The sequence below is a fragment of the Methylobacterium sp. TK26 genome (genome assembly GCF_055361565.1).
Window position 1 is genome coordinate 4,042,284 of the sequence record NZ_CM143965.1, and the last position, 55,776, is coordinate 4,098,059.

The 55,776-nt window shown below is 69.3% G+C and carries 51 protein-coding genes and 1 tRNA gene (2 of these 52 running past the window's edge); 31 read left to right on the plus strand and 21 right to left on the minus strand.

All coding sequences use genetic code 11. The features are described from left to right. The 4 genes from ACXJ1Y_RS19710 to ACXJ1Y_RS19725 all read right to left on the minus strand — a co-directional run. Nucleotides 1–141, minus strand: partial view of a hypothetical protein gene (locus ACXJ1Y_RS19710; protein ID WP_243958874.1) — the 5' portion only. 72 nt of this gene lie to the left of the window's left edge; 141 of the gene's 213 nt are visible here — the first part of the coding sequence; it begins with the start codon at nt 139–141; its stop codon lies off the left edge, out of view. A gap of 99 nt (nt 142–240) precedes the next feature. Beyond that, entirely contained in the window at nt 241–1,356 is a 1,116-nt protein-coding gene (locus ACXJ1Y_RS19715) for an AraC-like ligand-binding domain-containing protein (protein WP_463847789.1), read from the minus strand. A 132-nt stretch (nt 1,357–1,488) separates the two neighbouring features. Beyond that, nucleotides 1,489–2,256 (minus strand): FkbM family methyltransferase, encoded by a 768-nt coding sequence (locus tag ACXJ1Y_RS19720; RefSeq protein WP_463847790.1) that lies wholly within the window; start codon nt 2,254–2,256, stop codon nt 1,489–1,491. Nucleotides 2,257–2,604: 348 nt separating this feature from the next. Then, nucleotides 2,605–2,682: transfer RNA gene (locus ACXJ1Y_RS19725), tRNA-Pro, on the minus strand. 186 nt (nt 2,683–2,868) lie between these two features. Between ACXJ1Y_RS19725 and ACXJ1Y_RS19730 the strand changes: the two genes are divergently transcribed. The 8 genes from ACXJ1Y_RS19730 (at nt 2,869) to ACXJ1Y_RS19765 (ending at nt 12,115) form a co-directional block, all read left to right on the plus strand. Next, complete coding sequence (locus ACXJ1Y_RS19730) at nt 2,869–4,152, plus strand: glycosyltransferase family 4 protein (protein ID WP_463850182.1); 1,284 nt, start codon at nt 2,869–2,871, stop codon at nt 4,150–4,152. Between the two features lie 83 nt (nt 4,153–4,235). Further along, nucleotides 4,236–4,556, plus strand: coding sequence for a rhodanese-like domain-containing protein (locus tag ACXJ1Y_RS19735; RefSeq protein WP_463847791.1), 321 nt, complete (start codon nt 4,236–4,238; stop codon nt 4,554–4,556). Between the two features lie 106 nt (nt 4,557–4,662). Further along, on the plus strand, nt 4,663–5,799 hold the full coding sequence (locus tag ACXJ1Y_RS19740) for an efflux RND transporter periplasmic adaptor subunit (RefSeq protein WP_463847792.1): 1,137 nt from the start codon (nt 4,663–4,665) through the stop codon (nt 5,797–5,799). 58 nt (nt 5,800–5,857) lie between these two features. Continuing rightward, nucleotides 5,858–9,064, plus strand: a complete 3,207-nt coding sequence (locus ACXJ1Y_RS19745; protein ID WP_463847793.1) for an efflux RND transporter permease subunit — start codon at nt 5,858–5,860, stop codon at nt 9,062–9,064. Next, nucleotides 9,064–9,570 carry a hypothetical protein gene (locus ACXJ1Y_RS19750; RefSeq protein WP_463847794.1) on the plus strand — a complete coding sequence of 169 codons (507 nt, stop codon included), beginning with the start codon at nt 9,064–9,066 and terminating at the stop codon, nt 9,568–9,570. The genes ACXJ1Y_RS19745 and ACXJ1Y_RS19750 overlap by 1 nt, the downstream gene beginning before the upstream one ends. A gap of 9 nt (nt 9,571–9,579) precedes the next feature. Beyond that, complete coding sequence (locus ACXJ1Y_RS19755; RefSeq protein WP_463847795.1) at nt 9,580–10,356, plus strand: lysophospholipid acyltransferase family protein; 777 nt, start codon at nt 9,580–9,582, stop codon at nt 10,354–10,356. Between the two features lie 113 nt (nt 10,357–10,469). Then, entirely contained in the window at nt 10,470–10,916 is a 447-nt protein-coding gene (locus ACXJ1Y_RS19760) for a hypothetical protein (RefSeq protein WP_463847796.1), read from the plus strand. Nucleotides 10,917–11,002: 86 nt separating this feature from the next. Further along, the gene (locus ACXJ1Y_RS19765; protein ID WP_463847797.1) at nt 11,003–12,115 is read left to right on the plus strand and encodes a DUF2125 domain-containing protein; all 1,113 of its coding nucleotides are present in this window, start codon (nt 11,003–11,005) and stop codon (nt 12,113–12,115) included. A 9-nt stretch (nt 12,116–12,124) separates the two neighbouring features. On the opposite strand, the gene ACXJ1Y_RS19770 is transcribed toward ACXJ1Y_RS19765, so the two are convergent. From ACXJ1Y_RS19770 to ACXJ1Y_RS19785, 4 genes are all read right to left on the minus strand, one after another. Beyond that, entirely contained in the window at nt 12,125–12,520 is a 396-nt protein-coding gene (locus ACXJ1Y_RS19770; RefSeq protein ID WP_463850183.1) for a hypothetical protein, read from the minus strand. Next, entirely contained in the window at nt 12,513–12,764 is a 252-nt protein-coding gene (locus ACXJ1Y_RS19775) for a prevent-host-death protein (RefSeq protein WP_463847798.1), read from the minus strand. The genes ACXJ1Y_RS19770 and ACXJ1Y_RS19775 overlap by 8 nt, the downstream gene beginning before the upstream one ends. 61 nt (nt 12,765–12,825) lie before the next feature. Next, nucleotides 12,826–13,773 (minus strand): prephenate/arogenate dehydrogenase family protein, encoded by a 948-nt coding sequence (locus tag ACXJ1Y_RS19780; protein WP_463847799.1) that lies wholly within the window; start codon nt 13,771–13,773, stop codon nt 12,826–12,828. Continuing rightward, nucleotides 13,766–14,890, minus strand: a complete 1,125-nt coding sequence (locus ACXJ1Y_RS19785; RefSeq protein ID WP_463847800.1) for a pyridoxal phosphate-dependent aminotransferase — start codon at nt 14,888–14,890, stop codon at nt 13,766–13,768. The genes ACXJ1Y_RS19780 and ACXJ1Y_RS19785 overlap by 8 nt, the downstream gene beginning before the upstream one ends. 260 nt (nt 14,891–15,150) lie before the next feature. On the opposite strand from ACXJ1Y_RS19785, the gene ACXJ1Y_RS19790 reads away from it, so the two are divergent. The 3 genes from ACXJ1Y_RS19790 to metW all read left to right on the plus strand — a co-directional run bounded on the left by ACXJ1Y_RS19790 (nt 15,151) and on the right by metW (nt 17,312). After that, the gene (locus ACXJ1Y_RS19790; protein WP_463847801.1) at nt 15,151–15,318 is read left to right on the plus strand and encodes a hypothetical protein; all 168 of its coding nucleotides are present in this window, start codon (nt 15,151–15,153) and stop codon (nt 15,316–15,318) included. Between the two features lie 111 nt (nt 15,319–15,429). Then, complete coding sequence (gene metX, locus ACXJ1Y_RS19795) at nt 15,430–16,635, plus strand: homoserine O-acetyltransferase MetX (protein WP_463847802.1); 1,206 nt, start codon at nt 15,430–15,432, stop codon at nt 16,633–16,635. After that, nucleotides 16,632–17,312, plus strand: coding sequence for a methionine biosynthesis protein MetW (gene metW / locus ACXJ1Y_RS19800; RefSeq protein ID WP_463847803.1), 681 nt, complete (start codon nt 16,632–16,634; stop codon nt 17,310–17,312). Before metX ends, metW begins: the two co-directional genes overlap by 4 nt. Nucleotides 17,313–17,318: 6 nt before the next feature. Here the strand turns inward: metW and ACXJ1Y_RS19805 are convergent, their stop codons facing one another. Continuing rightward, a complete protein-coding gene (locus ACXJ1Y_RS19805) occupies nt 17,319–19,556 on the minus strand; it encodes a lytic transglycosylase domain-containing protein (protein WP_463847804.1) in 2,238 nt (745 codons plus the stop codon). Nucleotides 19,557–19,743: 187 nt separating this feature from the next. Between ACXJ1Y_RS19805 and dapA the strand changes: the two genes are divergently transcribed. Genes dapA through ACXJ1Y_RS19820 form a run of 3 tightly spaced genes read left to right on the plus strand, consistent with a single transcriptional unit; the run spans nt 19,744 to nt 21,730 of the window. Continuing rightward, on the plus strand, nt 19,744–20,640 hold the full coding sequence (gene dapA, locus ACXJ1Y_RS19810; protein ID WP_243958836.1) for a 4-hydroxy-tetrahydrodipicolinate synthase: 897 nt from the start codon (nt 19,744–19,746) through the stop codon (nt 20,638–20,640). A 27-nt stretch (nt 20,641–20,667) separates the two neighbouring features. After that, on the plus strand, nt 20,668–21,141 hold the full coding sequence (gene smpB, locus ACXJ1Y_RS19815; protein ID WP_463847805.1) for an SsrA-binding protein SmpB: 474 nt from the start codon (nt 20,668–20,670) through the stop codon (nt 21,139–21,141). Between the two features lie 16 nt (nt 21,142–21,157). Then, nucleotides 21,158–21,730 (plus strand): peroxiredoxin, encoded by a 573-nt coding sequence (locus ACXJ1Y_RS19820; RefSeq protein WP_463847806.1) that lies wholly within the window; start codon nt 21,158–21,160, stop codon nt 21,728–21,730. A 7-nt stretch (nt 21,731–21,737) separates the two neighbouring features. Here the strand turns inward: ACXJ1Y_RS19820 and ACXJ1Y_RS19825 are convergent, their stop codons facing one another. The 3 genes from ACXJ1Y_RS19825 to rpoZ all read right to left on the minus strand — a co-directional run bounded on the left by ACXJ1Y_RS19825 (nt 21,738) and on the right by rpoZ (nt 25,390). Further along, nucleotides 21,738–22,370, minus strand: coding sequence for a LabA-like NYN domain-containing protein (locus ACXJ1Y_RS19825; RefSeq protein WP_463847807.1), 633 nt, complete (start codon nt 22,368–22,370; stop codon nt 21,738–21,740). Nucleotides 22,371–22,596: 226 nt separating this feature from the next. Continuing rightward, nucleotides 22,597–24,819, minus strand: a complete 2,223-nt coding sequence (locus tag ACXJ1Y_RS19830; protein ID WP_342162882.1) for a RelA/SpoT family protein — start codon at nt 24,817–24,819, stop codon at nt 22,597–22,599. A 160-nt stretch (nt 24,820–24,979) separates the two neighbouring features. Next, nucleotides 24,980–25,390: a DNA-directed RNA polymerase subunit omega gene (rpoZ, locus tag ACXJ1Y_RS19835; protein WP_463847808.1), complete on the minus strand. Its 411-nt coding sequence runs from the start codon at nt 25,388–25,390 to the stop codon at nt 24,980–24,982. A 306-nt stretch (nt 25,391–25,696) separates the two neighbouring features. On the opposite strand from rpoZ, the gene rpoN reads away from it, so the two are divergent. The 5 genes from rpoN to ACXJ1Y_RS19860 all read left to right on the plus strand — a co-directional run bounded on the left by rpoN (nt 25,697) and on the right by ACXJ1Y_RS19860 (nt 32,391). Further along, the gene (gene rpoN, locus ACXJ1Y_RS19840; RefSeq protein ID WP_463847809.1) at nt 25,697–27,259 is read left to right on the plus strand and encodes an RNA polymerase factor sigma-54; all 1,563 of its coding nucleotides are present in this window, start codon (nt 25,697–25,699) and stop codon (nt 27,257–27,259) included. A gap of 48 nt (nt 27,260–27,307) precedes the next feature. Next, entirely contained in the window at nt 27,308–28,681 is a 1,374-nt protein-coding gene (gene glmU / locus ACXJ1Y_RS19845; protein ID WP_463847810.1) for a bifunctional UDP-N-acetylglucosamine diphosphorylase/glucosamine-1-phosphate N-acetyltransferase GlmU, read from the plus strand. Between the two features lie 27 nt (nt 28,682–28,708). After that, nucleotides 28,709–29,494, plus strand: a complete 786-nt coding sequence (locus ACXJ1Y_RS19850) for an aldolase (protein WP_463847811.1) — start codon at nt 28,709–28,711, stop codon at nt 29,492–29,494. A 104-nt stretch (nt 29,495–29,598) separates the two neighbouring features. Next, nucleotides 29,599–31,425: a glutamine--fructose-6-phosphate transaminase (isomerizing) gene (gene glmS / locus ACXJ1Y_RS19855; protein WP_463847812.1), complete on the plus strand. Its 1,827-nt coding sequence runs from the start codon at nt 29,599–29,601 to the stop codon at nt 31,423–31,425. A 126-nt stretch (nt 31,426–31,551) separates the two neighbouring features. Continuing rightward, nucleotides 31,552–32,391: a collagen-like protein gene (locus ACXJ1Y_RS19860; protein WP_463847813.1), complete on the plus strand. Its 840-nt coding sequence runs from the start codon at nt 31,552–31,554 to the stop codon at nt 32,389–32,391. Here the strand turns inward: ACXJ1Y_RS19860 and ACXJ1Y_RS19865 are convergent. Further along, complete coding sequence (locus ACXJ1Y_RS19865; protein WP_463847814.1) at nt 32,322–33,596, minus strand: TIGR03862 family flavoprotein; 1,275 nt, start codon at nt 33,594–33,596, stop codon at nt 32,322–32,324. The genes ACXJ1Y_RS19860 and ACXJ1Y_RS19865 overlap by 70 nt on opposite strands. A gap of 189 nt (nt 33,597–33,785) precedes the next feature. Here ACXJ1Y_RS19865 and ACXJ1Y_RS19870 point away from each other — a divergent pair, with 189 nt between their 5' ends. Then, nucleotides 33,786–34,799 carry a TerC family protein gene (locus ACXJ1Y_RS19870; protein ID WP_463847815.1) on the plus strand — a complete coding sequence of 338 codons (1,014 nt, stop codon included), beginning with the start codon at nt 33,786–33,788 and terminating at the stop codon, nt 34,797–34,799. 3 nt (nt 34,800–34,802) lie between these two features. Here ACXJ1Y_RS19870 and ACXJ1Y_RS19875 read toward each other — a convergent pair whose 3' ends face one another. Further along, nucleotides 34,803–35,558, minus strand: coding sequence for an N-acetylmuramoyl-L-alanine amidase (locus tag ACXJ1Y_RS19875; RefSeq protein WP_463847816.1), 756 nt, complete (start codon nt 35,556–35,558; stop codon nt 34,803–34,805). A gap of 97 nt (nt 35,559–35,655) precedes the next feature. Between ACXJ1Y_RS19875 and ACXJ1Y_RS19880 the strand changes: the two genes are divergently transcribed. After that, nucleotides 35,656–35,871 carry a ribbon-helix-helix protein, CopG family gene (locus ACXJ1Y_RS19880; RefSeq protein ID WP_463847817.1) on the plus strand — a complete coding sequence of 72 codons (216 nt, stop codon included), beginning with the start codon at nt 35,656–35,658 and terminating at the stop codon, nt 35,869–35,871. Continuing rightward, nucleotides 35,865–36,230 (plus strand): type II toxin-antitoxin system VapC family toxin, encoded by a 366-nt coding sequence (locus ACXJ1Y_RS19885; RefSeq protein ID WP_463847818.1) that lies wholly within the window; start codon nt 35,865–35,867, stop codon nt 36,228–36,230. The genes ACXJ1Y_RS19880 and ACXJ1Y_RS19885 overlap by 7 nt, the downstream gene beginning before the upstream one ends. A gap of 28 nt (nt 36,231–36,258) precedes the next feature. Here the strand turns inward: ACXJ1Y_RS19885 and ACXJ1Y_RS19890 are convergent, their stop codons facing one another. Together ACXJ1Y_RS19890 and ACXJ1Y_RS19895 are read right to left on the minus strand one after the other, a co-directional pair. Further along, nucleotides 36,259–37,014: a TerB family tellurite resistance protein gene (locus ACXJ1Y_RS19890; protein ID WP_463847819.1), complete on the minus strand. Its 756-nt coding sequence runs from the start codon at nt 37,012–37,014 to the stop codon at nt 36,259–36,261. 103 nt (nt 37,015–37,117) lie between these two features. Continuing rightward, nucleotides 37,118–37,387 carry a YMGG-like glycine zipper-containing protein gene (locus ACXJ1Y_RS19895; RefSeq protein ID WP_243958803.1) on the minus strand — a complete coding sequence of 90 codons (270 nt, stop codon included), beginning with the start codon at nt 37,385–37,387 and terminating at the stop codon, nt 37,118–37,120. Between the two features lie 194 nt (nt 37,388–37,581). Between ACXJ1Y_RS19895 and ACXJ1Y_RS19900 the strand changes: the two genes are divergently transcribed. The 3 genes from ACXJ1Y_RS19900 (at nt 37,582) to ACXJ1Y_RS19910 (ending at nt 39,547) form a co-directional block, all read left to right on the plus strand. Then, complete coding sequence (locus ACXJ1Y_RS19900) at nt 37,582–38,214, plus strand: urease accessory protein UreE (RefSeq protein ID WP_463847820.1); 633 nt, start codon at nt 37,582–37,584, stop codon at nt 38,212–38,214. After that, nucleotides 38,204–38,983 carry a CDP-diacylglycerol diphosphatase gene (locus tag ACXJ1Y_RS19905; protein ID WP_463847821.1) on the plus strand — a complete coding sequence of 260 codons (780 nt, stop codon included), beginning with the start codon at nt 38,204–38,206 and terminating at the stop codon, nt 38,981–38,983. The genes ACXJ1Y_RS19900 and ACXJ1Y_RS19905 overlap by 11 nt, the downstream gene beginning before the upstream one ends. Nucleotides 38,984–39,073: 90 nt before the next feature. Further along, nucleotides 39,074–39,547, plus strand: a complete 474-nt coding sequence (locus ACXJ1Y_RS19910) for a hypothetical protein (RefSeq protein WP_463847822.1) — start codon at nt 39,074–39,076, stop codon at nt 39,545–39,547. 22 nt (nt 39,548–39,569) lie between these two features. Here ACXJ1Y_RS19910 and ACXJ1Y_RS19915 read toward each other — a convergent pair whose 3' ends face one another. Continuing rightward, entirely contained in the window at nt 39,570–40,613 is a 1,044-nt protein-coding gene (locus tag ACXJ1Y_RS19915; protein WP_463850184.1) for an NAD(P)-dependent oxidoreductase, read from the minus strand. A gap of 56 nt (nt 40,614–40,669) precedes the next feature. Here ACXJ1Y_RS19915 and ACXJ1Y_RS19920 point away from each other — a divergent pair, with 56 nt between their 5' ends. From ACXJ1Y_RS19920 to ACXJ1Y_RS19945, 6 genes are all read left to right on the plus strand, one after another. Beyond that, the gene (locus ACXJ1Y_RS19920; protein WP_463847823.1) at nt 40,670–42,727 is read left to right on the plus strand and encodes a carbon starvation CstA family protein; all 2,058 of its coding nucleotides are present in this window, start codon (nt 40,670–40,672) and stop codon (nt 42,725–42,727) included. Between the two features lie 7 nt (nt 42,728–42,734). Continuing rightward, nucleotides 42,735–42,953, plus strand: a complete 219-nt coding sequence (locus tag ACXJ1Y_RS19925) for a YbdD/YjiX family protein (RefSeq protein WP_463850185.1) — start codon at nt 42,735–42,737, stop codon at nt 42,951–42,953. Between the two features lie 58 nt (nt 42,954–43,011). Beyond that, nucleotides 43,012–43,446 (plus strand): tellurite resistance TerB family protein, encoded by a 435-nt coding sequence (locus ACXJ1Y_RS19930; protein ID WP_463847824.1) that lies wholly within the window; start codon nt 43,012–43,014, stop codon nt 43,444–43,446. A gap of 164 nt (nt 43,447–43,610) precedes the next feature. Then, on the plus strand, nt 43,611–44,906 hold the full coding sequence (locus tag ACXJ1Y_RS19935; protein ID WP_463847825.1) for a DUF898 family protein: 1,296 nt from the start codon (nt 43,611–43,613) through the stop codon (nt 44,904–44,906). Next, entirely contained in the window at nt 44,866–46,002 is a 1,137-nt protein-coding gene (locus ACXJ1Y_RS19940) for a M48 family metallopeptidase (RefSeq protein WP_463847826.1), read from the plus strand. The genes ACXJ1Y_RS19935 and ACXJ1Y_RS19940 overlap by 41 nt, the downstream gene beginning before the upstream one ends. A 122-nt stretch (nt 46,003–46,124) precedes the next feature. Next, the gene (locus ACXJ1Y_RS19945) at nt 46,125–49,397 is read left to right on the plus strand and encodes an efflux RND transporter permease subunit (protein WP_463847827.1); all 3,273 of its coding nucleotides are present in this window, start codon (nt 46,125–46,127) and stop codon (nt 49,395–49,397) included. An 8-nt stretch (nt 49,398–49,405) separates the two neighbouring features. Here ACXJ1Y_RS19945 and ACXJ1Y_RS19950 read toward each other — a convergent pair whose 3' ends face one another. From ACXJ1Y_RS19950 to glcE, 4 genes are all read right to left on the minus strand, one after another. Further along, nucleotides 49,406–50,626: a methyl-accepting chemotaxis protein gene (locus ACXJ1Y_RS19950; RefSeq protein ID WP_463847828.1), complete on the minus strand. Its 1,221-nt coding sequence runs from the start codon at nt 50,624–50,626 to the stop codon at nt 49,406–49,408. A gap of 225 nt (nt 50,627–50,851) precedes the next feature. Beyond that, nucleotides 50,852–53,764, minus strand: a complete 2,913-nt coding sequence (locus tag ACXJ1Y_RS19955; protein ID WP_463847829.1) for an Rne/Rng family ribonuclease — start codon at nt 53,762–53,764, stop codon at nt 50,852–50,854. A 550-nt stretch (nt 53,765–54,314) separates the two neighbouring features. Next, nucleotides 54,315–55,643 (minus strand): glycolate oxidase subunit GlcF, encoded by a 1,329-nt coding sequence (gene glcF / locus ACXJ1Y_RS19960; RefSeq protein WP_463847830.1) that lies wholly within the window; start codon nt 55,641–55,643, stop codon nt 54,315–54,317. Between the two features lie 40 nt (nt 55,644–55,683). Next, nucleotides 55,684–55,776, minus strand: partial view of a glycolate oxidase subunit GlcE gene (gene glcE / locus ACXJ1Y_RS19965; protein WP_463847831.1) — the 3' end only. Its footprint extends 1,095 nt past the window's final position; the window shows 93 of its 1,188 coding nt (coding positions 1,096–1,188); its start codon lies off the right edge, out of view — the gene reads right to left on this strand; it ends in the stop codon at nt 55,684–55,686.

Below are 55,776 nucleotides of genomic sequence, written 5' to 3' on the forward strand. Positions count from 1 at the left end.
GTGCCCGTTGGCTCGGAACGACTTGGCGAGCCGCCGCACGAGGCGGTTCGCCAGCGACACGCTGTCGATGTCGTAGGCGATCAGTTCGGGAGGCCGCGTGGTTTCAGCCTTCCGTTCGCGGATGAAGATCGAATGAGGCATGGGCTTCACCGGTTGTGTGCTGCCGATACCTGTCAACGATCAGCTTATCCCATTGTTCATTATCAACGAAACTGCGGTTAATACATAAAAATTGCTGTCTTAATTCTCGGAGCGACCGTAGGGCGCGGCCATGCCGCGCATCCAGCGCGACAGCACCGAGCGCGGCGTCTGCGGGTCGTCGGGGCTGGCGCTGCGGGGCAATTGCGCCACCGCGCGGGCCATCTTGGGGGTGATGCCGTAGGCGGCCTTGAAGGCGCGGTGGAAGCTCGCTTCCGCGCCCAGCTGCCAGCGCCCGGCCACATCCTTCGCCCGCGCGCCGGGCGCGGTGAGATCAAAGAAGGCCCGGTGCAGGCGGCGGCTGCGGATATAGGCCTCGACGCCCCCGTGCGGGGCGAAGAGCCGGTAGAGCACGGAGCGCGACAGGCCGAGCTGGCGCAGGATGCTCTCGCCCGACAATTCCGCATCGCCGAGCCGCGCCTCGATATGCTGCTTGATGCGGATGAGCCGGTCGCCTTCCCCGGCGGTGCCGGCGCCCTGGTCGGCGCGCTGTAATTCGGCCCGCAGGCAGGCGGTGATGAGACCGATGGAGGCCTCCACGGCCATCTCGCACTCGGTCTGCATCATGGAGGGGGCGACCTCCAGCAGGGCTTGGAGGTGGCGCCCGATCAGCGCCCCCGCGACTTCGGTCCCCGGGATGACCAGCCCGTGAAGCGCTTCGAGGCTCGGCAGGTGGGCCGCCAGCTTGGGGCGGGGGATCACCATCGTCACGTTTTCGAAGGCGCTCGCCCGCGTGTCGAGGGTCTGGGCGAGATCGAACAGGCAGATGTCGCCGGGCTGCACCCGCATCGCCCGCTGGCCGGCGACGCCCTCGAAGCCGCCACGGACGTAGAGCTGCAGGATGATGTGATCGACGTTGCTGCGCGCGATGGTGTCGACCGTCCGCCGGAAGCGCTGGCCGCTCGCCCGCGTCGTGCCGAGGAGCACCGACCCGAGGGCGAAGCTGGTGAGGTCGGCGCGGAACGGGCCTGGCTCGCCCAGCGCCAGGTCCTCGACATCGAAGAGCGTGCCGACCGCCTCGCGCCACACGCCGGCATTGTCCTCGGGCGAGAGGGATTCGGCCTGGAAGCCGAAACGCGGAACGAGATCGCTGACCCTGACGGCATCGGCGTCGATGACCGACCTGTTCCGCGACGACGGCCCCGATTCCCTGGCCATGCCCCTTCCCGATCCCGCCTGCCGCCCCTGCGGCGGATGGCCAGTCATGGCCGAGCGTCGCCGGCTTGGCTACTGGCAGGCCGTTCGACGCCGGAGGGGCGGGATCGAATTCCCTTCTACCGAAGTGGTGTTCTAGTTCGGCCTGCTGGCGAACAGCATCGGGTATTTGTTCGATACGATGAAGCCGAAATCGGTGAGCTTGTCGACGATCTCCCTGTCGCTATGCCCGTCGATCGTGTGAAGCTCCATCGCGATCTGGCGCACGTTCTTCATCGTGTCGCGGTCGAGGGCCGTGAAGATATCGTACTCGGCGCCCTCGCAATCGATTTTCAGGAGAGCGACCGGGCGATCGAGCGAACGCAGGATGGTGACGATGCCGGCGGCCTTCACCGTGAACGGTCGGACATCGTTGCTCTCGCGCTGGTCGATGTTCGAGAACATCGTGGTGAGCGACGAGCGTTCCTGCAGCAGCAGAACGATCTCGCCGTCGTGGCCGCAGACCGCTTCGTTGCGCACATCGATGTTGGACAGCGCGTTGATGGCGACATTGTGCTTGAGACGTTCGCACACGTCGGGATTGGGCTCGAACGCGATGACCCGCCCGGTCCGCCCGACCTTCTTGGACGCCAGGACCGCGAAAGACCCGAAGTTGGCACCGATATCGATGACGGTGTCGCCTTCACTGAGGGATATTCCATCAGAGAAGTAATCCTCGCGGATCACATTCTCATAGAGCGTATACCACTCATGCGTATTGGCCTGAATTTCGAAGCTGATGCCGCGACACTCGGCTCGATAGTTAGCGCGCTTCACTCGCATCAGGTCGAGGATGAGTGGCATCGGTTCTGAGCTGGCCGCGAAGATAGCCCGGATCTGCTCAAACTTTGCGATAATGTTCATCAGCAAATATCTTGGCGACCGAATTGATCATTTCGCCTCGTGGGGCGAAATGTATCGATCATGATAACTTGGTATCCGCGCGGCGCGCAATCACTTTTGCCGCGTCGATAAAGTCACGCAGCGATTCCGCTTGAAGCTTGACTGTTGGGATCGCAGGGCCGTGCCGAGACCGAATTAGCCGGCAAAAAGCCACGACTGGGGAACGCTTTCGCGGTTCGATAAGGTCTGGAAAGATCAGATGGCCCGTGCGAGCGATTGCGAGAGGCACGGGAAGCAAGATCGCAGACCAAGTCTTGCGGGCCGAACAATCACCGATCTGACATCAGGTGATTGTTTCGGGTCGCAAAATGGTCGGAGTGGCGGGATTCGAACCCACGACCCCTAGTCCCCCAGACTAGTGCGCTAACCGGGCTGCGCTACACTCCGACGCCCCGAAGGGTTCGCGCTCTTAGCGTCTCCGCGCCGGGCAAGGCAAGCCCTGAAATGCATGGGACGGCGCATCGGCCACAACCGGTGGCGCGGAGGGCACCCCCGGCGCTGGTCCCGCGCGGCCGGGGCGGGTAGGCAGAAGCCCGCTCTCCCGGCACGCGAGGCTACGCACCCATCGTGACGATCCAGCGCCCCACCGCCTTCGACCTCACCCGCCTCGTCACCCGGCTGCGCCACGCGAGCCCGTCCGGGATCGACCGGGTCGATCTCGCCTACGCGCACGCGTTCCTCGGCCGCCGGGAGGACGGCGTCGGCGTGGTCTCCACGGCGTTCGGCCCCCGCGTGCTCCCGCGCGAGGAGGCACTGTCCATCGTGGCGGCGGTGGAGGCGGGCTGGATCGAGGACCGCCCGGCGGAGGACGATCCCGCCTATCGCCGGCTCGCCGCGCGCCTCGGGGCCCCGGTGCCGGGCGAGGCGCGGGAACCGGCCGGCAAGCCGGGCTCCGCCGCGCGGGACCGGCGGCTCATCCAGGCCCGCACCGTGGCGCGGATCCTCGCCCGGTCCCGGTCCATCGCGGCCCTGCCGCGCGACAGCCTCTACCTCCACACCTCGCATCTGCGGCTCGACAGGCCCGGCCGGTTCGATTGGCTCTACGACCGGCGGGACGTGCGGGCGGCCTTCTTCGTCCACGACGTCATCCCGATCAGCCATCCCGAATATGGCCGCGCGGGCGAGGCCGCCCGGCACGAGGTCCGGATGCGCACCGTGGGGCGGCACGCGGCGGCGATCCTCGTCAATTCCGAGGATACGGGGCGTCGCACGCTCGCCCTCCTCGATGCGTGGCGCTTTCCGCGCCCGCCCGTCGCGGTGGGACATCTCGGTGTCGAGCCGGCCTTCGGGCGGGAGGGGCCGCGCCTTCATCCGCCCCGGCCGACCTTCCTCGCCTGCGGCACCATCGAATCGCGCAAGAACCACCTCCTGCTGTTCCAGCTCTGGCGGGTGCTGGCGGAGCGGCACGGGGCGGCGACGCCCCGGCTCGTCGTGGTCGGGCGGCGGGGCTGGGAGGCCGAGAGCGCCATCGACATGCTGGAACGCTGCCCCGGCGTGACGGCTCATGTCATCGAGGCCTCCGGCCTCTCGACCCATGGTCTCGCGGCGCTGATGCGCTCCTGCACGGCCCTGCTGATGCCCTCCTTCACCGAAGGCTACGGCATCCCGGTGGTCGAGGCCGCCGCCTCGGGGCTGCCGGTGGTCGCCTCCGACATCCCGGCCCACCGGGAGATTGCGGAGGGCCTCGCCCAATTCCACGATCCCCTCGACGGGCCGGGCTGGCTCGCCTCGGTGGAGCGTCTGATGGAGGCGGACTCGCCCCTGCGGGCGGATCTCGCCGCACGCCTCGACGGATACCGGCCGCCCGACTGGTCCGGGCACTTCGCGGCGGTGGGGCCGACCCTGGCCGCCCTGTGACGCCGCGCGAGTTGCGTCGCCGGCCCCTGACGAATATGAAAAAGCGTCAGCGTCACGGATGAGACGCGCCGGAGCGACGTCGGATGAAGGTGGTCGACCTCGATCGTGAGACGGTCAAGCAGGGTCTCGCGGATGGGTCGATCCTGGTGATCGACGTACGCGAGTCGCACGAATACGAGGCGGGCCATATTCCCGGCAGCGTCTCCCATCCCCTCTCGGACTTCGACCCCGCCGCCCTCGCCGAACTGGTGCGGAACGATGGGCGCAGGCCCGTCCTGTCCTGCGCGGCGGGCGTCCGCTCCGTGCAGGCCATGGCCGTGGCGCAGAGGGCGGGACTCGACTTCTCCGAGCACTATCGGGGCGGATTCAAGGATTGGTATTCGGCGGGCGAGGATATCGCCTAGAGTTTCCTGAACGTCCGTGATGCGAACACCGTGATGTGTGGTTGCGCACGGGCGTTTTGGCCGGCGCGGGAGTAGCGCGCCATTGCCAAGGGACCCCAAAAGAACGATGCGCAGCCGGCTCGCACGCACTCTCTCGCTCTTCGTCGGCTTTGCCGCGGCAGCGACGTCCGCCCTCGCCCAGGCTCCGGGCGGCCCCCCGCCCAAGGTGACGGTGGCCAAGCCCGTCGTCCGCGAGATCGTGGAGAAGGACCAGTATACCGGCCGCTTCGACCCGGTTGAGTATGTCGAGGTCCGCGCCCGCGTGACCGGCTACTTGGAGAAGATCAACTTCCTGGACGGCCAGACGGTGAAGAAGGGCGACGTGCTCTTCGTCATCGACAGGCGGCCCTACAAGGCGGCTTTGGAGCAGGCCCAGGCGGCTCTCTCCTCGGCCAAGGCGCGGCAGAACTTCTCCGTCACGGATCTCGAGCGCGCCCAGACGCTCTCGCGTAGCGGCAACATCTCCGAGCAGGTCACGGACCAGCGCCGGCAGGCGTCGCTGACCGCGCAGGCCGACGTCGACAGCGCCCAGGCCGCCCTCGACAACGCGCAGCTGAACTACAACTTCACCGAGGTGAAGTCGCCCATCGACGGCCGGATCAGCCAGCGTCTCGTCACCGAGGGCAACATCGTCATCACCGACCAGACGATGCTGACGACCATCGTGTCCCTCGATCCGATCTATTTCAGCTTCACCGTCGATGAGAAGTCGTTCCTGAAGTATCAGGGCTCGCTCGGCATCGGCATGGGCCAGACCCAGCGGGGCAAGGGCGTGCCGATCCTGATCGCCCTCTCGGGCGAGGCGAAGCCGACCCGCAAGGGCACGTTGGACTTCGTGGACAACCGGGTCGACACCGCCACCGGCACGGTGCTGCTGCGCGCGACGGTCGAGAACGCCGACAAGTTCATCAAGCCCGGCCTGTTCGGCATCGTCTCGATGCCGGCGACGAAGCCCGCCCAGGGGGTGCTGCTGCCCGACGAGGCGGTGGCGGCCAACCAGGACAAGCGGATCGTCTACGTCCTGGGGCCGGACAACGTGATCCAGCAGCGGGATGTGAAGCTCGGGCCGAAGGTCGACGGCTACCGGGTGATCCAGGACGGCCTGAAGGGCGACGAGCAGGTGGTGGTGAACGGCCTGACCCGGGTCCGCCCCGGCGTGAAGGTCGCGCCGGAGACCACCGAACTGCCGCCGAGCAAGACCTGAAACGGGACGAGGCGCCGCGGGCCCGCAGGGGCCGCTGCTTCTCCATGAGGTTCGACCGATGCGTTTCGCCCACTTCTTCGTCGACCGGCCGATCTTCGCGTCCGTCACGTCGATCGTCTTCCTGATCCTGGGCTTCGTCGCCTACGAGACGCTGCCGGTCTCGCAATATCCCGAGATCGTCCCGCCGACCGTGACCGTGCGCGCCTCCTATCCGGGCGCCAACGCCGAGACCGTGGCCGCGACCATCGCGACCCCGATCGAGCAGGAGGTCAACGGCGTCGACAACATGCTCTACATGACGTCGTTGTCGACCAACGACGGCAACATGCTGCTGACCGTGACCTTCAAGGTCGGCACCAACCTCGATATCGCGAACGTGCTGGTGCAGAACCGCCTGTCGGTGGCCCAGCCGCGCCTGCCGCCGGACGTGCGCAACCTCGGCGTCACCGTGCGCAAGGCCTCGCCCGACCTGATGCTGGTCGTGCACCTGCTCTCGCCGAACAAGACCTACGACCAGAACTACCTCGCCAACTACATCTACCTGAACATCCGCGACGAGCTGCTGCGCCTCGACGGCGTGGGCGACATCACGATCTTCGGCGGCAACGAGTACGCCGAGCGCATCTGGGTCGATCCGAACAAGCTCGCCGCCTACGGCCTGTCCGTCACCGACGTGACGACCGCCCTGCAGGAGCAGAACGTCCAGGTCGCGGCGGGCGCGCTCAACTCGCCGCCGGCCGCGTCGACGGCCGCCTTCCAGCTCGTCGTGCAATCGCAGGCGCGCTTCAAGACGCCGGAAGAGTTCGCGGACGTCATCATCAAGGCGCAGAACGGGCGCCTCGTGCGGGTGAAGGACATCGCCCGCGTCGAGATGGGCCAGAAGGACTACACGACCAACTCGTTCCTGAACGACACGCCGGCCGTGGGCATCGGCGCCTTCCAGCGGCCGGGCACCAACGCCCTCGACGCCGCCGCGTCGGTCAAGAAGGTGATGGAGCAGGTCAAGAAGAACTTCCCGCCGGACGTCGAGTACCGCATCGCCTACAACCCGACCGAGTTCATCGAGGAATCGATCCAGGAGGTCTACAAGACCCTCTACGAGGCGGTGGGCCTCGTGGTCATCGTGGTGCTGGTCTTCCTCCAGAGCTGGCGCACGGCGCTCATCCCGGTCATCGCCATCCCCGTGTCGCTCATCGGCACCTTCGCGGCCATGGCGGCCTTCGGCTTCTCGCTGAACAACCTCACCCTGTTCGGGCTGGTGCTCGCCATCGGCATCGTGGTGGACGACGCCATCGTCGTGGTGGAGAACGTCGAGCGCAACATGGCCGAGGGCCTGTCGGCGGGAGACGCGGCCCACAAGACCATGGACGAGGTGGGCGGGGCGGTCATCGCCATCGCCCTGGTGCTGGCGGCGGTGTTCATTCCCACCGCCTTCATCCCCGGCATCTCGGGCCAGTTCTACAAGCAGTTCGCCCTGACGATCGCCGCCTCGACCCTGATCTCGGCGTTCAACTCCCTCACCCTCTCGCCCGCCCTGTGCAAGCTGCTCCTGAAGCCGCACCATGAACGGGCCGAGCCGCGGTTCTTCCTCACGCGGTTCGTGAACTGGCTGGCGAACGGCTTCAACCGCGCCTTCGACGCCACCTCGAACGGCTACGGGCGGGTGATCCGGACGCTCACCGGGGGCGTGGTCGGCCTCGGCGTGATGCTGCTGGTCTATGCCGGCGTGATCTGGGGCACGCTCCACCTCGCGCAGACGACGCCCACGGGCTTCATCCCGGACCAGGACCAGGGCTACCTGATCGGCGTCGTGCAATTGCCCTCGGGCGCCTCCCTCGACCGCACCACCGCCGTGGTGCTGCGGGCGGCGGCGGAGGCGCGCAAGGTCGATGGTGTCACCAACGCTGTGATCATCGCCGGCTTCGACGGCGCGACCTTCACCAACACCACCAACTCGGCGGTCATGTTCCTCACCCTCAAGGGGGCGAAGGAGCGGGCCGAGCACGGGCGCAGCGCGGGCGTGATCACCGGCGACGTGATGAAGGCCACCGCCAACATCGAGGAGGCGCGGGTCATCGTCATCCCGCCGCCGCCGGTGCGCGGCCTCGGCCAGGGCGGCGGCTTCAAGATGCAGATCGAGAGCCGCCAATCCTCCGACATCAACCAGCTGCTCGCCGCGACCGGCGAGATGCTCGCCCAGGCCAACCAGAGCCCGGACGTGACGCGCGTCTTCACCACCTTCGGCAACGACACGCCGCAGCTCTACCTCGACATCGACCGCACCATCGCGCGGATGCTCAACGTGCCGCTGGCCAACGTCTTCTCGTCGTTGCAGGCGGATCTCGGCGGCACCTACGTGAACGACTTCAACACGCTGGGCCGCATCTATCAGGTGCGTCTGCAGGGCGATTCGCAGTTCCGCTCCACCGAGCAGGACATCTCGCAGATCAAGGTCCGGTCCTCGACCGGGGCCCTGGTGCCGATGGGCACGCTCGCCAGCGTGCGCAACGTGAGCGGCCCGCAGATCGTGCAGCGGTTCAACCTGTACTACTCGGTGCCGGTGCAGGGCGTGTCCAAGCCCGGCGTCTCGACCGGTCAGGCGCTCACCGCCATGGAGGAGATCGCCAAGAAGGCCCTGCCGGACGGCTACGCCTACGACTGGACCGAGATCGCCTACCAGCAGAAGGCGGCGAGCGGCACGGCCGGCTACGTCTTCGCGCTGGGCGTGCTCCTCGTCTTCCTCGTGCTGGCGGCGCAATACGAATCCTGGGCCCTGCCGCTGGCGATCCTGCTCGTGGTGCCGACGGGGGTGCTCGCCGCGCTCGGCGGCGTGCAGTTCCGGGGGCAGGACAACAACATCCTCACCCAGATCGGCCTGATCGTGCTCATCGGCCTTGCGGCCAAGAACGCCATCCTGATCGTGGAATTCGCCCACGACATCGAGCAGCGTGAGCATCGCGGGCCGGTCGATGCGGCGGTGGAAGCCTGCCGCCTGCGCCTGCGGCCGATCCTGATGACCGCCTTCGCCTTCATCCTCGGCACCCTGCCGCTGGTGATCGCGACCGGCCCCGGCGCCGAGATGCGCCAAGCGCTCGGCACGGCGGTGTTCTTCGGGATGATCGGCGCGACCTTCTTCGGCCTGTTCCTGACTCCGGTCTTCTACGTGGTGATCCGGCACTTCTCGATCTGGCTCGGCAGCTTCCGCCGCAAGAAGACCGACCACGGCGACCATGGGACGGGAGGGGCCACGCCCGCCCACTCCTGATGCGGCTCCTCGGCCGCATCCTCCTCGGCGGTTTCGCCCTGCTCCTCGCGGTCGTCGCGGGGAGCGTCGCGTTGATGCTCGCCCTCCTGCTCGATCCGGGGGCGAATGCGTGGCTGACGCAGGGCGCGCTCGCCGGCTTCGACGCCGCCTTCGGAGACCTGGCCGCCGGGCTCCCGCCGGAGGGCTTCCTCCTGCTGATGGCGGGGCTCGCCAAGGCGCTGTTCGTGCTGCTCTTCGTGCCGCCCGCCCTCGTCGGCGTGACGGGGGAGGCGCTGGGGCGGCGGGGCCTTCTCTGGTACGGCGGCGGCTGCGGCCTGCTCACGGCGGCCCTGCCCTGGCTGATGCGCGGCTCGCCCCGGCCCGGTGCTGGCGGCCTCGCCGCCGCCGAGGCGCGGCTGACCCTCATCCTGTTCTTCGTCGGCGGCTGCGCCGGGCTGGTCTACTGGCTCGTCGCCGGGCGCAGCGCCGGAAACGCACCCTTGGAAGCCGGGCAGGGGCCGCGCTAAAGGAGGGCGATGCTCGCGCTGCGCTCCCTCGCCTTCAATCTCTGTTTCTACCTCACGACGACGGTGGTCGCGATCGTCGGCCTGCCGGCGCTGGCCACCCGTCCGGGCGTGCTGCGGGTCGCCCGGCTCTGGGGCCGGATCACCCTGTGGTTCCTGCGGGTCGTCGCGCGCACCGAGGTCGAGATCCGGGGCCTGGAGAACATCCCCGAGGGGCCGATCCTGATCGCGGCCAAGCACCAGTCGGCGCTGGAGACCCTGGCCCTCTGCACGGTGTTCCCGCGCTTCGCCTATGTGCTGAAGCGCGAGCTTCTCCTGATCCCGCTGGTGGGCTGGTTCTTCGCGCGGGGCGGCATGGTGGCCATCGACCGTTCCAAGGGCACGCGGGCGATGAGCCTGATGAATTCCGCCGCCGCCGCCGCCATCAAGGACGGGGCGCAACTCATCGTCTTCCCCGAGGGCACCCGCCGGGCGCCGGGGGCGCCCCCCGCCTACAAGCAGGGCATCTCCCATCTCTACACGGCGCTGAACGTGCCCTGCGTGCCGATCGCCCTGAACACCGGCCTGTTCTGGTCGCGCAACAGCTTCGTGCGCCGACCCGGCAAGGCGATCATCGACATCCTGCCGCCCATCGCCCCCGGCCTGCCCCGCGCGGAGTTCCAGGCCCTGATCGAGGAGCGGATCGAGACCGCCTCGAACGCCCTGATGGGAAGCGGCCTCAAGGACCTCGCCGGGGCGGGCTACACGGTCTCGTCACACGAGGCGCCGGCCGCCGCGCCGCGCCGCTGAGACGTCCGCCGCAGGGCCCGTCGGCCTTGTGGATAACTCCCCCGGCACCCATCTTTCGGTCATGGCCACAGCGTCCTTGACGTCTGTGGAAAACACGTTCTAATTGAGAACAAATGACGAACAGACGGGCCCTGTCCTGGTCGGCCGCGCTCCGCGACCTGAAGGACGATCGCTTACGGAGGCAGGACGTGCGTGAGGAACGCTTGAGAACGGCCCAGGGCCTGCGCGGCTCCCCGGCGCTCGCGCTGTCCGCGTGGCGCGGGCGGTCCGGCCGCCGCTACGTGGTCGGCGTCCATCCGGCGGTAGAGTTCGACCCCGACGAGATGTCCGAATCGGTGACCATCGCCGTGCGCCGCGACGCGTCGGGCATCGCGCAGATGGTTTCGGTGGCGAGTTCGGGCGAGAGCCCGCGCGAGCACCTGCGCCGGGTCTGGCTCGACCGGGCCCGCCGCAGCGGCGCGACGGAGCTTCACATCCACCGTCTCGCCGAGGACGAGGGCGAGCGCGGCGCCATCGTGGACGATCTCCGCCCCGAGACGGCCGAGCCCCGTCAGGTCTGACCGGCAGCGCGACGGCCCTTGCGCTGCCGCATTCCGCCGGGATAGGGCCGCGGGCCGGATAATACGGTCCTTGGGGAACGGCGCGCATGACGCAGGGGATGGACGGCCGCAACGGGCCCGCGAGCGACATCGCGCGGACCCGGCGGCGTGGGCGGCTGGGGTTGTTCCTGCCCTACGTCGCCCTGGCCATCCTCGTGGCGGCCTGGTCCGGCGCGTGGTTCTGGATCCGCGGCAAGGCCGAGCACGAGATGGACGCCTGGATGGCCCGCGAGGCCGCCGCCGGGCGGACATGGGCCTGCCAGGACCGCAGCCTCACCGGCTATCCGTTCCGCATCGAACTGCGCTGCGCCGCGCTGACGCTCACCCGCTCCGACGGCAGTTTCCGCCTGGGCCCGACGACGGTGGTGGCGCAGATCTACCAGCCCCGCCTCATCGTGTTCGAGAGCCAGGGGCCGTTCCATGCCGAGCAGGGCGCCCTCACGGGCGACGCGTCGTGGAGCGCGCTCCAGGGCAGCTTCCATGGGGCGAGTGAAGGCTTCACCCGCCTCTCCCTGGTGGTGGACGGGCCGAAGGTCAGCGTCGCGGGCGCCGAGCCGCAGCCGATCACTGTGCAGGGCAAGCACCTCGAACTGCACGCCCGGCCCTCGCCGGCCCGCTACGAGTCGGACGGCGCCGTCGAGGTGAACCTGCAACTCGCCCAGGCCGCGATCCCGAACCTCGACGCCCTGACCGGCAGCGCCGCGCCGGTGGACGCCTCCCTCGACACCACGATCACCCGAGCCACGGTGATCGGCACGGGGGCGGTGCCGCGCGAGCTGGAGACGTGGCGGCAGGCCGGCGGGATACTGGAGATCGGCGCCCTCGCCCTCGCCAAGGGCGACCAGCGCATCCAGGCCCGTGGTCAGGTCGCCCTGGACGAGGCTCACCGCCCGACCGGGCAGATCGACCTCCGCGCGGCCGGCGTCGATGCCCTGATCGGCAGCGTCGTGGGGCAGCGTTTCGGCTCGGAGAAGGGGGCGCTGGTCGGCCAGCTCGTCGGCGGCCTGCTCGGCCTCGGTCGCGGCGCCGCCCGCGCGGAGGAAGCCCCCGCCGGGTCCGGCCCGCCCCTGAAGCCGCTGCCGCCGCTCAAGCTCGTGAACGGGCAGGTGCTGTTCAGCGGCTTCCCGATCCCGAACGTGCGGATTCCGCCGCTGTATTGAGCGGTTGCCTCAGCGCCGCGTCACCGCCCGCAGGCGCCGTGCGCGAGCGACGTCCTTCAGGGTCAGGGCGATCTTGCGCATGAAGCTGGTGCTGAATGCGCCGATCGGCTCCGGCGCTTCGAGGTCGAACGCGTCCGACTCGAGGAAGCGATTATACTCATCGAGGATCAGGAACGACGGAGTGTCGAGGCCGCCGCGCCGACATTCGATCTCCGTGACGGCCAGATAGGCCCTGTCCTCGCCCGGTCGCTGCGAGGTCAGCGGAAAGACGAAGAGGCTCGACGGTTGCGAGGGCGTGCGCACCACGATGCAGGCAGGGCGAAACTTCCGGCCCGTCTCTTCGCCCCGTGCCGCTTCGCGGGCCCAGAGATAACCGTACCGGATCAGGTCGCCCGGCTTAAGCATTCCGAGGCTCGTCCCCGAGGAGGGCGTCCAGGCCGTCCATGAGCTCGTCATGGATCTGGTCGGGTGCGTCCTCCAGGGTGAACGCCGTTTGCCGCGAGCCGCCGGCCAAGGCGCGATAACGGTCGGCGGGAATGATCACGAGTCGCTCCTTGCCGTACTTGGTCAAGGCGACCGGCTCGGACAGGGCGGTTTCGAGGATCTCGCCCGAAAGCCGGTTCATGTCGGAAAAGGAATAGCGCTTCATCCTGGGCTCCCATGATCTACCTAGGTTAGGTAGGTCACGTAGTTTGAGCAAGGGTGAGGTCTCAGGCTCCACCCTCCGCCGAGCGAGGCCGTCCGAAATCCGGGGCCGCCGTATCCTGGCCCAGCGCGACGATGCTGCGGCGGATGGCGCGGGTGCGGGTGAACATCGCGTGCAGGGCGTCACCGTCGCCCCAGCGCACCGCCTTGGCGAGCGCCGCGAGGTCTTCGTTGAAGCGGCCGAGCATTTCCAGCACCGCGTCGCGGTTGTTCAGGAAGATGTCGCGCCACATCGTCGGGTCGGAGGCGGCGATGCGGGTGAAATCGCGAAAGCCGCTGGCCGAGAACTTGATCACCTCGGATTGCGTCACCGCCTCCAGGTCGGCGGCGGTGCCGACGATGTTGTAGGCGATCAGATGCGGCACGTGGCTGGTGATGGCGAGCACGAGGTCGTGGTGCTCGGGGCTCATCGTCTCGACCAGCGCCCCCATGCCCTCCCACAGGGCGCGGACGCGCGCGGCCGCCTCGTCCGGCGTGCCCTCCGGCGGGGTGAGGATGCACCAGCGCCCGGCGAACAGGGTCGAGAAGCCGGCATCCGGCCCTGAATATTCCGTGCCGGCGATGGGGTGGCCGGGCACCAGATGGACGCCCTCGGGCAGGTGCGGCTGGATCGCGGCCACCACCGAGCCCTTCACGGAGCCGACGTCGGAGACGACGGCGCCGGGCTTCAGATGCTGGGCCATCGCCTCGGCGACGGGGCCCATGGTGCCCACCGGCACGCAGAGCACCACGAGGTCGGTCCCTCGCGCGCCCTCGGCGGGGTCGCCGGTCACGGCGTCGGCGATGGCGAGTTCGCGTACCCGCTCGCGCACGGCCGCGTCGGCATCGACGGCGACGATCTCCCGCGCGAGCCCGTAGCGCCGGGCGGCGCGCGCGATGGAGGAGCCGATCAGCCCGAGGCCGACGATGGCGATCCGGTCGAAGGGCGGCGGGGCGGGCGGGGTCTCAGGCACGGGCGCCCCGCACGAACTCGCCGAGCGCCGCGAGGAAGGCGGTGTTGGCCTCGGCGCCCGCCACCGTCACCCTCAGGGCGTTGGGCAGGCCGTAGGCCGTGACGCGGCGGGTGATGAGCCCGCGCTCGGTGAGGAACGCATCCGCGTCCTCCGCCGAGCGGCCCGGCTCGTCGGGGAAGTGGATCAGCACGAAGTTCGCCACGCTCGGCGTCACGGTGAGGCCGAGCGCCCGCGCCCCGTCGATGAGCCGGGGCAGCCACTCGGCGTTGTGCGCAGCGGCCGCCGCCATGTGCGCCTCGTCGGCGATGGCGGCCGTGCCCGCCGCGATGGCGGGACCCGAGACGTTGAACGGACCCCGGATGCGGTTCACCGCGTCGGCGACATGGGCGGGGGCGAGCATCCAGCCGATCCGCACGGCGGCGAGGCCGTAGATCTTCGAGAAGGTCCGCGTCATCACGACGTTCTCGGCTTCGAGCGCGAGTTCGAGCCCGGCCGTGTAGTCGTTCGCCCGCACGTATTCGGCGTAGGCCCCGTCGATGACGAGGAGCACATGCGCGGGCAGCGCGGCGTGGAGCCGGCGGATCTCGCTGAACGGCAGGTAGGTGCCGGTCGGGTTGTTGGGGTTCGTCACGTAGACGATCCGCGTGTGCTCGGTCACGCGGGCGAGGATGGCGTCCACATCCGTCGTCAGGTCGCGCTCCGGCGCGACGACGGGGGTGCCGCCCGACGCCAGGATCGCGATCCGGTACACGAGGAAGCCGTGCTCCGAGTAGATGCCCTCGGCGCCGGGGCCGCAATAGGCGTAGGCCAGCAGCGACAGTAGCTCGTCCGAGCCCGCGCCGCAGACGATCCGCTCGGGATCGACGCCGAACTTCCTCGCGATGGCCGTGCGCAAATGGGTCGCACGCCCGTCGGGGTAGGTCTCCAGCTTGGCGGTCGCCTCGTGCAGGGCGGCGATGGCCGCCGGGCTCGCCCCGAGCGGCGTCTCATTCGAGGACAGCTTGTGGACCTTGCCCGGACCCGGACGCCCGCTCTTGCCGGGGACGTAGAGGTCGACCGCGAGGACGCCGGGGCGCGGTTCCGGGCGGGAGGGGGCGGGCGTGCTGGCGGAGGACATGGGCGAGGCCGGTCGGCGGTTCTGATGCGACGATGCGGTCCCTGTACAGCATTTCGCCGGACGGTGAAGCTGGGCCGGTTCCTCGCCATGCATCCGGCGCGACCGCTCCCTGCGCCGGGCCGGCGGCGCTTTACTTCCGTCCGATCCGAACCCGGAACAAATGTCGCGGGGCACCGGCCATCATCCGGCCTGTTGTTATTCCGTAATGCCCTTTACCCGGCCGTCCTAAAGGCGGCGGGAACGACCGGGGTTGGCCGACAATGCTGGACGATCTTCTTCCCTGCGCGCTCTTCGTGCTCGGAATCCTGGTCTCGGTGGCGGCTGAGTTACGGCTGCGCCGGGGGGATACGGGTTCGATCTCCAATGGTTTCATTACGGCGGCGGGGGCGGGCCTCGTCTTCGTCGCCTGCGCCGTCGCCATCCGCTGAACCGGCGGGGGAGGGCGGCCGAACCGCGTTGACGCTGCCGGGGCGGGCCATTACCTCCGGCTTCGTGCCGTAGGGCGTTTTGTAGCCGGCGGTGCCGCCGAAGACCCGGACATGGATACCCGACTGGATACGGCCCCCCGGCCCGACGCCCCCGAACGGAATGGCGCGCTCGTCGCGGAGCCGTCGCAATCCCTCGATCCGAAGAGCCCCGTGGCGCGCTTCGGACCCGACAGGCCGCTCCTGACGGATGCGGGGGTGCGCCTCGCGCCCTTCCAGATCGCCTACCAGACGGCGGGCACCCTCAACGCCGACCGCTCGAACGCGGTGCTGATCTGCCACGCGCTGACGGGCGACCAGCATTTCGCGCACACCCACCCGCTCACCGGCAAGCCCGGCTGGTGGGAGACGCTGGTCGGCCCCGGCAAGCCGGTGGACACCGACCGCTACTTCGTCGTCTGCTCGAACGTCATCGGCTCCTGCATGGGCACGACCGGGCCGGCCTCGACCAATCCCGAGACCGGCCGCCCCTACGGGCTCGACTTTCCGCTGATGACGATCCGCGACATGGTCCGGGCGCAGGCGATGCTGCTCGACCATCTCGGCATCGACAGCCTGTTCCTGTGCATCGGCGGCTCGATGGGCGGGATGCAGGTGCTGCAATGGGCGGCGCTCTACCCCGAGCGCGTCTTCGCCGCGATGCCCATCGCCACGGGCGCCCGGCATTCCGCGCAGAATATCGCCTTCCACGAGGTCGGGCGGCAGGCGATCATGGCCGACCCCGCCTGGGCGGACGGGCGCTACCTCGAAGAGGGCACGCGCCCCGCCAAGGGGCTCGGCGTGGCGCGGATGGGCGCGCACATCACCTACCTGTCGGAGCCCGCGCTCCACCGGAAGTTCGGCCGCCGCTTCCAGGGCGGCTCGGCGCCGACCTTTTCGTTCAACGCCGACTTCCAGATCGAGAGCTACCTGCGCCACCAGGGCCTGAGCTTCGTGGAGCGGTTCGATGCCAACGCCTACCTCTACCTGACCCGCGCGATGGACTATTTCGACCTCGCGGCGGACCATGGCGGCGTGCTCGCCAACGCCTTCCGGGGCACGACGACACGCTTCTGCGTGATCTCCTTCACCTCGGACTGGCTGTTCCCCACGGCCGATTCGCGGGTCATCGTCCACGCCCTCAACGCGGCGGCCGCGCCGGTCGCCTTCGTGGAGGTCGAGACCGACAAGGGCCACGACGCCTTCCTCCTCGACGAGCCGGCGATGTTCGCCGCCGCGCGGGGCTTCATCGACGCGGCGGCCAGGGCGCGCGGCCTGTGAGCGGCGCAGCCCCCCATACCCGCCCCTGGGAGGCGACCGAGGCGCTGCCCCGGGAGAATACCGGCGCCCGCGTCGATCACCTGCTGATGCTCGATCTCGTGCCGGCCGGGGCCCGCGTCCTCGACATCGGCTGCGGCGACGGCGCGCTGCTGGCCCTGCTGCGCGACCGCAGCGGCATCGACGGGCGCGGCATCGAACTGTCCCGCGAGGGGGTGAACGCCTGCCTCGCCCGGGGCCTGCCGGTGATCCAGGGCGACGCCGACACCGACCTCGCGAACTATCCCGACGGGGCGTTCGACGTGGTGGTGATGTCGCAGACCATCCAGGCGACGCGCCAGCCGCGCGAGGTGCTGGAGCACCTGCTGCGCATCGGGCGGCACGTCATCATCTCCTTCCCGAATTTCGGGCATTGGCGGGTGCGCACCGAACTCGCCCTGCGCGGGCGGATGCCCGTGACCGACCTGATGCCGGATGCGTGGTACGAGACCGCCAACATCCACCACTGCACGATCCGCGACTTCGTGTTCCTGTGCCGGCTGCTCGGCGCCAGGATCGAGACGGCGGCGGCCCTCGATTCGCGGGGGCGGGCCATGCGCTTCGCCCTGCCGTGGTGGATCTGGAACCTGTTCGGCGCGCAGGGGGTGTTTTTGCTGACGAAGGAGGGGCGGACGCGGTAGCGGTCGCTACTTCGCCCCCCGGTGCAGGTCTCCCTCGATGAGCAGCGCGCTGCGGCTGTCGAGGCGGCTGCGGTAGACCTGAAGGTTCTCCATCACCCGCTGGACGTAGTTGCGCGTCTCGGTGAACGGGATGCGCTCCACCCAGTCGATCACGTCGACCTCGCCCTTGCGCGGGTCGCCGTAGGCGTCGATCCACTTCTTCACGTTGCCGCCGCCGGCATTGTACGAGGCGAAGGCGAGGACGTAGGAGCCGCGCCAATCCTCCATCAACTCGCCGAGATGCGCTTGGCCGAGCTTCGCGCAGAAGGCGGGGTCGCTGGTCAGGCGGTCCGGGTCGAAGGCGGTGGAGACGCGCTTGGCCGTACGCATGGCGGTGGCCGGCATCATCTGCATCAGCCCCCGCGCCCCGACGCCGGAGCGCGCCCGCGCGTCGAACTGGCTCTCCTGGCGGGCGATGGCATAGACCATGGCCCGTTCCACCTGCGGCACGGCGGTGAAGGTCTCGTAGGTCGGGATGCCGATGGTCGGGAAGGCGTGGGCGTCGAGCGGCAGACCCCGGTGCAGGGCGAGCTTGCCCACCGCCACCAGGGCGCGGGCGTCCTTGGCCTCGGTGGCGACGTCGCCCAGCGCCTGCACCTCGCCCGCATCGGTCAGGGCGCGGGTCGCATCGATGTAGAGGGGCAGCGCGAGGTCCTGCAGCCCCGCCTGTTCGAGCAGGCGCAGGGCGCGCACGGACAGGCGGTTGTCGAAGGCCTCCCGCTCGGCACCGTCGAGCGCCGGCACGGCGCGCAGCGGCAGGCTCGTCTGCCCGAGCTTGGCGCGGGCCACCTGCCCGTAATAGGCGATGGGCTGCGCCGCCGCCTTCTCGTAGAAGCGCTTCGCCTCGTCGGCCCGGCCCAGGGCCTCGGCGGCGCGGGCCTGCCAATAGGCCCCCCGCGCCAGGGAGTTCGGCCCCTCGGCGAGGGCCGCGACCTGCGCGAAATGCTGCCCGGCCTTCTCGGGATCGGAGAGGAAGCGCAGGGCGATCCAGCCGGCATGGAACTCGGCCTCGATCTTCTTCTCGGGCGAGCGCGCGGCATGGCCGCTCACCACCGCGTAGGCGGTCTTGGCGTCGCCGCCATCGAGGAGCTTGCGCGCCACGATCCGGCGCTCGACCCACCATTCGTCGCCATCGACCAGCACGTCCGGGTTGGTCGGCGCGGTGGCGAGCACGGCGGCGGCTTCCACGGTCTTGTCGGACCGGCGGAAGAATTGCGCCCGCGAGAAGATGTACGAGGCATCGTTGCGCAGCGAGGGCGGCACCGCCGCCAGCGCCGAGGCGGCGCCTGAACTCTTGTCCTCCACGGCCCGTCGGGCGCGCACGAGGCTCGCGTAGCCGCCGCCGGCATAGCCCGCCGCGCGGCCCGCGCTCTCCCAATCCTCCTTCAGGAGCGCCCGCTCCATCCGGTAGCGATGGTCCTGGCGGGTGAGCAAGCCGGGGAAGGCGTCCTGCACCTTGGCCTCCAGGCTGCGGCCGAAGCTCTCCGTGCGCCACAGGTCGCGCACGAGGTCGGCGGCGTCGGCTTCGAGCCCGTCCGCCCGCAGGGCCAGCGCCAGGGCGAACTTGCCCGGCGCGCTCGACGGCTTGGCGGTGGCGAAGAAGGCCCGCACCGTGGCGGGCGCCTTGCGCTCGCTGAGCAGCGTCTCCTCCGCCCGGCGGCGCAGGAGCGGGCCGCCCGGCCAATCCGGGTTGGCGCGGGTGAAGGCCACCGTGCGCTCGAAGCCGATGCCGGCCCCGGCGCGGATCGCCACCCATTGCAGCAGGGCGCGGGCGGCGGGATCGGTGAAGCCCTCGGCCATCCGGTCGGCGTCGGAGACCTTGCCCTTGCGGTAGAGGTCGATCGCCCCGCGCAGCAGGGTCAGGTCGGTGTCGCCGGAGGCCTTCGGCTTGGCGAGGTCGGGCACCTCCGGCACCGGGGCGGCGGGGGTGAGGCCCGCATCCGGCAGCGGGAAGGTGATCGCCGCGTCCGGGTCGGCGGAGGCGTAGGCCGAGGCGGCGGCGGGCTTGAGCTCGGCCTCCTCGGCGCGCGCCGCCTCGGGGGCGGCCTCGGCGGAATCCGGGGCATGGATGGCGGCGGGCAAGGGCGTCTCCGCCCCGGACGCGCCGGCCGAGGCCGCGTTGGCGCTTGCCAGGGCCGCCCCGGCGCTCGCCGCGAGGGCGATGAGCGTGAGGTGCGGGCGCTTCCAGGCGATGGCTCGGATCACGACCTCACCCCTCCGCAACGTCAGCGTGAAGGACACAGTCTGGGCAACGAGTGATTAAGAGCCCGTTAACCGTGTCCCGGATCCGTTTGCGAAGGCGCGCACGAACCCCTATGTCTGCGCGCTCGCGCAACGACAGCGCGGCACAATGGCGGCGATACGACCGCACGATTCCCCTGGGACGCCTGAGATGACCGAGACGACCGCCCGCCTGCGGGGCTCGATGACCGCGCTGGTGACGCCCTTCCGCGATGGCGCCTTCGACGAGCAGGCCTTCCGAAAGTTCGTGCGCTGGCAGATCGAGCAGGGCAGCCACGGCCTCGTGCCCACCGGCACGACCGGCGAGAGCCCGACCCTGACCCATGCCGAGCACGACCGGGTGGTCGAGGCCTGCATCGACGAGGCCGGCGGGCGCGTGCCCGTGGTGGCCGGCGCGGGCTCGAACTCGACGGCCGAGGCCATCGAGCGGGCGCAGCACGCCGAGAAGGCCGGCGCCGACGCCGTGCTCGTGGTGACGCCCTATTACAACAAGCCGACGCAAGGCGGACTCTACGCCCACTTCAAGGCGATCAACGATGCGGTCGGAATTCCGATCATCATCTACAACATCCCGCCGAGGTCCGTCATCGACATGAGCGTCGAGACGATGGCCCGCCTCTTCGAATTGAAGAACATCGTCGGCGTGAAGGACGCGACCGCGAAGATCGACCGCGTCAGTCAGCAGCGACTGGCCATGGGCGAGAGCTTCGTCCAGCTTTCAGGCGAAGATGCGACCGCGCTCGGCTACAACGCTCAGGGCGGCCATGGCTGCATCTCCGTGGTGGCGAACGTCGCCCCGCGCCTCTGCGCCGACCTGCAGGAGGCCTCGCTCTCCGGCGATTACGCCAAGGCGCTGACGATCCAGGACCGGCTGTTCCCGCTTCAGAGCGGCCTGTTCGCGGAGGCCAATCCCGGCCCGGTGAAGTACGCGCTCTCGCGGCTCGGCCACATGGGCGAGGAGATCCGCCTGCCCCTCGTGACGGTCTCGGACGCGACCCGCAGAATCGTGGACGACGCCCTGCGCCACGCCGGCCTCCTCGAAGGCTGACCCCGTAGAAAAGGACGACAGACCCGCATGGCGCCGAAGACGGAGCCCGGACGGCGCGTGGTGGCCGACAACCGCGCCGCCCGCTTCCATTATTCCATCGAGGACACGCTCGAAGCCGGCATCTCGCTCACCGGCACCGAGGTGAAATCCCTGCGCGGGGGCAAGGCGACGATCGGAGAGGCCTATGCCGGCCCCTCCGGCAACGACCTGATGCTCTTCAACGCCTACATCCCGGAATATCTGGAAGCGAACCGCTTCAACCACGACACCAAGCGGCCCCGCCGCCTGCTGCTGCACCGCCGCCAGATCGACAAGCTGATCGGCGCCACCCAGCGGCAGGGCTACACGGTCGTCCCGCTCAAGATCTACTTCAACGAGCGCGGCCGGGCGAAGATCGAGCTCGGCCTCGGTAAGGGCAAGCAGGCCCACGACAAGCGCGAGGCGGTGAAGGAGCGCGACTGGAAGCGGGATCAGGCCCGCCTCCTGCGCGACAGGGGATAGGACGGGGAGCCACGGGATGAGCGCCAGTCTGACGAGCCTGCCGGACGATCTGCCGGTTCCGGTGGATGACGGCGCCGCCGCCCATTTGCGCGGCTCCCGCCTGCCCGACGTGGCCCTGCGCGCCACGGACGGGAGCACGGTCTCGCTGGCCAAGCTCAAGGGCCGCACGGTGGCCTACGCCTATCCGCGCACCGGCGAGCCGGACAAGCCGGCCTTCACCCCCGATTGGGACGCGATCCCCGGCGCGCGGGGCTGCACCCCGCAATCCTGCGACTTCCGCGACCATTTCGATGAGTTGAAGGGACTGGGCGTCGATCACGTCTACGGGCTCTCGACGCAGACGCGGGAGTATCAGACGGAGGCGGCCAGCCGGCTGCACCTGCCCTTCGCGCTCCTCTCCGACGCGCACCGCGCTCTGGCGATGGCGGCCCGGCTGCCGACCTTCGAAGCCGGCGGCGAGACGCTGCTGAAGCGCCTCACCCTGGTGATCGACGACGGGATCGTCACGCACCTGTTCTACCCGGTCTTCCCGCCGGACCAGAGCGCCCGGCAGGTCGTCGCGTGGCTCGAGGCGGGCCGCCGGGCCTGAGACCCGCCTAGGCGTCGTCCTCCGGCTGGCGGATGCCGTAGCGGTTTTCGAGGTTCGGGCGCGATTCGGCGCGGTGGCGGGTCGGCGTCTCGCCCGCGGGGCGCGGGGCGCGCTCGGTGGGCTCGCGGCCGATCCGCGAGGCAAGGGTCGACAGGTCCACGAACTCGTCCGCCTGCCGCCGCAACTCGTCGGAGATCATTGCCGGCTGCGTCTGGATCGTTGAGATCACCGTGACGCGCACGCCCCGGCGCTGCATCGCCTCGACCAGCGAGCGGAAATCGCCGTCGCCCGAGAATAGCACCATGTGGTCGAGGCGCGGGGCGAGTTCGAGGGCGTCGATCGCCAGCTCGATATCCATGTTGCCCTTGAAGCGGCGGCGGCCGGCGGAATCCGTGAACTCCCGCACCGGCTTCGTCACCACGCGGTAGCCATTATAGTCGAGCCAATCGACCAGCGGCCGGATCGAAGAATATTCCTGATCCTCGATCATCGCGGTGTAGTAGAAGGCGCGAATCAGGTTCTCGCGCGCCTGAAAATCCTTCAGGAGCTTCTTGTAGTCGATGTCGAAGCCCAGGGCCTTGGTCGTCGCATAGAGGTTGGCGCCATCGATAAAGATGGCACTCCGTTGTTCTGACGGCATAGATGTCTTTCCAAGTACTTAATAGATGAAATCGATCGAACGGCATAAAGGCGTGAACGTTATTGGTGCATTAAAAATCGTCTTTCACAAAACTGAGTTAAAAATGAACCAATGCTACATCGTGATGCGATAGTGGCGTTTAAAGCATTACGGAGCGTCATGCCGAAGTCAAGACAAGCCCGCGACGGCTTATTCCGCTGAACGGTTCGGCAGCCTCAGGTAATACTTAACCGTTGACGCGCTGAACGCTGCTCACCGGGCGTTTGCTGCGCAGCTCCGCCACGATGGCGTTCAGGTGTTGGAGATCCCAGACCGACAGGTCGAGGGTGATGTCGGTGAAGTCCTGGGTGCGGCGCTTCATCGAGATGTTGTCGATGTTGCCGTCATGGTCCGCGATCACCTGGGCGATCTGCGCGAACACGCCCGGCTCGTTGATGGATTGCAGGCTCAGGCGGGCGGGGAAGCGCTCGCCGCTCGACGCCTCCGTATCCCAGCGCACGTCGAGCCAGCGCTCCGGCTCGTTGTCGAAGGCGGCGAGCGCTGCCGACTGGATCGGGTAGACCGTCACGCCGACGCCCGGCGTGAGGATGCCGACGATCCGGTCCCCCGGCACCGCGCCGCCGTTGGGGGCGAAGGTGACGGGCAGGTCGCCCGCGAGGCCCCGGATCGGGATCGCGTCCGGCGAGGCCTCGCCGCTGCCGTTGAAGGTCAGGCGCATCGTCTGGTCGGGGGAGCGCACGAGCCGCCCCGCGCCGGTGGCGCCGGGCTGCCCGGCCGAGGGGCGGCGCTCCTCCCGGTGGTCGGGATAGACCGCGCGCACGACGTCGCCGGAGAACATCTCGCCGCGCCCCACGGCGGCGAACACGTCCTCCGTGGTGGACCGGGCCAGGCGGGGCAGGGCGCCGCGCAGCTTGTCCTCGGAAAAGCTCTTGGCCGCGCGCTCGAAGGCCCGCTCGAGGATCTGCTTGCCGAGGCCGGCATATTGCCGCCGCACCGCCGCGCGGGTCGCCCGGCGAATGGCCGAGCGGGCCTTGCCCGTCACCACGAGGGATTCCCAGGCGGCCGGGGGAGAGGCGCCGTCCGAGCGGCTGATCTCCACCTCGTCGCCGTTCGAGAGTTCGTGCAGCAGCGGCACCATGCGGCCGTTGATCTTCGCGCCCACCGCCGAGTTGCCGACATCCGTGTGCACGGCATAGGCGAAGTCGATGGGCGTCGCGCCCCGGGGCAGGGCGATCAGGCGGCCCTTCGGGGTGAAGCAGAAGACCTGATCCTGGAAGAGTTCGAGCTTGGTGTGCTCCAGGAACTCTTCGGGGCTGTCGCCTTCCGCGAGCAGCTCGATGGTACGGCGCAGCCATTGGTAGGCGCCGCTCTCGGTGGCGAGCTTCGGATGGACGCTGCCGATGGCGTCGCGCCCGCTCACATCCTTGTAATGGGCGTGGGCGGCGATGCCGTATTCGGCGATGTCGTCCATCGCCTGGGTGCGGATCTGCAGTTCGACGCGCTGGCTCTTCGGGCCGATCACCGTGGTGTGGATCGAGCGGTAATCGTTCTGCTTCGGGGTCGAGATGTAGTCCTTGTAGCGCCCCGGCACCATCGGCCAGCTGGTGTGGACGACGCCGAGCGCCGCGTAGCAATCGTCCAGGGCGTTCACGATCACCCGGAAGCCGAAGATGTCCGACAGTTGCTCGAAGGCGAGCGACTTGCGCTCCATCTTCGCCCAGATCGAATAGGGCCGCTTCTGCCGGCCCGTGACCTCGGCCTCGATGCCCCGCGCCGAAAGTTTATCGGAGAGCACCTTCTCGATGTCCTCGACCATCCGGCCGGACTTGGCCGTGAGCCGCAGCAGCCGCTCGGTGATGGTGGCGTAGATCTCGGGTTCGAGGAAGCGGAAGCCGAGGTCTTCCAGCTCCTCGCGCAACTCCTGCATGCCCATGCGGGCGGCGAGCGGCGCGTAGATGTCGAGCGTTTCCTGGGCGATGCGGCGACGCTTGTCGTCGCGCATGTGCTCCAGGGTGCGCATGTTGTGCAGGCGGTCGGCGAGCTTCACGAGGAGCACGCGCACATCCGCCGCGACGGCCAGCAGCAGCTTGCGGAAGTTCTCGCCCTGGGCGGCCTGCTTCGAGACGAGGTCGAGCCGCTTGAGCTTGGTCAGCCCATCGACCAGGGCGCCGATCTCGTCGCCGAACAGGCGGCGGATCTCATCGAGGGTGGCCTCGGTGTCCTCGACGGTGTCGTGCAGGACGGCGGCGATGATCGTCGCGTCGTCGAGGTGCAGATCCGTGAGGATCGCGGCGACTTCCAGGGGATGGGCGAAGAAGGGATCGCCCGAGGCCCGCTTCTGGGTGCCGTGGGCCTGCATCGCATAGACGTAGGCGCGGTTGAGCAGATCCTCGTCGGCGGCGGGATTGTAGCGCTTGACCCGCTCGACGAGTTCGTACTGGCGCATGATCCGCCGGGAAATCGGTGCCTCCTGAACGCTGTACGCGCCGCCGCTTCAGGGAAAGTCTCCCGCAATGCGGCGGCCGACACCAGAGGCAAGGCGCCGCAATCGGCGCATCAACCGCTTTTTTCTTCGCGCCGGGGGCCGAATCGGCCCCCGACTGCCGGCCTCACTCGGCCTCTTCGTCGGTCTCGACCGGCGGGGCGAGGTTTTCGAGGCCACGCAGGAGGTCTTCCTCGCTCATGCGGTCGAACTGCACGCTGGCGTCGTCGCTCGACGATTGCGGGGCGTGGGCGGCGGCGGCCGGCGAGCTCGACAGCAGCGGCACAGCCTCGGCCTCCGGCTCGTCCACCTCGACGTACTTCTGGAGCGAGTGGATCAGCTGCTCCTTCAGATCCTCGGAGGTGATGGTGCCGTCGCCGATCTCGCGCAGGGCGACGACCGGGTTCTTGTCGCGGTCGCGGTCCACGGTCAGCGGCGCGCCGGCGGCGAGAAGGCGGGCGCGATGGCTCGCCAGGAGGACCAGCTCGAAGCGGTTCTCGACCTTTTCGATGCAATCTTCGACGGTGACGCGCGCCATGCCTGACGGCTCCTTCGCGGAACGAATTCTCTCGGGATGGGCCGCGTCTTACACCGGATGCGGTTTGGCAACAAGCTGAGAGACTTGACGGCAGGCATGCCGTCCCGGCCTCATGCCGCTCAAAGCTTCCTTAAGCGTGGGCCGCGAGAGTGAACGCCCTCGCCGCGATCTCTGCACGGGACAACGGAACGCCCGGCTTTGACGCGCCGCGGCATTCGGTCTAAAGATTGGGCAGAACGAACAAGCAAGAACCGTGCCGAGCTGTCATGCTCGGACAATCTGAACAATGCGCAATCGGGGCTGGGTATGAGTCTGCTGCAAAGGCTGGAGGTGAGACAGGGCCAAGCCCTAGTCATGACGCCTCAGCTCCTGCAGGCGATCAAGCTCCTGCAGCTCTCGCATCTGGACCTTGCCGCCTACGTGGACGCGGAACTGGAGCGCAACCCGCTCCTGGAGCGCGCGGAGGCCGAGAACCCGGCCGGTCAGGACGCGCCCGAGGCACCGGCTCCCTCCGACGAGGGGGCGGGCGAAGATGGGTTCGAGGGCGGCGAGGCCGATTCGTGGCTCGCGCCGGAGATGAACCCGATCCGGGGCGAGATCGAAGGCGACATCGACGCCCGCCTCGACAACGTCTTCCAGGACGAGACGCCGACAAGGGTCCGCGAATCGGACGCGGGCGACATGCTGAGCCTGACGCCCGCGCCCTACGGCAGCACCGGCGGCAGCTTCGATGCCGAGGCGCCCGATTTCGAGGCGACCCTGACCTCGGAAGTGAGCCTGCGCGAGCATTTGGCCGCGCAGCTCGACCTCGCCACCCGCGATCCCGTCGAGCGCCTGATCGGCGGCTTCCTGATCGATGCCGTGGACGAGGCCGGCTACCTCCGCGAGACGGTGGAGGCCGTGGCCGAGCGGCTGGCCGCCTCGCCCGCCCTGGTCACGAAGGTGCTCGCCCTCGTGCAGAGCTTCGACCCGGCCGGCGTCGGCGCCCGCGACCTCGCGGAATGCCTCGCCATCCAGCTGCGCGAGAACGACCGCTTCGATCCGGCGATGGAGGCCCTGGTCTCGCGCCTCGACCTCGTGGCCAAGCGCGATTTCGCGGGGCTGCGGCGCCTCTGCGGCGTGAACGACGAAGACCTCGTGGACATGCTGGCGGAGATCCGCCGCCTCGATCCCAAGCCCGGCCGCGCTTTCGGGTCGAGCGCGGTGGAGGTGCTGGTGCCGGACGTGTTCGTCCGCGCCGCGCCGGACGGCTCGTGGCTCGTGGAACTCAACAGCGAGGCGCTGCCCCGCGTCCTCGTGAACCAGAGCTACTATGCCCGCGTCTCGCGCACGGCCCGCGCCGAGGGCGACAAGGCCTTCCTCTCCGAGGCGTTGCAGAATGCCAACTGGCTCACCCGCAGCCTGGAACAGCGGGCCCGCACCATCCTGAAGGTGGCCACCGAGATCGTGCGCCAGCAGGACGGGTTCTTCGCCCACGGCGTCGCCCATCTCCGGCCGCTCAACCTGAAGACGGTGGCCGAGGCCATCGGCATGCACGAATCGACGGTCTCGCGCGTGACCTCGAACAAGGCCATCGGCACCAGCCGGGGCACGCTGGAGATGAAGTACTTCTTCACCGCCGCCATCCCCGGCGCGGCGGGGGCGGCGGCCCATTCCTCCGAGGCGGTGCGCCACCGCATCAAGCAACTCGTGGACGGCGAGACCGCCGACAACGTCCTCTCGGACGACGCGCTGGTGCAGAAGCTGCGGGACGAGGGCGTCGACATCGCCCGCCGCACCGTCGCCAAGTACCGGGAATCCCTGCGCATCCCCAGCTCCATCGAGCGGCGGCGGGAACACTCCGCGCAGGCCGTCCGGGTGCTTGCCTGAACGGCCGGTTCGGCCCATTCAGCCCGCCGACCCCGATCGGACTTCGTGATGACGACCTCTTCCTCGCCGCGCAGCCTGACTGCCATCGTCCTCGCCGCCGGCAAGGGGACGCGGATGCGCTCCGACCTGCCGAAGGTGCTCCACAAGGTCGCCGGGCGGACCATGCTCGGCCATGTGCTCGCCGCCGTGCGTGAAGCCGGCGCGACGCGGGTCGGCGTCGTGGCCGAGCCCGGCCGGGCCGACGTCGCCGCCGAGATCGAGCGGCAGGCGCCGGGCGCGGGCGTCTTCGCCCAGGCCGAGCGGCTGGGCACCGCGCACGCGGTGCTGGCCGCCCGCGCCCTCCTCGCCGAAGCCGCCGACGACGTGATCGTCGCCTTCGGGGACACGCCCCTCGTCACCGCAGAGACCTTCACCCGCCTGCGCGCGCCGCTCGCCGCCGGGGCGGCGGTCGCCGTGCTCGCCTTCGAGACGGAGACCCCCACCGGCTACGGGCGGGTGCTCACCGAGGGCGAGCGCGTCGTCGCGATCCGCGAGGAGAAGGATGCGAGCCCCGCCGAGCGGCAGGTGCGCCTGTGCAATGCCGGCCTCATGGCCCTCGGCGGCGCGCATGCCCTGAGGCTGCTGGAGCGGATCGGCAACGACAACGCGGCCGGCGAATATTACCTGCCCGACGCGGTGGCCCTGGCGGTGGCCGACGGGCTCACCGTCGCGGTCGTGCCGGTGGACGAGCCGGAGGCGCAGGGGGTCAACGACCGGGTGCAGCTCGCCGCCGCCGAGGCGGTGGTGCAGGCCCGCCTGCGGCGGGCGGCGCTCTTGGGCGGCGCGACCCTGGCGGCGCCGGAGACGGTGTTCCTCAGCCACGACACGGTGCTCGGCCGCGACGTGACCGTGGAGCCGAACGTGGTGTTCGGCCCCGGCGTGACGGTGGCCGACGGCTGCACGGTGCGGGCCTTCGCGCATCTGACGGATGTCCGCCTGGAGGCGGGGGTGAAAATCGGGCCGTTCGTGCGGATGCGCGGCGGCGCGGTGCTGGAACAGGGCGCCGAGATCGGCAACTTCGTGGAACTCAAGAACACCCGCATGGGGCCGGGCGCCAAGGCGGCGCACCTCACCTATCTCGGCGATGCCGAGGTGGGGGCGAAGGCCAATGTCGGCGCGGGCACCATCACCTGCAATTACGACGGCGTGTTCAAACACCGCACCAGCATCGGCGCGGGGGCCTTCATCGGCTCGAACTCGGCTCTCGTCGCCCCCGTCACGATCGGGGCCGGGGCCCTGGTCGCGGCCGGCTCGGTCATCACGCAGGACGTGCCGGAGGGCGCCCTGGCGGTGGCGCGCGGCCGGCAGGAGGTGCGGCCCGGCTGGGCGGTGCGGATGCGCGAGCGATTGCTCGCCCTGAAGGAACGGCGCACAGGCCGGTAAGCCCGGAAGGCGAGGGGGTGATACGACATGGCTCATGAATTCCGCGTGGTGGAGGGCGGCAAGGTCGACCTCGGCGCCATCGACCGCGAGGCGCTATGGCAGGCGCGCGTCGACCTCGCCGCCTGCTTCCGCATGGCCGCGCGCTACGGTCTGGAAGAGGGCATCTGCAACCACTTCTCGGCCATGGTGCCGGGGCGGGACGACCTGTTCCTCGTGAACCCCTACGGGCTGGCCTTCTGCGAGGTGACGGCCTCCAGCCTCCTCGTCTGCGACTTCCACGGGCGGGTGGTCGAGGGCGACGGCCAGCCGGAGGCGACGGCCTTCTTCATCCATGCCCGCGTGCACCGGAACGTGCCGCGCGCCCGGGCGGCGTTCCACACCCACATGCCCTACGCCACGGCGCTGAGCATGACGGAGGGCGAGCCCCTGGCCTATGCCGGGCAGACGGCGCTGAAGTTCCACGGCCGCACGGCGGTGGACGATGCCTATAACGGCCTCGCCCTGGACGAGGCCGAGGGCGACCGCATCGCCGCGACGCTGGGCGACGCCGACATCGTGTTCCTGCGCAACCACGGGGTGATGGTCACGGGCCCGACCATCGCGGAAGCCTGGGACGACCTCTATTACCTGGAGCGCGCCGCCGAGGTTCAGGTGAAGGCCCTCTCCACGGGCCGGCGGCTCCTGCCGGTCGATCCGGCCATCGCCAGGGCCGCTGCCGCACAGATGCGCGAGGGCGACCCCGAGAGCGCCCGGCTGCATCTGGCGAGCATCAAGCGGGTGCTCACGCGGGACGGCGACACCTACGCGGAATAGGTCCGCGCCCCGGCCGCTGGGTCTGGCCGCTGCGATGCGCTAACCTCGACCGCATATATGGGCCTGGCCCCCGGCCGGGCGGCCCTGCGAATGGAAGACGGAACATGTGCGGCATCGTCGGCATCGTCGGGCGCGACGCAGTGGCGGGACAGGTGATCGAGGCGCTGCGCCGCCTCGAATACCGGGGCTACGATTCCGCCGGCATCGCCACCCTGGAACACGGCAGCCTCCAGCGCCGCCGCGCCTCGGGCAAGCTCGTCAACCTCGAAGCGAGGCTCGCCGAGCAGCCGCTGACCGGCACCATCGGCATCGGCCACACCCGCTGGGCGACCCACGGCCGCCCCACCGAGGTGAACGCCCACCCCCATGCCACGGCGCGCGTCGCCGTCGTGCATAACGGCATCATCGAGAATTTCCGCGAGCTGAAGCAGGAGCTCGAAGGGGAGGGCATCCGCTTCGAGAGCGACACCGACACCGAGGTCGTCGTGCAACTCGTCAGCCGCCTGATGGACAAGGGTGCCGGCCCGGTCGAGGCGGTAGCCGCCGCCCTGCCGCGCCTGCGCGGGGCCTTCGCCCTCGGCTTCATCTTCGCGGGACAGGAGAACCTGCTGATCGGCGCCCGGCACGGTGCGCCGCTCGCGGTCGGCTACGGCCACGGTGCCACCTATCTCGGCTCCGACGCCCTGGCGCTCGCCCCCTTCACCGACGCCATCGCCTATCTCGATGAGGGTGATTGGGCGATCCTCACCCGCGAGGGCGCCGAGTTCCGCGACGCTTCCGGCGCCGTGGTGGAGCGCCCCCGCCAGACCATCGCCACCCAGGCGTTCCGGGTCGACAAGGGCGAGTACCGCCACTTCATGGCGAAGGAGATCCACGAGCAGCCGGAGGTCGTGGGCCGCACGCTGGCCCATTACGTCGACATGGCCGAGGGCCGGGTGATCCTGCCGGAGGCGCTGCCCTTCGATTTCGCCAAGCTCAGCCGCGTCTACATCACCGCCTGCGGCACGGCCTTCTATGCCGGCCTCGTGGCCCGCTACTGGTTCGAGCAGATCGCCCGCCTGCCGGTGGAAATCGACGTCGCGTCCGAGGCCCGCTACCGCGAGGCGCCCCTGGAGCGCGACGGGCTGACGCTGGTCATCTCGCAATCGGGCGAGACCGCCGACACCCTGGCCTCCCTTCGCTACGCCAAGAGCCAGGGCCAGCACACGCTGAGCGTCGTGAACGTGCCGACCTCGACCATCGCGCGGGAATCCTCCGTGGTGATGCCGACGCTGGCCGGGCCGGAGATCGGCGTGGCCTCGACCAAGGCGTTCTCCTGCCAGCTCACCGTGCTCCTCTGCCTCGCCATCGCGGCGGGCCGGGCGCGGGGCACCCTCGATGCGGCGGCCGAGCGGCGGCTGATCGACGGGCTCATCAAGGCGCCGGGCCTCATGGCCGAAGCGCTGGCGCAGGAGCCGGACATCGAGGGCCTCGCCCGCGAGGTCGCGAAGGCGCGGGACGTGCTCTATCTCGGGCGCGGCACGAGCTACCCGATGGCGCTGGAAGGCGCCCTGAAGCTCAAGGAGATCAGCTACATCCACGCTGAGGGCTATGCCGCCGGCGAATTGAAGCACGGGCCGATCGCCCTCATCGACGAGAGCGTGCCGGTCATCGTCATCGCCCCGCATGACGCGGTGTTCGAAAAGACGGTCTCCAACATGCAGGAGGTCGCGGCGCGGGGCGGGCGGATCGTGCTCATCGGCGACGCGCAAGGTGCGGCGGAGCACGGGCTCGACACGATGGCGACCTTCACCATGCCGGCCCTCGATCCCATCGTGGCGCCCATCGTCTACGCGGTGCCTGTGCAACTCCTCGCCTATCACGTCGCCGTCGTGATGGGGAAAGACGTCGATCAGCCCCGCAACCTCGCGAAATCCGTCACCGTGGAGTGACGGACGGCCCCTGCGGAGGTCGCATCCGAGGGGTGTGAAACTACCGAGTTTTTCAATTGACGATACTTGGCTGCAAAGCCAAGGTCCGCCGCCGCCCGACCGGGGCGGTCGAGATCCGGGTCGAGCATGCGCGCAGCCCTCGTTCTGCCATTGCTGGTGGGCCTCACCGCCCCCGTCGTCGCCCAGCCGGCGTCGACGGATCCGGGCATGAGCCAGGGGGCGCCGGCCCCCGCGCGCCGGGCCGCGCCCCCGCGCCGTCCGCAGGCGCCGAGCCAGCCCATCGCTGTCTACGATGCGCGGATCGAGGCGGGGGACCTTCGCCTGTCGGGCTCGGTGCGCAAGCCCGGCGCCATCGTGGAGATGGATGGCGAGACCTCGATCCAGGCCGACAAGCGCGGCCGGTTCGTGTTCAAGCTGCCCTACAAGCCCGCGACCTGCGTCGTCACGCTCAAGAGCGGCGAGGACGAGCGCGAGGTGGTCGTGGCCAATTGCGCGCCGGAAGGCCCCCCCGGCCCGGCCGGGCCGCAGGGTGCGCCCGGACCCGCCGGAGAGAAGGGCGAGACCGGCCCCAAGGGCGAAGCCGGCCCGAAGGGCGAGGCGGGGCCCAAGGGTGAGATGGGTCCGAAGGGTGAGGCGGGTCCGAAGGGCGATCAGGGACCGGCCGGGCCGCAGGGCGAGGTCGGCACCCCCGGCCTGCCCGGCGCGAAGGGCGAGGCGGGACCCGCCGGCCCCCGTGGCCCGGTCGGCGGACGCGGCGAGCCCGGCAAGCCCGGCGCGGCGGCGACGTCGTCCTTCCGGGTGCTGCGCAAGACCGAATGCGGCGGCACCTGTTCCGCCACCTGCGACGAGGGCGAGGTGCTGGTCGCCGCCCGCTGCCTCGGCGGCGGCAGCGTGACCTACGAGGGCGAGGGCGCGTCCTGCCCGTCCGAGGCCACCGGCCTCGTCGGCTTCTGCGCCAAGCCCTGATCCGCCAGCCAGCGCAGCATCCCCCCGGCGGCCGCCCGGCCGCCCGCAATCGCGCCCTGGAGGAGGTAGCCGCCTGTCGGCGCCTCCCAGTCGAGCATTTCGCCCGCCAGGAACAGGCCGGGCCGCACCCGCAGCATGGCATTGCCGTCGAGGGCGCCGAGATCCACGCCGCCGGCCGTCGAGATCGCCCGGTCGAGGCCCATCATGCCGGTGAGGGTGAGCGGTGCCGCCTTGATGAGCCGCGCGAGGGCGCCGGGATCGGCCGGCAGGGCGGCGCCCGCCGCCTCCCGCATCAGGCCGATGGCGACGGGCGACAGGCCGGCGGCCTTGCGCAGCCGGGCCGACAGGGAATCGCCCTTCCGCCCGTTCGCGAGCCGCGCCGCCAGCGCCTCGACGCCGAGGTCCGGCCGGAGATCCACCACGAGCCGCGCCGAACCCTCCGCGAGGATCGCCTCGCGCAAGGGGCGTGACAGGGCGTAGACCGCTCCGCCTTCGAGCCCCGTCCGCGTCACGATGGCCTCGCCGGGCACGGTCTCACCCGCGACGGTGAGGGCGATGCGCTTCAGCGGCGTGCCCGCATGGCGCTCGCGGAACGTGTCGGACCATGCGCAGGCGAAGCCGGCATTGGCCGGGCGCAGGGGCGCGACCGGCACGCCGAGCCCTTCGAGGAGTGGCACCCAGGCGCCGTCCGAACCGAGGCGCGGCCAACTCGCCCCGCCGAGGGCCAGCAGCGTCGCGCTGGGGCGCACGGTGAGGCTGCCTTCCGGCGTCTCGAAGGTCAGGGCGCCCTCCGCCATCCCGGTGAGGCGGTGGCGGGGGCGGATCGCGACGCCGTGATCCCCCAGGCGGGCGAGCCACGCCCGCAGCAGGGGCGAAGCCTTGAAGCTCTCGGGGAAGACCCGGCCGCTCGACCCGACGAAGGTCGGCTGCCCGAGTTCGGCGCACCAATGCCGCAGGGCATCGGGCGGGAAGGCCCGGATCGCCCCGGTCAGGCTCTGCGCCGGATGGTAGCGGGCGAGGAAGGCGGGCAGGGGCTCGCTGTGGGTGAGGTTGAGACCACCGCGCCCGGCCATGAGGAGCTTGCGCCCGAGGGAGGGCATCCGGTCGTAGAGCGTGACCGTGCGGCCCGAAGCCGCAAGAAGCTCCGCCGCCGCCAGCCCGGCCGGGCCGCCGCCGATCACCGCGATGTCGCATCCTTGCACCATGGCGCCGAGAGGCGCGTCGCACGGTTGCCTGTCAAGCGCTGGGGATCGGCCCGTGCCGCCCTTGATTCGCCTCGTTCAGCCTCTTACGTCGCGGGCATCGACTGCGGGCCCCTCTGGCGGACGCTCCTTGAGGCGTCCGTGATGTCGGAGTCGATGCTTTCCTCCCGGAAGGAGCATCAGGTCCCGCCTATGGTCGATTTTCTGTATGTCGAATGGCTCGGCAAGCCGCTGTGGATGTGGCTCGGCTTCCACGTGCTCATCGCGGCCCTTCTCGCCTTCGATCTCGGTCTTCTGCACCGCGACAAGGATCACGAGATCGGCGTGCGCGAGAGCCTGGGCCTCACCGCGTTCTACCTGACCCTGGGCCTCGCCTTCGGCGGCTTCATCTGGTGGGAACTCGGCTGGACGCCGGCCGAGGAATACGTCACCGGCCTCGTGGTCGAGAAGTCGCTGTCGATGGACAACGTCTTCGTCATCGCGATGATCCTCACCGGGCTCGGCGTGCCGCGCACGGCGCAGCACCGGGTGCTGCTCTGGGGCATCCTCGCGGCGGTGCTCCTGCGCGGGCTGATGATCGGCCTCGGCGCGGCCCTGGTGCATCAGGTGCACTGGATCCTGTCGCTGTTCGCGGCCTTCCTGATCTATGCCGGCCTCAAGATCCTGTTCTCCGGCCATGAGGAGCAGGGCGATTTCGGGAACAGCAAGATCGTCCAGTGGATCCGGCGCCGCTTCCGCGTCACCTCGGAGCTGCACGGCCAGAAGTTCACCGTGCGCAAGACCGACCCGGAGACCGGGCGGAAGGCCCTGTGGTTCACGCCCCTCGCCCTGGCGCTGGTGCTGGTGAACGGCGCGGACGTCATCTTCGCCGTCGACAGCGTGCCGGCGATCTTCGCGATCACCACCGACACCTTCGTGGTCTACACCTCGAACATCTTCGCGATCCTCGGCCTGCGCGCTCTGTATTTCGCGCTGGCCGCGATGGTGGACCGCTTCGCCTACCTGAAGACGGCGCTGGCCTTCATCCTCATCTTCATCGGCGCGAAGATCGTGGCGGCGGACACGTTCGGGCTCGTGAAGGTGCAGCCCTGGGTGTCCCTGGTCGTCACCCTGGTCCTGCTGCTGGGCGGCGTCGCCTACAGCCTGTGGCGCACCCGCGGTGACGCGACCGTGCCCGAGGGCGAGACGCGGGCGCACCGCGCCTGAGCCTCAGGCGGCCGGCAGGCTCGCCAGCAGGTCGCGGAGCGTGGTGATGGTGGAGCTGTCGGCGACGCCATCGACCCGCATCTGCCGGAAATGGCGCTGGAAGGCGGTGACCACCGCCTTCGTCCGGGCATCGAACGTGCCGTTCACCGGCAGGTCGTAGCCGTAGAGGGCGAACATCGCCTGCAGTGCCTCCACCGGCTGGCCGGCATCGCCCTCCGCGAAGAAGCGCCCGTCCCGCAGGGGGGCGGACGGCACGCAATGGCCGAGCCCGGCCTCCGCAAGGCGGAGCCAGGGGAAGGTCTCGCCGGGGTCTTCCTTGCGCTCCGGCGCGATGTCCGAATGGGCGAGCACCCGCGCCTGCGGGATGCCCCAGCGCCCCGCGATGTCAAGGCCGAGCGCGATCACCGCCGCGATCTGCGCCTCGGGATAGGGCGGCAACCCGCCGACATGGCCGGGATGAACGATCTCGATGCCGATGGAGCGGGAGTTGATGTCGGTGACACCCTTCCACGCCCCCGCCCCGGCGTGCCACGCCCGCGCGGCTTCGGCGACGAGCTGCACCGTGCCGCCATCCTCGAACACGACGTAATGGGCCGAGACCTCGCTCATCGGGTCGCGCAGCCGCGCCAGGGCCGCCGCGCCGCTCTCCATGCCGGTGTAGTGCACGATCAGCATGTCCGGCCGCAGGCCCCGCCGGTCCCCCTGGTTCGGAGACGGCGCCACCTTGCGGGCGAGGGGGGTGTCGGGAGTGAGGGTCATCGGTCGCTTCCAAGCTCTCGTGCCGAACGCACGCCACGTTCCCTTTTTCGCGGCACGGGATATGTGATATCCATGTCCGATATCACGGAGGGAGAGAATGCGGGCTCTCGTCGATATGAATGACGCGCAGCTGGCGGCGCTGGATAGTCTCGCCAAGCGGAAGCGCCAATCGCGCGCCGCGCTGATCCGCGCCGCCATCGACGATTATCTCGACCGCCATCGCCGCGAGCAGGTCGAGGACGGCTTCGGACTCTGGGGCAAGGGCACTGTCGATGGCTTGGCCTTTCAGGACAAGGCGCGGAGCGAATGGTAGGCGCCCTGTTCGACACCAACATCCTCATCGACAATCTGAACGCGGTTCGGCAGGCTCGCGAGGAGATCGGGCGCTTCGAGAACCGGGCGATCAGCATCATCACATGGATGGAAGTGATGGTCGGAGCGAAGGCCGACCTGATCGAGCCGACGCGGCATTTCCTCGAAGGCTTCAAGGTCATCCCACTGGACGACGCGATCGCCCATCGCGCCGTGGACCTGCGGCGCAGCCACCGCATCAAGCTCCCCGATGCGGTGATCTGGGCGACGGCACAGATCACCGGGCGACTGCTCGTGACCCGCAACACCAAGGATTTTCCACCGGGCGACGCGGGAATTCGGGAGCCCTACACGCTGTAGGGCGGCCCTCTCGTGCGCCGCGACGGCCCTACCGTAACCCCCGCTCGGCCGCGACCAGATCGTAGGCGGCGTTGATCGCCGCGAGGCGCTTGCTGGCGATGGCCACGGCCTCCGGGGGCAGGCCCCGCGCCAAAGCGCGGTCGGGGTGGTGCTCGGACACCAAGCTCCGGTGGCGGGCCTTCACCGCCGCGTCGTCGGCGGCACGATCGAGGCCCAGCACCTCATAGGGGTCGTCCTTCAGCCGGACATGCCGCGCGGCGATGCGCCGGAATGCGGCCTCCTCGAAGCCGAAGATCGCCGAGACGGCGCGCAGATACTGCTCCTCCGCCGCGTGGATCGCCCCATCCGCGCCCGCGATCTGGAACAGGCCGTCGAGCACGTCCTCCAGCAGGGCCGGCTCGTCGCCGAAGGTCGCCGCGAGCTGGTGGGCATAGGCCTCGTAGCCGTCGGTGGTGCGCTTGGCGAGGTCGAACAGGCGCGTCACCCCGGCCTGGGCCGAGGGCTCGACATGCACCACGCGGGCGAAGGCCTCGACCTCCGAGGGCGCGACGACGCCGTCCGACTTGGCCATCTTGGCCGCCAGCGCCACGAGTCCGGTGGTGAAGATCACGTCGCGCGGGGTCGGGCCGAAGGGCGCGCCGACCCGGTCGACGAGAAAATGGCCGGCGACGCCGCCGATCAGCCCGCCGAGGGGGCCTCCGACCGCCAGCCCGATGCCGGCACCGCCGAGCTTGCCCCAGATCCCGGAGGCGCGAGGCGTGGGCGTCCGGCTGTCGTGGCTCATCGGGCGGCTTTGAGATCATCCGCCGGGATGGCCCCGGCCGCCACCCGATAGACCGGCGGCGCCCGGGGTGGAAGGGCCGGGATGTCTCCCGGCCGATCGTAGCTTAGCGGCAGTAGACGTTGCCGTAGGCGTCGCGATAGGTGCCGTAGGGGCAGCGCGGCGCGGTCGAGGCGCCGACGATGGCACCGCCGGCGCCGCCGATGGCCGCACCCGCGAGGGCGCCGCCGGCCCGGCCGGTCGCCGCGCCGCCGATGGCCGCGCCAGCCAGCGCGCCGAGGCCGGCGCCGCCGAGAGCCCGGTCCTCGGGCGTGTTGCAGGCGCCGAGCGACAGCGCCGCGAGGCCGGCGAGGGCGGCCGCGATGGTCTTCTTCATGTCTCTACAACTCCCCTGTGCATCCGTTTTGGCTTTTGCCGTTTTGGCTGCGAATCGAGCTTAGCAGGAACCCAACGCCGTCCCTACGGCCAAGGTTCCGATCCATGAACGGGGCAGTTGCGTCCCGTCATCCTCCGGCCCTATGCCACGCGGAAGGCGGCTCGCCCGTGCCGCAGACGAATTCCGAGGCCCCCATGCAGAAAGCCACCACGATCGTCCGCCGCCCGGCCGTGCGCGCCGACCGCGTCGCGGACACCGTCGAACTCGACCATGCCGGCCGGTCCGCCCTCCCGTCCAGCCTGACGGCGGCGGGGGGCCTCGCCTTCGAGGTCGCCCTGCCGAAGGCCGGCTCGCTGGAGGACGGCGACGCCCTGCGTCTCGACGACGGCCGGCTCGTCGTCGTGAAGGCGGCGGCCGAACCGCTCCTCGAGGTGCGCGCGGAGAACCCGGCCCGGCTGATGCGCCTCGCGTGGCAGCTCGGCGGCAACCATGTCGAGGCCGAGATCGGCGCCGACATGCTCCATATCCCCGCATCGCCGGCCAATGCCGAACTGGTGCGCGGCCAGGGCTGCGTCGCCACCCCGGTGAGCCGCGCCTTCAGCCCGGAGAAGGCCGCCCACGATCACAGCACGTGCGGCCATGATCACGGCCACGACCACCACGGGCATGATCATGGCCATGATCACGGGCACGACCATGGCCATGATCATGACCATCAGGGCCACGACCATGCGCACGATCACGGCCATTCGCATTCCCATTCCCATGGCCACGATCACGACCACGCGCATCACGAGCACGATCACAGCCACAAGCATGACCACTGACCGGCGGCGGATCGCGCTGTCGGCGGGGTTGATCGGGCTGGTGCTCGCTTTCCCCGCCTCGGCCGGGTCGGACCCGACCCGCGACGTCCTCTGGATGGCCCTGAAGACCTGCGTCCTCGCCAAGACGCTCGCCAACCGGACCTTTCCCTGCCTCGCCGTCGATCTCGGCGACGGGGAGCGGCCGGGCACGGCGGTGCTGCGGGCGCCGGGCGAGCCGACGCATATCGTGGTCATGCCCACCGACACGGTCTCGGGGCTCGAATCCGCGCCCCTGCGCGGCCCGCGCGGCGTGGCGTATTGGAAGGCGGCGCTCTCGGCCCGGCACTTCGTGGTGGATTCGCTGAAGAACCGCGTGCCGGAGGCCGATATCGGTCTCGCGGTCAATTCGGCGCGCGGGCGCAGCCAGGATCAACTGCACATCCACCTCGATTGCCTGCGGCCCAAGGTGCTCGATGCCCTCGACGCCCATGGGCGCGCCGTCGGCAAGGCGTGGGCGCCGTTCCCGGTGCCGCTCGCCTATGACCGCTTCCATGCGATGCGGGTGCGCGCCACCGATGTCGAGACGTTCAATCCCTTCGCCGCCATCACCACCCTGCCGGGCCGCCGCGACCTGACGCGGACCACCTTCGCGGCGGTCTCGACACGGCCCGGCGATCCGGAGCCGGGCCTCATCCTCCTCGCCTACCGGGGGCGGCAAGCCAGCGCGGAGGACATCATGGACCATGGCTGCGCCATCGCGGATCAGCGCCGCGCCCGGCCCGCCGGATAGTCTTCGCCGTCCCGGTGAAGGAAGACAGTCCTCCCGCAGTCTAGGCGCGGGCCAAGCGGAACCATTAGCTTGGCCTCACGTTGAAGCGCCATGGAACACTTCAAGTCCACCATCGCCACGACAGCGATTGCAGCTTTCGGCCTCCTCGCCGCAGCGCATATCCTGCATCCGGGCAACTTCGAGCGCACGACATATCCGTCGCGGCCCGTCGCGACGGTGGCCCCCCAAGCCTGGGCCAACCCGCCGGCCGCCCCTGCGGTTTCCGTCGCGGCCCCCGTCCTCAAGGCGGAAGCCCCGCAACCGGTGCCCGCCCCCGTGGCGTGGACCTCGGTCCAGGTCGAGCCGCCGGTCCCGGCGCGCATCGCCGAGGCCGCGCCGGAGCATCGCCGCAAGGCCGGTGCCCACCGCCGCAAGCTCTCGCAGCGCCCGGCCCCGGTCCGTCAGGCCGTGCTGACCCAGCCGGCCGAGCCGGCAGCGGTCGCCCCCGTGAAGAAGCCGGAGGCGAACCGCATCGACCCGATCGGCGACATCATCCGCGGCCTCGGGCTCGGCAGCGACAGCTGAGCCGCCGCCGCGCCCGCGTCCGTCAGCGTTCCAGACGGGCGACGAGGCTCGACGTGTCCCAGCGGTTGCCGCCCATCGCCTGCACCTCGGCGTAGAACTGATCGACCAGCGCCGAGACGGGGAGCTTGGCGCCGTTGCGGCGGGCCTCGTCCAGCAGGATGCCGAGATCCTTGCGCATCCAGTCGACGGCGAAGCCGAAATCGAACTTGCCCACGTTCATGGTCTTGCCGCGATTCTCCATCTGCCAGGAGCCGGCGGCGCCCTTCGAGATGACGTCGAGGACGGCCTCGACATCGAGGCCTGCGCGCTTGGCGAAATGCACGCCCTCCGAGAGGCCCTGCACGAGGCCGGCGATGCAGATCTGGTTGACCATCTTCGTGAGCTGGCCTGAACCGACCGGGCCCATCAGGCGGCAGGCGCGGGCGAAGCTCTTGATGGCCTCCTCGACCTTCGCATAGGTCTCGGGCTCACCGCCGCACATCACCGTCAGCACGCCGTTCTCGGCGCCGGCCTGTCCGCCGGAGACGGGGGCGTCGATGAAGCCGAAGCCCTTCTCTTGCGCCGCGGCGGCGAGTTCGCGAGCGACCTCGGCCGATGCGGTGGTGTGGTCCACGAAGACCGCCCCCGGCTCCATGCCGGCGAGCGCCCCGTCCTCGCCCAGCACGACGCTGCGCAGGTCGTCGTCGTTGCCGACGCAGGCGAAGACGATCGAAGCGCCCTTCACGGCCTCGCGCGGGGTGGCGGCCTGGGCGCCGCCATGGGCCTTCACCCAAGCTTCCGCCTTGGCGCCCGTCCGGTTGTAGACCGTGACGTCATGGCCTTTCTTCGCGAGATGCCCGGCCATCGGGCCGCCCATCACGCCGAGTCCCAGGAAAGCGACCTTGGCCATCATCCGTCTCCACCCGAACGAAGCGGGCCATTCGGAGCGGCCCGCGTTCCTGCCCGCCGGTCCGTGGCGGGCGCCCGACCTATAGCAGCCCGGCGCGGGCGAACAACGAGGCCCCGTTTGTCTAGCGGGAGCTTCGCGAAAATCTTTGCACGGCGTAAAAATTCCGGCAGAACGCAGGCCAGATCACAGGCCCTCTCAGGGTCGTCCGAGCCGTGGGCCGGGGAGGCCACGCCATGACCGCCATTCAGAAGCACGGGCCCTGGGCCCTCGTCGGGGCGCTCGGCGCCGCCGCCCTGTCCATCGTGGCCGTCGAGCGGGGCGAGGCGGTGAATGCCCTCTGGATCGTGGTCGCGGCGGTCTGCGTCTACCTGATCGCCTACCGCTATTACTCGAAGTTCATCGCCGACAAGGTGATGCGCCTCGACGCCAAGCGCGAGACCCCGGCGCTGCGCCACAACGATGGGCTCGATTACGTCCCCACCAACAAGAGCGTGCTGTTCGGCCACCATTTCGCGGCCATCGCGGGCGCCGGTCCGCTGGTCGGCCCGGTGCTGGCGGCGCAGATGGGCTACCTGCCCGGCATGCTGTGGATTCTGGCGGGCGTCGTCCTCGCGGGCGCGGTGCAGGACTTCATGGTCCTGTTCGTCTCGATGCGCCGGGACGGGCGCTCGCTGGGCGAGCTGATCCGCGCCGAGCTCGGGGCGGTGCCGGGCGTCATCGCCCTGTTCGGCACCTTCCTCATCATGATCATCCTGCTGGCGGTGCTGGCGCTGATCGTCGTGAAGGCCCTGGCCGAGAGCCCGTGGGGCACCTTCACGGTGATGTCCACGATCCCGATCGCCATCTTCATGGGCCTGTACACCCGCTACATCCGCCCCGGTAAGATCGGCGAGGTCTCGGTGCTGGGCTTCGTCCTGCTCATGGCCGCCATCGTCGGCGGCGGGCAGGTGGCGGCGAGCCCGGTCTGGGGCCCGGCCTTCACCTTCACCGGCACGCAGCTCTGCTGGATGCTGATCGGCTACGGCTTCGTCGCCTCGGTGCTGCCGGTGTGGCTGCTGCTCGCCCCGCGCGACTACCTCTCGACCTTCCTCAAGATCGGCACCATCGTCGGCCTCGCGCTCGGCATCGCCTTCGTGGCCCCGCACCTGCAGATGCCGGCCATGACGAAGTTCGTGGACGGCACCGGCCCGGTCTGGGCGGGCAGCCTGTTCCCGTTCCTGTTCATCACCATCGCCTGCGGTGCGGTCTCGGGCTTCCACGCGCTGATCTCGTCGGGCACCACGCCGAAGCTCATCGCCAACGAGATCGATAGCCGCTTCGTCGGCTACGGCGCGATGCTGATGGAATCCTTCGTGGCGATCATGGCGCTGGTCTCGGCCTGCGTGATCGACCCGGGCGTGTACTTCACCATGAACTCCCCGGCGGCCCTGGTGGGCACCACGCCGGAGACCGCCGCCGCCGCCGTGACCAAGCTCGGCTTCGCGACGACGCCGGAGGTCATCACCCAGACCGCCGCCGATGTCGGCGAGCACACGATCATCTCCCGCGCGGGCGGCGCCCCGACGCTCGCGGTGGGCATGGCGCACATCATCTCCTCGGCCATCGGCGGCAAGGGCATGATGGCCTTCTGGTACCACTTCGCGATCCTGTTCGAGGCGTTGTTCATCCTCACGGCGGTGGATGCGGGCACGCGGGCCTGCCGCTTCATGGTGCAGGATCTCGTGGGGCTCGTGGCGCCCGGCTTCAAGAAGACGGATGCCTGGGGGCCGAGCATCGTCGCCACCGCGATCTCGGTGGGCGCCTGGGGCTACTTCCTCTACCAGGGCGTCACGGATCCGCTGGGCGGCATCAACACCCTGTGGCCGCTCTTCGGCATCTCGAACCAGATGCTGGCGGCGGTGGCGCTGACGCTGTGCACCGTGGTGATCTTCAAGATGAAGCGCGAGAAATACGCCTTCGTCACGATCATCCCGACCGTGTGGCTGTGCATCTGCACCCTGACGGCGGGCTGGCAGAAGATCTTCTCGGCCGATCCGAAGATCGGCTTCCTGGCCCACGCCGAGCGCTACGCGACGGCCGCCGCCGAGGGCAAGCTCCTCGCGCCGGCCAAGAACGCCGACCAGATGAGCCAGATCATCCTCAACGACCGGATCGACGCGGTGCTCGCCTCGCTGTTCATCGCGCTCGTCGTGGCGATCGCGGTCTTCGGCATCATGGCCTGCGTGAAGGCGCTGCGCGCCGACCGCTGGACCGCGCTGGAGACCGAGCCCCGCATGGTGGCGGCGGAGTAAGGCGGTGATGCCGGCGCAGGGCTTTCGCAACCAGCTGCGGACGCTGACGAAATGCGTCTGCGACGGGGCGCGGCTGATGGTGGGGCAGGGCGACTACGCCGTCTATGCCGAACACATCCGCCGCACCCATCCCGACCGGGAGCCGATGACCGAGACGGAGTTCTTCCGCAACCGGGAGAACGCGCGGTTCGGCGTCGGCAACACATCCGGTTTCCGGTGTTGCTGAGGACAAGCTTGACTCTGGGGCCCCTTCTCCCACCATCTTGGAGCAACGGGAGAGGGGCATGAGTATTTTCCAGGACGCCATCCTTCGCTTCGGCCGGACGATCATGTCCTATGCCGGCGATGCGATGTTCCTGCAGGCGGCCGTCTCGGCGGCAGCCAACGTCATCGTCGCGGACGGCGACGTGGCGGAGGAAGAGGTCGAGGCGGCCATCGTCGGCATCCGCGCCAACCCGATCCTCGAACGGTCCTACGACACCCTGCGCGTCGAGCAGGAGCTGTACGAGGCCATCAGCCGCGCGAAGACCCGCGCCGGGCGGATCGAGAACCTCCGCGCCGCCTCAGCCATCGCCGACCGGCCCATCGAGCAGCGGCAGGACGTGTTCCTGATCGCCGCCGACGTCGCCGATCTCGGCGGCATCAGCGCGGTCGAGCACACGGCGCTCGACGAGATCGCGAATGCGCTGGAAGTGGAGAAGTCGGCGCTGCTGCGCTGAGTACCTTTCGAGGTGCATCTTGTGAGCGGTTGAATAAGATCAAGCACTACTTTCGCATGTATTCAGGCGTATTTCCAGTGCAATAGCGTCTGTAATGCTTGAGTTTGCCTCTCGGATGCATATGCCTCGGCGTCGCCGCGAGTTCGCGGGCTGCCGAGGGCGACATGGGCGGACAGAAAGTTTCGACAGATGCGCCACGTATCGCGCGCATTTCGTTCGACCGGGACTTGGTCGGGCTGCGGCAAATGGTGGTCAAAGGATTTCTACTGACCGTTGCCACGGCCGGTATTTACCGATTTTGGTACATTAATAATATCAGGAAATACTTTTGGAGCCGGACACTGGTCGACGGTTCCCCCGCTGTCTATACAGGCCGAGGCAAGGACTTGTTCTTGGGAGCTTTGGTCGCTGCCGGCATTCTCGTTGCGATCCAGATTCTCATTCTCGCGGCCGTATTTCTATCCGCGCCGCCTGAGCCCAATATCGGCCTATTCATCTATCCTATTCTGTTCGTGCTCGTCCCATTCGCGCTGTACCGGGCTCGTCGGTACCGGGTCCGTCGCACCACATGGCGAGGCATGCGCTTCGGACAGGATGGGTCGGCGCTCGTTTATGTCCTCATCACCCTGGGATGGTGCGTCCTCGTCATCGCCACTCTGGGGCTGGCTTTTCCCTTTATGCGGGCTGCACTTGAGCGCTATCGCATCCGTCACACCCTCGTCGGAACAAGCCGTTTCCAGTCGACGGCCCATGGCAGAAAGCTGCTCTTGCCTTGGCTTCTGATCTGGCTGGTCATTGTCTCACCTATCTGGGTGTCGATTGGTATCGTTCTTACGGCGAAAACATGTGTCGTTTCTCTTGAAGAGGCTTTTTTAAGTCCGATCGGTCCTCATCTTGCCTTCAACATCTCCATGCTGGACCCATGCTTTTTGGTGGAACGTTTTGCTTCGAGCATATTGGGGGTTAGTGCTTCGGTAGCAATTCTGATTGTGCCGCTTCTGTACCCATTTTTTCGGGCCCACGAGATCAGAGTATTTTTAAGCGCGGTTCGGCTTGGGGAGGTCGGCCTTGTCTCGACCTTGACGGTGCGGGATTATTACACGCCTTATTTCAGATACTTGGCTCGAACTCTGAAGCTCGGCGTATCGACGACCGCCGCGGCGGCGATCGTGATTCTTGCTGCTTTACTGACAAAAGATCTCGTCGAGCAAAACACGAGATTTGTCGCCGCAGGGGTTACCATCGTTTCATTGTACTTATGGTACGGTGTGACCTCGATCGTGCTCTATGTTCAGGTCTTGCGGGCAGGACAATTGCGAGCGGTGGCCGAGAGTCTGTCGATATCGAATGCCGCAGCGCTCGATATCATCACCGCTGCCGCCAAGGTTTCGGATATGGGAGTGGGCGAAGGCTTGGCCGATGCGCTCGACCCCGCTTCGGCCCTCGAACTCGGCTTCTGAGGCGCTGGCGTTGAGCGCCCTAAACGCGCAGGGTCGGTATTTCGACGGGATCAGCGCACGACCCGTCCAAGTATCCGTTTGTCTTGCGGATGGCCTTCTCGCTGCGCGTGGCTCGGCACTGTCCCGAGACTGGAGCCTCCGCGATCTGATTTTGGACGACGACGGCGGGCTGGTCGTGCGGATCGGCCCCGCCGGGACGGCGGAGCGCATTGAGATCGCGGACGATGCCTTTGCGGCGGCACTTCGCACACGTAACCCGAGGATTCGGAGGGGACGTGCGGACAGGAGCGATGCCCTGAGGATTCTTGGCCTGTCGTGCCTGGTACTGGCGATGCTGCTCGGCGTGGCAATCTGGGGCGTGCCGTATCTGGCGGACCGGCTCGCGCCGATGCTTCCGGTCTCCATCGAGGCGCACCTTGGCGACCTCGCTGAGAAGCAATTGGATATCATCGTCGGCAAGGGGACGACCTGCAATTCGCCCGCCGCTCAGCGCGCCATGGAGCAATTGGTCTCCGAGCTTGCACCGGATCTGTCCCCTGCGCCACGGGTCGGCATCCGCCTTTCCGCTCAAGCCAATGCCCTGGCCCTGCCCGGTGGCCGGATCGTCGTGCTCTCGCGCCTTGTCACGGAGGCGCGCACACCGGACGAGTTCGCCGCCATCCTCGCCCATGAGTTGGGGCATGTGGCCAGCCGCGATCCGACCCGCGAGGTTATTCGCGGCGCCGGCAACGCGATCTTGCTGACCTATTTGATTGGATCCGCGATGGACGCGACGCTCACCGCTGCCATCGCCAACGGCCTGATCGCCGCCTCCTACAGCCGCGATGCCGAATGGGCCGCCGATCGCTACGCCGTTGCGGCCGTGTCCCGCGTCGGCGGAGACGGGGCTGCGCTCGCCGCCATCTTGGAACGGATCGACTCTGAGGGCGAAACGCCAATGGCTCTCATGCGAACGCACCCGTTTTCGCGGGAGCGGGCATCGTCCATCCGTGTTCTGGCGGCCAGGGAGCCGAAACCGGTCGAGCGCAAGCCCCTCCTTGATCCGTTATCCTGGGCCGCGATCAAGGCGGCCTGCACGCCAATCGAATCTCTCTGAGGAGCCATCGGGTAGGCTACAGTGCTGCGGCATCACGGTGCTGTGCTTGGCAGGCGGAACTAGGATAACTCGCATTCGCCGTCGGCTTGATCTCCGGCAGCACAAGAGGGCCGGGAGATCGCATGGGCCTCGTCCTCTACGCCCTGAAGTTCCGCATCACGACCTACGTGCTCGCGGTCCTGATGATGCTCGGCGGGATCGGCGCCATCGTCGTCACGCCCAAGGACGTGCTACCCGTCGTCGACATCCCCGTCGTAGTGGTGGTCTGGACCTATACCGGCCTGTCCACGCCGGAGATGGAGACCCGCGTCACGACCTATGCCGAATTCGGCATCTCCAACAACGTCAACAACATCCGCCGCATGGAATCGACCACCCTGCAGGGCACGGCGGTCCAGCGGATCTATTTCGATCCGAGCGTGAGCATCGACCTCGCCATCGCGCAGGTCGTATCGTCCACGAACTCCATCCGCGCCGCGATGCCGCCGGGCATCCAGCCGCCGGTCATCGTGCGCTACTCGGCCTCGTCGGTGCCGGTGATCCAGCTGGCCCTGTCCTCGTTGCGGCAGAGCCTGAACGAGATCTACGATTACGCCCAGTACCGCATCCGCCAGACCCTGGCGCAGGTGCCGGGCTCGACCCTGCCCGCGCCGTTCGGCGGGGCGCCGCGCCAGATCATGGTCGATCTCGACCTCAACGCCCTGCAGGCGCTCGGCCTGACGCCGCTCGACGTCACCAACGCCATGACGGCGCAGAACCTGACCGTGCCCTCCGGCCTCGCCAAGATCGGCGAGCAGCAATACCCGATCCAGCTCAACGCGACGCCGCCTTCCATCGAGACCCTGAACACCGCGCCGATCAAGATCGTGGCCGGGCAGCCGGTGCTGGTGCGCGACGTGGCCTTCGTCCGCGACGGCGGCCCGCCGCAGATCAACGTGGTCCGCGCCGACGGCAGCCAGGCCGTGCTGATGCAGGTCATCAAGAACGGCAACGCCTCGACCCTCAGCGTCGTGAACAACGTCAAGGCGGCGATGCCGACGATCCGGGCCGCCGCCCCCGAGGGCATGAACATCAAGCTGCTGTTCGACCAGTCGGTCTTCGTGTCGAACGCCATCGAGGGGGTGCTGCACGAGGCGGCCATCGCCGCCGCGCTCACCGGCCTCGCGATCCTGCTGTTCTTGGGCTCGTGGCGCTCGACCCTCGTCGTGCTGATCTCGATCCCGCTCTGCGTGATGACCTCGCTGGCCGTGCTGGCGGCGCTGGGCCAGACCATCAACATCATGACGCTAGGCGGCCTCGCCCTCGCGGTCGGCATCCTCGTGGACGACGCCACGGTGGCCATCGAGAACACCTACCGGCTGTTCGAGGAGGGCGAGGAGTTCCGGGAGAGCGTGGTCCACGGCGCGGCGGGCATCGCCAAGCCGGCGCTGATCTCGACGCTGTCGATCTGCGCGGCCTTCACCGCCGTCTTCGCCCTCACCGATACGCCGAAATACCTGTTCACCCCGCAGGCGCTCGCGGTCGTGTTCGCGATGCTGACCTCCTACCTGCTGTCGCGGACCCTGGTGCCGCTGCTCATCGACGTGATCGTCGCGCCGGAATACGCGGAGAAGCACGCCAAGGACCGGCACGAGAGGGGCGAGGCCCCCCGCCGGACGCGGATCGGCCGGTTCGTCGGCACCGTGGGGGCGCCGCTGATGCGCGTCGCGGGCGCCTTCCACCGGGGCTTCGAGGCACGCTTCACCCGCTTCCATCGCGGCTATGTCGGGCTGCTCCACGCCGCCCTGCGCCACCGCTTCGTGACCGCCGTCGTCACCGCCTGCGTGCTGGCGCTCGGCGGCACGCTGTTCCTGTTCACGGGGCAGGATTACTTCCCCGAGATCGAATCCCGCCAGATGACGATGCACCTGCGCGCCCGCGCCGGGCTTCGCATCGAGACGACGCAGCAGGTCTTCGCACAGGTCGAGGACGTGGTGCGCGAGGTGATCCCCGAGCACGAGCTCGAACAGATCCTCGACAACATCGGCGTACCGTCCATCAACTACAACTTCGCCTTCTCGGACGGGTCCTTCGTGTCCTACAACGACGGGCAGATGCTCATCAGCCTGAAGGAGGAGCACGGCTCGGTGGCGGGCTACAAGAAGCGCCTGCGCGAGGTGCTGATGCAGCGCTTCCCCGACCTGATCGTCTATTTCCAGCCGGCCGACATCATCACCCAGATCCTGAACTTCGGCGTCATCACGCCGATCGACATCCAGGTGTCGGGCCGCAACAAGGAGAAGGACCTGGAGGTCGCGCAGAACATAGTCCGCCGCCTGCGCGACACGAAGGGCCTCGTGGACGTGCATCTGCAGCAGATCGTCAACGTCCCGCAATTCTACGTGGACGTGGACCGGCGGCTCGCCTCGGAACTCGGGCTCACCGAGCAATCCGTGGCGCAGAACATGAACATCTCGCTCTCGGGCAGCTATCAGGTCACGCCGAACTTCTGGCCCGATCCCAAGACCGGCATCCCCTACCAACTCTGGGTGCAGACGCCGGAATACCGGAACGCCTCCCTCACGGACCTGCGCAACACGCCGCTCTTCGTGCGCGCCGCCGCCACCTCGGGCTCGGGGCCGGGGGTGCTGACGCTGCTCTCCAGCGTCGCCGACATGAAGCGCGTGCCGACGCAGACGGTGATCAACCATGTCAACATCCAGCCGACCTTCGACATCTTCGCCTCGGTGCAGGACCGCGACCTCGGCTCCGTCGCCCGGGAGATTGATACGATCGTGCAGGAGGAGCAGAAGAACCTGAGCGCCCCGGACAAGATCACCGTGCGCGGGCAGATCGAGAACATGCGCTCGGCGTTCCTGCGCCTCGGCATCGGCCTCGGCATCGCGCTGATCGCCGTCTACCTGCTGATGGCGGTGAACTATCAGAGCTGGGGCGACCCGTTCGTGGTCATCGCCGCCTTGCCCATCGCCTTCTGCGGCATCACCACCGGCCTGTTCATCACCGGCACGACCTTCTCGATCCCCTCGATCTTCGGGGCGATCATGTCGGTGGGCATCGCCTCGGCGAACTCGATCCTGCTCGTCACCTTCGCCAAGGAGCACCGGGAGGCGACGGGGTGCAGCGCCGCCGAAGCCGCCATCGCGGCCGGCGAGACGCGCCTGCGGCCGGTGCTGATGACAGCCTCGGCGATGTTCTTGGGATTGATCCCGATGGCCCTCGGGACAGGGGAGGGCGGCGAGCAGAACGCCGCGCTCGCCCGCGCCGTGATGGGCGGCATCGCCTTCGCGACGCCGGCCACGCTGCTGCTTGTGCCGTTCCTCTACACGCTGCTGCGCGGCGGCCCCGCCCAGCCGGTGGAGGATTACCTCCCGCCGGAGGGCGCCAAGGCAGCTTAGACGGCGGGTTAGGCGGCCGCCTGGGCGGCCGCGATGGCGGCTTCGAACGCCTGGAACGCGGCGGTGGCCTCGTCCCAGCGCGACGCCTGGATATGGCCCATCATGGCGCGGCACTCGCTGCGCGCCGTGGTGAGCGCCTGCTCCACCGGCCCGTGGAAGGCCGGATGCGGGGCGATCTCGCCCTGGTCGCCGGTGGCCGGGCGCATGCCGATCAGCACCGTGGCGAGGCGGCGGCGCCACGCGGCGCAATCCGCCGGCAGGCGGGCGCGGCGCAGCGCGGTCTCGTCGCCCTGCTGCTTGTCGAGGAGGGTCTGGCTCAGGGTCTCGATCCGGTCGATCCGGTCGATGGCGTCGCTGATCTCCTTGCGGGCCTTGTCGGCGCCCGCGGAGACCCGGCCGACGCTGTCGGCGATCTCGCTCGTGGCCTGGATCTGCTGATCGAGGAGGCTGGAGGCCATGCGCATCTCGGCCGACACGGTCGCGACCTTGGCGCTCTCCGTCTCGACGCGGGCGCTGGCCTGCGACATCGCCTGGGCGCCGGATTTCACCGCCTCGCGGCTCTGGCTCACGGCCTCGCGCATGGCGGACATCTCGTCCCGCAGGCTCTTGATGCGTTGGTGGATCTCGTCGGTGGCCCGCGCGGTCTGGGCGGAGAGGGCCTTCACCTCGGCGGCGACCACGGCGAAGCCGCGTCCGGCGGCGCCGGCCCGGGCGGCCTCGATGGTGGCGTTCAGGGCGAGGAGGTTGGTCTGGCCGGAGATCGCGGCGATGGCGCCCGCCATCTCCTCGATCCGCGCGGCGGCCTGGGAGAACCCGTCGAGGCGGCGGCCGATCTCGTCGGCGCCGCCCTCGATCCGGCGCATGCCGTCGGAGGCGCGGTGGATGTCGCCCGCACACGCCGCGATGCCGCCGCTCGCCGCCTCTGAACTGCTCGCCACCTCGGCGGAGCGCGCCGCGATCTCGCGGGTCGTCGCCGCCAGTTCCTCGGTGGCGGCGGCCATCAGGCGGGCCTGCTCGGCCATGCCGGTGGAATCGTAGGCCATCCAGCCGAGGGAGGTGCCGGCCTCGGAGGCGGCAGCCGAGAGACGGCCGGGCAGCGCCATCAGTTCGCGGTCGATCACCGGCGCGGGGGAGGCGGCGAGGGTCACGACGGGCGTCTCGGTCACGGGGACGGGACGCGCGACGGGGGTCTGGTCGACCGGCTGGACTTTTCTCTGGAGACCGAACATCCGGCAGCTCGACTGAAGTTTCGGGAACGCGCCCGAAACAATGCCGAATTTCTATGAAGAAAATGTTCACGCAGAAGATAGGGCAGGCGTGATCACACTCGCCCTATGATTGCGGTGGCTTCATTCGGCCTGGATGGACGGGTGGATCTATCCAATTCATCGCCGAATTGTTTCGTGTCGCCCCGGAAAGATAAATCTTGCCGGGGCGAATACCGTAATAAAAGATCACTCTCCCGTGAGAGCCGCCTTGGTACGCGACCACCAGCCCGCCCGCTTCGGCCGGGACGGGTCGGAGGGCGGCGTCAGGACGACGGCGACGGGCTCGGCCGGCGGCTCGCTGGGCGCTTCCGGGGCCGGCTGGGGCGCAGGCGCCTCGACGGCTTCGGGGGCGGCGGGGGCCGGAACCGGCTCGGCGGTGGTCGCTTGGGCGACCTCCTCGGCACTCACCGGCTGCTCCGCCGCAGGCTCGACGAAGCGGGCGGGGGCCGGCTCCGCGACGGCCTCGAGGGTTTCGGCGCTAACGGGTTCCTCGGCGGCGGCGATGGCCTCGTCCGATGCCTCGCCGGCCTCGGTCTCACCCTCGCCCTCGTCGTCCCGCTGGCCGTTGCGCTCCACCCGGCCGCGACCGCCCCGGCGGCCACGGCGGCGGCGGCGGCCCTTGTCGCCGTTGCCGGCGGCGGCATCCTCGCCCTCGGCGGCGGGCGCGGCCTCGGCCGCTTCCTCGTCGCCCTCGGAGGCGCCGGCCTCGGCGGGCTCGTCCTCGCCCTCGTCCTCACCCTCGTCGGCGCCGCCCTCGCGGCCTTCCTGACCCTCGGTGCGACCGCCGCGACGGCGACGGCGGCGGCGGCGACGGCGGCCCTCGCCATCCTCGCGGGCTTCCTCGGTGCCGGCCTCGCCGGAGGCGGCCTCGGCCACCTCGGCGGTTTCGGTCTCCTCGACTTCGTCCTCGGCCTCGTCCTCGAACTCCATGGACGGCGAGATGGCGGTGGCGCGCACGCCCGTCACCGGACCCTCGGCCCGCTGGGCGGGCTCGCCGCGATCCAGCTGGAAGGCCGAGGTCGCGGGCAGGCGCTCGTCGGCGGCGATGGTGACGGTGACGCCGAAATGGACCTCGATCTCGTGCAGATGCGCGCGCTTCTGGTTGAGGATGTAGAGCGCCACCTCCGTGCGGGTCCGCAGGATGAGGTTGTGGCTCGCGGACTTGAGCAGCGCCTCCTCGATGGAGCGCAGGATGTGCAGGGCCACCGAAGCGGTGGCGCGCACGAAGCCCGAGCCGCCGCAATGCGGGCAGGGGATCGAGGAGGATTCGAGCAGGCCGGTGCGGATGCGCTGGCGGCTCATCTCCATGAGGCCGAAGGGCGAGATCCGGCCGACCTGGATGCGGGCGCGGTCGTTCTTCAGGCAGTCGTTGAGCTTCTTCTCGACGGCGCGGTTGTTCCGCTTCTCCTCCATGTCGATGAAGTCGATGACGATCAGGCCCGCGAGGTCGCGCAGGCGCAATTGCCGGGCGACTTCCTCGGCGGCTTCGAGGTTCGTCTTGAGGGCGGTGTCCTCGATGTCGTGCTCGCGGGTGGCACGGCCGGAGTTCACGTCGATCGAGACCAGGGCCTCGGTCGGGTTGATGACGAGGTAGCCGCCCGACTTCAGGGAGACGTGGGTCGAGAACATCGCGTCGAGCTGCGCTTCGACGCCGTAGCGGGCGAAGACCGGGGTGGTGTCGCGGTAGGGCTTCACGACCTTCACCTGGTCGGGCATCAGCATCCGCATGAAGTCCTTGGCCTCGCGGTAGGCGTCGTCGCCCGCCACGAGCACCTCGTCCAATTCCTTATTGTAGAGGTCGCGGATCGCCCGCTTGATGAGCGAGCCCTCCTCGTAGACCAGCGACGGGGCGATCGAGGTGAGGGTCAGCTCCCGCACCGATTCCCACAGGCGCATCAGGTATTCGAAGTCGCGGGCGATCTCCGGCTTCGAGCGCGAGGCGCCGGCCGTGCGCAGGATGACGCCCATCCCCTCCGGCACGTCGAGGTCGGCCACGACCTCCTTCAGCCGCTTGCGGTCGGCCGCCGAGGTGATCTTGCGGGAGATGCCGCCGCCGCGCCCGGTATTGGGCATCAGCACGGAGTAGCGGCCGGCGAGGGACAGGTAGGTGGTGAGCGCCGCGCCCTTGGTGCCGCGCTCTTCCTTGACGACCTGCACGAGGATGATCTGGCGGCGCTTGATCACCTCCTGGATCTTGTAGTGGCGGCGGGGCGCGCGGGGGCGCTCGGGGATCTCGGCGAGCGCGTCGCCGTTGCCGCCGACCTGGGCGATCTTCGGCTCGGCGTCCGGATCGTCGGAATCCTCCTCGCCGTCGTCCTCCTCGTCGCCCTCATCCTCCTCGTCGTCGTCGGACTCGTCCTCGTCGTCATCCTCGTCGTCGGACTCGTCCTCATCCTCCGCATCCGCCTCGTCGGACTCATCCGACTCAAACGGGGCCGGGGCCTCCTCGACGGCGGTCAGCTCCTCCGTGACGGCGATCACCGCCTCGGGGGGCACCTCGGAATCGAGTTCGGTCGCGGCCGCAACCGGCTCGCCGGGGGCGGGCTCATCGTGGCCGTGTTCGTCGTGGGAGGCCGGCTCGACGGCCTGACCCTCGGTGGCGAGTTCCTCGCGCACGGCCTCGGCGTTGTCGGAGAGGGCGTCGGGCAGGGTCCCGGCGGCGAAATCCTCGCCGTCGACGGCCGAGACGGTCTCGGCGGATTCCTCGGTGCTCACCGTCTCGTCGCGGCGCGAGCGCGCCTCGGCCCGGCGCCCGCGCGAACGGCGGGGCGAGCGGCGGCGGCGCTCCTCGCGCTCGCGGTATTCCTCGGCCTCGCGGGCCTCCTCCTCGAGGAGGGCCTGACGGTCGGCCAGGGGGATCTGGTAATAGTCCGGGTGGATCTCGTTGAAGGCCAAGAAGCCGTGGCGGTTGCCGCCATACTCCACGAAGGCGGCCTGGAGCGACGGCTCCACCCGCGTGACCTTGGCGAGATAGATGTTGCCGCGCAGCTGGCGGCGGCTGGCGGACTCGAAGTCGAACTCTTCGACCTTAGACCCTTGGACCGTGACGACCCGGGTCTCTTCCGGGTGCATCGCGTCGATGAGCATCTTGTTGGCCATGACGAACTCTCGGCATGGCGGCCGACGTCGCGTTCCGTGCCCGGAGCCCCGGCGGCGCCTCGCCCGACCGTGTACGCGTCGGGCCAGGGGCCGGCCTCGTCACCGAGGCCGCGGGGAGGAGGGATGGGATTGTGCCGTCAACCGCCTTAGGGCGCCCTTGGCGCCTGGGGTTGAAACTGGCCGGGCGGATGGTGGGGACGGCGCGTGGCGACATGCGTGCGCGCGGGGCACGAGCAGCGGCAAGCGGTGCTGTGCGTCCCTCCATCCTCTCCCGACCTCACGAAAGCATCTCGGCCGGTCTGGTCCGGCCGTGAATTCCTGTGCGGCGAACATCGCCGCGCTGTCTGACACCCGACCGGCCGTTGAGTGGTCCGCCATCGCGAGAGCAGGCAACACACCCGCTGCGACGTCGCGTCCGTCTTCCCAACGAAAGAGTGGACACGTCTGCGGGTTGCACCTGCGACCGGCGGGACCGGAAAGGGGTCCTTACCATTACAAACCGTGGCAGCGGTTTGGCAAGGGCCAGCCGCGCGAACTCGTCACGCAATTGTCATTCCGCAGCCGCGAGATGCGGGCGAATGGCCTGGAGCGCGGCGGGCTTCGGACCGCCGGTCGCCCAATCGAGCAGTTCCACGGTGTGAACGATCGGGATGGCCGTTCCCTTCCCGATCTGCGTGGCGCAGCCGATATTGCCGGTGGCGATCACGTCGGGGCGGATCCGCTCGATGTTGGCGACCTTGCGCTCCCGCAGCTTCTCCGCGATCTCCGGCTGGAGGATGTTGTAGGTGCCGGCCGAGCCACAGCAGATATGGCCCTCGGGCACCTCCTTCACCGTGAAGCCGGCGCGGCTCAGGAGCGCCTTCGGCTCGGTGCGGATGCCCTGGCCGTGCTGCATCGAGCAGGCCGAGTGGTAGGCGACGACGAGGTCGCTCTCCACCACCGGCTCGGCCAGGGGCAGGGTGGCGACGAACTCGGTCACGTCCTTGGCGAGGCCGGAGACCCGCGCCGCCTTCTCGGCGTAGGCCGGGTCCTCGCGGAACATGAAGCCGTAATCCTTGATCGTAGTGCCGCAGCCGGAGGCGGTGACGAGGATCGCGTCGAGCCCCTTGGCGATCTCGGTGTCCCAGGCGTCGATCGCCTGCTTGGCCAGGGCGTGGGACGAGTGCTCCTTGCCCATGTGGTGGGTCAGCGCCCCGCAGCATCCCTCCTGCGCGTGCACCACCTCGACGCCATGGCGGTTGAGCAGGCGGATCGCCGCCTCGTTGAAGTCCGGCCGCAGGACGCTCTGGGCGCAGCCCCGCAGCAGCGCGACGCGCTTCGTGGCGGCACCCTTCGGCGGGAAGGTGCCGGCCCGGTTCGTGGGGTTGCGGCCGGGCATCGAGGCCGGGGCGAGGTCGAGCATCGCCGCGAGCCGGCGGCCGACCTGCGGCACGCGGGCGACGAGCCCCTTGAACGGCTGGCCGAGCTTCGCGGCGCGCAGCGCGAGGCGGAACCGGCCCGGATAGGGCAGGACCTGCGCGAGCAGCGCCCGCAGGAACCGGTCTCCCGCCGGGCGGGGATAGGTCTTCTCGATATGCGCGCGGGCATGGTCGACGAGGTGCATGTAATGCACGCCCGAGGGGCAGGTCGTCATGCAGGACAGGCAGGAGAGGCAGCGGTCGACATGGCGGACCACCTCGGTGCTCGCCGGCTTGCCGCCCTCCAGCATGTCCTTGATCAGGTAGATGCGCCCGCGCGGGGAATCGAGCTCGTCCCCGAGCAGCAGGTAGGTCGGGCAGGTCGCGGTGCAGAAGCCGCAATGCACGCAGGTCCGCAGGATCTTCTCGGACGCCGCCATGGCGGGATCGGCGAGCTGGGCGAGGGAGAAGTTGGTCTGCACTGTCGGATCCTGAGCGTTCTGATCCCCGGAGCGGGCGGCGTCAGACGCCCGCGTACATCCGGCCGGGGTTGAAGATTCCCGCCGCGTCGTGGGCGGCCTTGATGCCGGCGGTGACGCGCATCAGCGGCTCCGG

Bases quoted from the DNA above. Each gene is read 5' to 3' on its own strand.
- ACXJ1Y_RS19715 (WP_463847789.1), bottom strand. From the start codon at position 1,356: ATGGCCAGGGAATCGGGGCCGTCGTCGCGGAACAGGTCGGTCATCGAC.
- ACXJ1Y_RS19720 (WP_463847790.1), bottom strand. From the start codon at position 2,256: ATGAACATTATCGCAAAGTTTGAGCAGATCCGGGCTATCTTCGCGGCC.
- ACXJ1Y_RS19735 (WP_463847791.1), top strand. From the start codon at position 4,236: ATGAAGGTGGTCGACCTCGATCGTGAGACGGTCAAGCAGGGTCTCGCG.
- ACXJ1Y_RS19740 (WP_463847792.1), top strand. From the start codon at position 4,663: ATGCGCAGCCGGCTCGCACGCACTCTCTCGCTCTTCGTCGGCTTTGCC.
- ACXJ1Y_RS19745 (WP_463847793.1), top strand. From the start codon at position 5,858: ATGCGTTTCGCCCACTTCTTCGTCGACCGGCCGATCTTCGCGTCCGTC.
- ACXJ1Y_RS19750 (WP_463847794.1), top strand. From the start codon at position 9,064: ATGCGGCTCCTCGGCCGCATCCTCCTCGGCGGTTTCGCCCTGCTCCTC.
- ACXJ1Y_RS19755 (WP_463847795.1), top strand. From the start codon at position 9,580: ATGCTCGCGCTGCGCTCCCTCGCCTTCAATCTCTGTTTCTACCTCACG.
- ACXJ1Y_RS19760 (WP_463847796.1), top strand. From the start codon at position 10,470: ATGACGAACAGACGGGCCCTGTCCTGGTCGGCCGCGCTCCGCGACCTG.
- ACXJ1Y_RS19765 (WP_463847797.1), top strand. From the start codon at position 11,003: ATGACGCAGGGGATGGACGGCCGCAACGGGCCCGCGAGCGACATCGCG.
- ACXJ1Y_RS19770 (WP_463850183.1), bottom strand. From the start codon at position 12,520: ATGCTTAAGCCGGGCGACCTGATCCGGTACGGTTATCTCTGGGCCCGC.
- ACXJ1Y_RS19775 (WP_463847798.1), bottom strand. From the start codon at position 12,764: ATGAAGCGCTATTCCTTTTCCGACATGAACCGGCTTTCGGGCGAGATC.
- ACXJ1Y_RS19785 (WP_463847800.1), bottom strand. From the start codon at position 14,890: ATGTCCTCCGCCAGCACGCCCGCCCCCTCCCGCCCGGAACCGCGCCCC.
- ACXJ1Y_RS19790 (WP_463847801.1), top strand. From the start codon at position 15,151: ATGCTGGACGATCTTCTTCCCTGCGCGCTCTTCGTGCTCGGAATCCTG.
- metX (WP_463847802.1), top strand. From the start codon at position 15,430: ATGGATACCCGACTGGATACGGCCCCCCGGCCCGACGCCCCCGAACGG.
- dapA (WP_243958836.1), top strand. From the start codon at position 19,744: ATGACCGAGACGACCGCCCGCCTGCGGGGCTCGATGACCGCGCTGGTG.
- smpB (WP_463847805.1), top strand. From the start codon at position 20,668: ATGGCGCCGAAGACGGAGCCCGGACGGCGCGTGGTGGCCGACAACCGC.
- ACXJ1Y_RS19820 (WP_463847806.1), top strand. From the start codon at position 21,158: ATGAGCGCCAGTCTGACGAGCCTGCCGGACGATCTGCCGGTTCCGGTG.
- ACXJ1Y_RS19825 (WP_463847807.1), bottom strand. From the start codon at position 22,370: ATGCCGTCAGAACAACGGAGTGCCATCTTTATCGATGGCGCCAACCTC.
- rpoZ (WP_463847808.1), bottom strand. From the start codon at position 25,390: ATGGCGCGCGTCACCGTCGAAGATTGCATCGAAAAGGTCGAGAACCGC.
- rpoN (WP_463847809.1), top strand. From the start codon at position 25,697: ATGAGTCTGCTGCAAAGGCTGGAGGTGAGACAGGGCCAAGCCCTAGTC.
- glmU (WP_463847810.1), top strand. From the start codon at position 27,308: ATGACGACCTCTTCCTCGCCGCGCAGCCTGACTGCCATCGTCCTCGCC.
- ACXJ1Y_RS19850 (WP_463847811.1), top strand. From the start codon at position 28,709: ATGGCTCATGAATTCCGCGTGGTGGAGGGCGGCAAGGTCGACCTCGGC.
- glmS (WP_463847812.1), top strand. From the start codon at position 29,599: ATGTGCGGCATCGTCGGCATCGTCGGGCGCGACGCAGTGGCGGGACAG.
- ACXJ1Y_RS19860 (WP_463847813.1), top strand. From the start codon at position 31,552: ATGCGCGCAGCCCTCGTTCTGCCATTGCTGGTGGGCCTCACCGCCCCC.
- ACXJ1Y_RS19865 (WP_463847814.1), bottom strand. From the start codon at position 33,596: ATGGTGCAAGGATGCGACATCGCGGTGATCGGCGGCGGCCCGGCCGGG.
- ACXJ1Y_RS19870 (WP_463847815.1), top strand. From the start codon at position 33,786: ATGGTCGATTTTCTGTATGTCGAATGGCTCGGCAAGCCGCTGTGGATG.
- ACXJ1Y_RS19875 (WP_463847816.1), bottom strand. From the start codon at position 35,558: ATGACCCTCACTCCCGACACCCCCCTCGCCCGCAAGGTGGCGCCGTCT.
- ACXJ1Y_RS19880 (WP_463847817.1), top strand. From the start codon at position 35,656: ATGCGGGCTCTCGTCGATATGAATGACGCGCAGCTGGCGGCGCTGGAT.
- ACXJ1Y_RS19885 (WP_463847818.1), top strand. From the start codon at position 35,865: ATGGTAGGCGCCCTGTTCGACACCAACATCCTCATCGACAATCTGAAC.
- ACXJ1Y_RS19890 (WP_463847819.1), bottom strand. From the start codon at position 37,014: ATGAGCCACGACAGCCGGACGCCCACGCCTCGCGCCTCCGGGATCTGG.
- ACXJ1Y_RS19895 (WP_243958803.1), bottom strand. From the start codon at position 37,387: ATGAAGAAGACCATCGCGGCCGCCCTCGCCGGCCTCGCGGCGCTGTCG.
- ACXJ1Y_RS19900 (WP_463847820.1), top strand. From the start codon at position 37,582: ATGCAGAAAGCCACCACGATCGTCCGCCGCCCGGCCGTGCGCGCCGAC.
- ACXJ1Y_RS19905 (WP_463847821.1), top strand. From the start codon at position 38,204: ATGACCACTGACCGGCGGCGGATCGCGCTGTCGGCGGGGTTGATCGGG.
- ACXJ1Y_RS19910 (WP_463847822.1), top strand. From the start codon at position 39,074: ATGGAACACTTCAAGTCCACCATCGCCACGACAGCGATTGCAGCTTTC.
- ACXJ1Y_RS19920 (WP_463847823.1), top strand. From the start codon at position 40,670: ATGACCGCCATTCAGAAGCACGGGCCCTGGGCCCTCGTCGGGGCGCTC.
- ACXJ1Y_RS19925 (WP_463850185.1), top strand. From the start codon at position 42,735: ATGCCGGCGCAGGGCTTTCGCAACCAGCTGCGGACGCTGACGAAATGC.
- ACXJ1Y_RS19930 (WP_463847824.1), top strand. From the start codon at position 43,012: ATGAGTATTTTCCAGGACGCCATCCTTCGCTTCGGCCGGACGATCATG.
- ACXJ1Y_RS19935 (WP_463847825.1), top strand. From the start codon at position 43,611: ATGGGCGGACAGAAAGTTTCGACAGATGCGCCACGTATCGCGCGCATT.
- ACXJ1Y_RS19940 (WP_463847826.1), top strand. From the start codon at position 44,866: ATGCGCTCGACCCCGCTTCGGCCCTCGAACTCGGCTTCTGAGGCGCTG.
- ACXJ1Y_RS19945 (WP_463847827.1), top strand. From the start codon at position 46,125: ATGGGCCTCGTCCTCTACGCCCTGAAGTTCCGCATCACGACCTACGTG.
- ACXJ1Y_RS19950 (WP_463847828.1), bottom strand. From the start codon at position 50,626: ATGTTCGGTCTCCAGAGAAAAGTCCAGCCGGTCGACCAGACCCCCGTC.
- ACXJ1Y_RS19955 (WP_463847829.1), bottom strand. From the start codon at position 53,764: ATGGCCAACAAGATGCTCATCGACGCGATGCACCCGGAAGAGACCCGG.